Raw genomic sequence first — 56159 nt, 5'->3', positions numbered from 1 at the left:
GAGATGTTCGCCGGAGGCGTTGTTGTCGAATCGCGCTGCCAGAGCCTCCAACTCGATCTCCCGCATGCGTTCAGCCACCCGCGCGATCGCGGCGCCGACGGTTTCTCGGTGATTGCCGAGCGCCATGAACTCGGTCATCAATGCACCGGTGGCCTCCTCACGTCCGAACTCCCAGATGACTCGCAGTACGTCATCGGGGCGAGCGGCGAGTGCGTCCGACAGTCGGCGGATGTTCTCGTCAAAGCGCCGTTCGATCGCGGCGACGAAAATCGTGTCCAGGGTGGGGAAGTAGTACTGCACCAATCCTGGGGTGACCTCTGCACGTTTGGCGACCGCGCGGTAGGTGACGCCGGGGTATCCGTCCTCGAGCATCAACTGCTCCACGCAATCGAGGATCGTCGTGCGTGTGGCAGATGTCTGCGCTCCGACGCGCCGCTGAGTGGGTGCCAAGTCAGACCTCTTTCATCGATTCGCCCCATTGTGACACCGCCGAGATGCTGTACGACTGTATAGTGAGCGACGATGCGGTCACGCGTCGCGAACCAGGGAGGCTGTCGTGGACATGGAAGCGACCGTGCACCAGCTCGTGGATGACGTGCGTTACCTTCTGGACCGGACCGAGATCCTGGATTGCATTGCGCGCCATGCGCGCGGATGCGATCGACACGACGTCGACCTGATCTCGGCCGCGTATCACGACGACGGCATCGACGAGCACGGTGTCGTGATCAATACCGGTGAGGGATATGGGCGCTGGGCGAACGCCACGCACGCGGCGACATCGACTGTGCACACCCACAACGTCACGACGCACTCCTGTGAGATCGATGGTGACACCGCGCATGCCGACAGCTACGTCATCGTCGTCCTGATCGGTACCGACGGCACCGCAGCGCAGGTCATCAGCGGACGGTATATCGATCGCCTGGAACGACGAGACGGAGTGTGGCGCATATCGGTCCGCCGGGCGACGGTCGAGGCGATGTTTCTCGCCGACGCCCGGTCGCTGACCTCGCCCATGTTCACCGATCAGGGGTACCAGGTGGGCACGCGCGATAGGACAGACCTCTCCTATCAGCGGCCACTGACCGCCGACTCGCCGGCGCCAGCGCGCTGGTGACCATCGACATCACGAGAGTGTAGGCATGCGAATAGGTTTGACGGGCGGCGCATCATCGACCGACAAGATCGTGGACCAGGCGAAACGTGCAGAGGACGAGGGCTTCTCGGCATTGTGGTACGCGAGTACCGTTGCAGGGGATCCGCTCGCGGCACTCGCGGTGGCGGGACGGGCGACCTCGACGATCGAGCTCGGAACCGCTGTACTGCAGACCTATCCGTGCCATCCGCTGTTGCAGGCGAACCGGGCGGCAGCAGTCGCCGAGGCGATGGGGCGTCCCGGCTTCACGCTCGGTCTCGGCCCGTCGCACGGACCGCTGATCGAGGAGGTTTACGGCCTCTCGTATGCGCGGCCCGGTCGTAACACCGAGGAGTATCTCCAGATCGTCACGGCGTTGCTGCGCGGCGAGGACGTCAGTGTGCGAGGTGACGAATGGTCCACGGAGAGCGTCGGGCGTATGACACGCATTGCTCACCCGGTACCCGTCCTGCTGTCGGCGATGTCGCCTCGCCTGCTGCGGATCGCCGGTCAGTTCGCCGACGGCACGGTGTTGTGGATGGCGTCGGCCAGGGTGATCGAGTCGCGGATCGCGCCTGCGATCACCGCGGCGGCCGCCGCAGGCGGGCGGGATGCGCCGAGGATCGTTGCAGGTTTGCCGGTGGCCGTGCACGACGATGTGGACGAGGCGCGTAGCGCGGTGGCCGCCACGTCGAGTGCTTACGCCGGGATGCCCAATTATCAGCGGATCATCAGTGCCGGCGGCAACGACGACGCGGCCGGTGTCGCGATCGTCGGTGACGAGGAATCGGTCCGCGGGCAGTTGCAATCGCTGGTGGCCGCCGGTGCCACGGAGATCTGGGCGGCGGTCGTGCCGGTCGGTGTCGACAAACGTGCATCGCTGAGACGCAGCAGGGATCTCCTGCGGCATCTCGCGACATCTCCCTGACCGGCGATCACGCGGGCGCGCCACCCGGACGCCAGGTCGTGTGGCTGCGCGGCGTGTGGCGCTCGCTCGGTCAGGCGTCGTAGTCGACCACGGTGACCTCGGTGTCCGGAACGCCTTGGCACGTCAGGACGTAACCGTCGGCGATCTCGTCGTCTTCCAGCGCATCGTTGACACGCATGGTGGCGGAGCCCTCGTCGAGGTGGGCGATGCACGTGGCGCAGTTGCCGGCCTCGCACGAGAACGGGGGCGTCAGACCCGCTCTGCGGCCCGCCTCGAGGAGGGTCTCCCCGGGCTGGCGATCGACGGTGACTTTCTGGCGTCGGAGCTTGATCGTGATCGTTCCGGAGACGGTCTGCGGGTCAGGGGTTGCGGACTGCTCCGTGGCGTCGTCGGCCTCGTCCTCGTCGGTGGGAATGGTCGGCACGGCCCCGAACCGCTCGATGTGGATCGATCCGGTTGCCGGCAGGACCTTTTCGACCAGATCCATGAACGGTTCCGGGCCACAGACGTAGAAGTCGGCCTCGACATCGTCGCCGATGAAATCGCGGACCGCTGCTTCGGTGAGGAAACCGTTGTGCTCATCGAGGCTGCGTACCACCGACACGCGCCCGGGGTAGCGGCTCTCGAGCTCGGCGATCCCGGCATCGAAGATGACCGATTCCTGGTCCCGGTCGGCGCAGAGCAGGCGGACACTGCGGTTCGTGGTGGCGAGCGCGGTCTTGGCGATCGAGTAGATCGGGGTGATCCCGCTGCCGCCGCTGAAACCGAGGATCGGGGACGTGTCATCGGTCAGGCAGAACAGGCCTGCCGGACGTGACATGTCGACGACGTCACCCTCGCCGAGGTTGTCGAGCAGCCAATTCGACACACGGCCACGCGGCACTCGCTTGACCGTGGTCGCCAGCTCGGTGTCGGTCTCGGGTGAGCTGGACATGGAGTACGAGCGGTAGAGCTCCTCGCCGTCGACCGTGACCCGGAACGTGCAGAACTGGCCCGCACGGTAGGTCACCGGCCCGGTCTCCGGGGCGAGCACGAAGGTGTGGGCATCGTCGGTCTCCTTGACCACCCGGGTCACCGTCGCCCGCTGGAACAGTGGAGGTCTCGCCACGGTCGATCCTCTCGGTATTGTGATTCTGTCTACGTGAGAACTATATTCTCTCATCGAGGTACGATCTTCTCAAGATGATCGGTCGAAGAGATTCGTCGAGGCGCCCAGACGGCGTGCGCCGACCGAGCCGATAGGGGTGACCACGTGGCCGAACCGGTGGTGTTGACCTTCGGCGACGAGTCGTATTCAGTCATCGATCTCGAGCGTAAGGCCGATGGGCTCGCGCAGGAACTCAGTTCCCGAGGAGTGGTTCGCCGAACCCGGGTCGCTCTCATGTCGTCCAATCGGCCCGAGTTCGTCGTCGCGGTCTTGGCACTCTGGCGACTCGGCGCGGCGGTGGTGCTGATCAGTCCTGCGTGGAAGCGCGTCGAGGTGCAGCACGCGATCGAGGTGTCCGCGGCCACGCATGCGGTCGGCGACAGTCCGGTGCTTGCCGATCTGATGTCGATGCGCGATCTCGACGATCCGATCCCTGCTGCTGCGGGTTCGTTCCCGGGGCCGTGGCCCGAGGACGATGCGGTCCTCGTGTTCAGTTCGGGCACAACCGGTATGCCCAAGGCGGTGCGGCACACCCACGCGTCGTTCACGGCTGCGGTCCGCCACTGGCGGGATGCGCTGGGTCTGACCGTCGACGACCGGATTCAGGTGCTGACGCCGCCGTCGCACATCCTCGGACTGCTCAACATCGTCACCGCCCTCGAAGCGGGCGCCTGGATGCGTCTGCACCGCCGTTTCGATCTCGACGTCATGCTCCGGACCATCGAATCCGACCGCATCACCGTGGAGATGGCCGTGGCCCCCATCGCTCTGGCCATCGCCGCGCACCCGACGTTGGAGCATTACGACCTCTCGTCGCTGCGCTACATCATGTGGGGGGCCACGCCCGTCACGGTCGGGGTGGCGGCCGAGGTGACCCGGCGTACCGGCGTCACCTGGCTCCCGGCCTACGGTGCCAGCGAGGTACCGGTGATCGCGTGTAATCCCCTCGACGATCCCCGCCTCGACACCGTTGGACGCGCGGTCGGCGACGTGGAGGTGCGGGTCACGTCCCTGGATTCGGGGGTGGTGGTGGGGAGCGGTGAGACCGGCGAGATCCAGGTTCGATCACCGTCGTTGATGGCGGGTTACCTGCCCGACAACGAGAATGCCGGTGCCTTCGTCGACGGGTGGTACCGCACCGGAGACGTGGGTGTGGTGGACGCCGACGGATGGATCCGTCTGGTCGATCGCTCCAAGGAGATGATCAAGGTCCGCGGTTTCCAGGTGGCCCCCGCCGAGATCGAGGCGGTGCTACACGGTCATCCGGCTGTCGCCGATTGCGCGGTGTTCGGCGTCGACGACGGGTTCGGGGGCGAACGGATCGTGGCTGCGGTCCACGCAGTACGGCCGGTTGCCGACGGCGAACTGATCGACCTCGTGGGCGACACGCTCGCCGGTTACAAGCGACCGAGCGCGATCACGTTCGTCGATGACATCCCCCGGCTTCCGTCGGGGAAGGTCCTGCGAAGAGTGTTGAAGGAGAGCTATGGATGTACGGCTGACAAGTGAGCAGGCGCAGTTACGTGATGCCGCGGCCAAACTCGCAGACGATCTCGGCCCGGGATCGGTTGCCGACCTCGATGATGGCGGCAGGCGGGAGCGCCTGAACGCGGCCATCGACCGGACCGGCTGGCGTAGCCTTCGTTCCGACGGTGCGTCGGGCGTGGAGGTGGCGATCGTCGCCGAGGAGTTCGGCAGGGGATTGGTCGACGCGGCCTTCCTGGGGCCGGTGCTCGCCGACGACCTGTTGCGGCACAACGGTTCCGAGGAGCAGGCGGCGACGATTGCCATCGACGGACTGGTCCCCGACGCCGGCGACCTCGACCGTGTGGTCGCGCTCGACGGGGTGACCGTGCGATGCGGCCATGCCGGATCGAGAGTGCCGTCGGAAGACCTCACCAGGGTCGCGAAGGGCGTCGCAGCGATGGAGGACGCACCACTCGCGACGGTGTCCGAGGACGATGCTCGACGCTGGCGTGCTCTGGCCCTGGTCGCGACCGCGGCCGACATCCTCGGTGCCGCCCGCGGTGCGCACGTGTTGGCGTGTGACTACGCCAAGATTCGCGAACAGTACGGCAAGACGATCGGTTCCTACCAGGCGGTCGGGCACCTGCTCGCGGAAAGCCTTGCGCTGCTGGAGGGGTCGACGAGCATCCTGCGGCACGCCGCATGGGCCGTCGACGAGCTGAGCCCTGAGGAGGCGGTGGGGGCGGCGCAGATGGCCAAGCTCTACTGTGCACGCTCGGCCCGCACGGTGTGCGAGAACGCGATCCAGGTGCACGGCGGCATCGGCAACACCTGGGAATGTCTCGCACACGTCCACCTGCGGCGAGTTCTGTTGTCGACAGAGAACTTTCCGGTGAGCCTGAAGGAGATCGACCTTGGACTATCGTGATTCCGCCGACGAGGCCGCATTCCGGGAACGGTTGCGGGAGTGGCTCGACGAGCACGCCGCAGACTTCCCGACCTCGGGCGACGAATACTGGGCTCGTCAGGGCGAGTGGCACCAAGCGCTGTACCAGGCAGGATTCTTCGGCCTGTCGTGGCCGCGGCGATTCGGAGGGCAGGACCTGCCGCCCGTCTACGACGTCATCCTCGACGAGGAGCTGGCGCGCGCTGCCGCACCCCCGCGGCCGAGCCTGGGATACCTGCTGCACGGGCTCGGCCGACACGCGAGTCCCGAACTGCAGGAACGCTTTCTACCGGGAATGATCAACGGAACCGAACGATGGTGTCAGGGCTTCTCGGAGCCTGGCGCGGGCTCGGATCTCGCGTCGTTGCGGACCACGGCAACCCGCGAGGGCGACGAGTACGTGATCAATGGCCACAAGGTCTGGACGAGTTACTCCGACGTCGCCGACTGGTGCCTGCTGCTCGCGCGCACCGATCCCGACGCGCCCCGGCATCGGGGAATCTCCGCGTTCATCATCTCGATGCACCAGGACGGAATCGAGCAGCGACCGCTGAAAATGATGAGCGGGGTCACCACCGAGTTCGGGCAGGTGCTCTTCGACGGAGCACGGGTGCCCGCGGATCAGATGATCGGTGCGCCCGGCGAAGGCTGGGGTCTGGCGATGACCGTGGTCGGCCACGAGCGAGAGCCGTCCACGCTGGGATATGTTGCGCGATACGGGAAACTCGTCCGCCAGCTCGCTGCGCGCGAGGACGGTTACTCCGAGGACATCGCCTGGGCCGCGGTGCAGACCGAGATGCTGCGACTCCATGTCCGGCGTCGTCTGTCCGAACAGCTCGACGGGGTGTCGCACACCTCGGAAGGGTCTCTCGACAAGCTGCTGATGACCTGGGTCGATCAATCCGTCGGACACGCCGCGCTGTCGGTCGGCGGAACCCGGGACCCGGAATTGCTCGGCGCATACCTGTACAGCAGGGCACAGAGCGTCATGGGCGGGACCTCACAGATCCAGAAGAACATCATCGCATCGAGACTGCTCGGATTGGGAGTGTGACATGTACGGGATGCCAGACGAGATCGACGTCACCGCCGAAGGCGCGCTGCGGATCATCACGCTGAATCGGCCGGACGCGCTCAACGCGGTCAACGACGACCTGCATGCGGGTTTGGCCACGCTGTGGACGCGGCTGAGCGAGGACCCGGACGTCCGTGGAGCGGTCATCACCGGACGCGGCAGGGCATTCTCCGCCGGGGGCGATTTCGCCTACCTCAAGGAGCTCAGTGAAGATGCGCCGCTGCGTGCCAAGACGATTCGACACGGTCGCGAGATCGTGTTGGGGATGGCGCGATGCCGGGTTCCGGTGATCGCCGCCGTCAACGGACCGGCTGTCGGTCTGGGCTGCAGCCTCGTCGCGCTCAGCGACGTGGTCTACATGGCTCCCGAGGCCTACCTCGCCGATCCGCATGTGCAGGTCGGCCTGGTCGCGGCCGACGGGGGTCCGTTGACGTGGCCCCTGCAGATAAGTCTGTTGCAGGCCAAGGAGTTCGCGTTGACCGGCACCAGGATCACCGCCGAGCGGGCGGTCGCGCTCGGGTTGGCCAACCACATCGCCGACGACCCCGTCTCGGAAGCGATTGCGTGCGTGAAGAAGATCATGGAACTCCCGCAGCAGGCCGTCGAGTCGACCAAGCGGATGTTGAACATCCACCTGGAACGTTCGGTGCTCGCGAGCCTCGACTACGCGAATGCGGCCGAAGATCTGTCGTTCCAGACCGATGACTTCCGGGCCACAGTCACGCGGGCCACCGCGGCGAAGAGCTGACTCGGCTTGGCCCGGTCAGGGCGTGTCGTCTGGCCGCACCCTCTCACGGCCGGACGACACTCCTGGGCGTCAAGGGTGCTGTGCGAGCAGCTGTTCGGATCGCTGTACGGTACCGCTGATCCCGTCGGCGCGTTGCGTGGCGAGTTGTACGGCGGCCAAACCCATGGTTCCCGGCGGCTCGACCATCTCCGGCGGGATCTGCGTGCCGCCACCTGCGGCCTGCCATCCCTCGGTGAGTACCACGCGTGACGGACTCAGGCAGTTCACGGCGATGTTGTCGTCCGAGAGGTCCTGTGCCAGGCCGAGATACAGACGTTCGACCGCTGCCTTGGAGACCCAGTAGGCGTTCGAGCCGCGATCGATCATCCCGACCCCGCTGGTGGTCACGGCCACCAATGATCCGCCGCCGCGCGCACGCAGGTGCGGAATGGCCGCCCGCGTGACCAGGAAGGTGCCCGTCAGGTTGACGTCGAGGCACAGCTGCCACCGTTTCGTCGGCGTCGTCTCCACCGGCCCCAGCCACAGGACCCCGGCGTTGCACACCACGATGTCGACGCCACCCATCTCGCCGACGACGGTGTCCATCGCCGCGGCGACCGAATCCTCGTCGGTGATGTCGCAGACCACCGGGAGGGCAGTTCCGCCGGTTGCGTTGATCTGTTCGGCGACATCGTGAATCGTGCCCGGCACGCGTCCGGGTGTCTCGGTGCGTGCCGCCACGGCCACCGCGGCACCGGCTTCTGCCAGTGCCGCGGCGATGGCCGCCCCGATGCCGCGGCTCGCGCCGGCCACCAGTGCGACCTGTCCGTCGAGTGTGGTCACTTCGGTGGGAAGCGCAGTGCGCCGTCGAGGCGGATGATCTCGCCGTTGAGGTAGTCGTTCTCGCAGATGTGCTGCACCAGCGCGGCGTACTCGGGAGACTGACCCATCCGACGCGGCCACGGCACCTGCTTACCCCAGTACTCCTCCAACTGATCAGCGTGCTTGCCGTAGGCGGGGGTGTTGAAGGTGCCCGGCGCGATCGTCACGACCCGGATGCCCAAGGGCGAGAGATCACGGGCCGCGACGAGCGTCATCCCGACCACGCCGCCCTTGGCGGCCGAGTAGGGGAGCTGGCCGATCTGTCCCTCGTACGCGGCGATCGACGCCGTGTTGACGATGACGCCACGTCCCGAGTCGGTGGCCTCCTGACGTGCGATGGCGGCCGCCGACAGACGCATCACGTTGAAGACGCCGGTGAGATAGACGTCGATGGTGGTCCGGAAACCTTCCAGATCCAGCGGGCTCCCGTCCTTCCCGACCAGGCGGCCGCCGGAGGCAGGCCCGCCGTGGGTGTCGACGGAGATCCGCAGGGGTGCGGTCGACTCGGCTTCTGCGATCGCGGCGTTGACATCGTCGGTCGACGTCGCGTCGGTACGGACGTAGCGCACCCCGGTGAGCTCGGCCTCGAGTTCCTTGCCCTTCTCGTCGGCAAGATCTGCCACCACCACGGTGGCGCCCGCCGCGTGTAGTCGGCGCACCGTCGCCTCTCCGAGGCCTCCGGCGCCGCCGACGACCAGTGCTGAACTCCCGGTGATATCCATTCGCGTTCCCCTTCTTGCGACTAAGACTCTCTCTCTGAGAGAATAATGTTCTCATGAACATCACCATGATCCTCGAAATGACGTCAGAAGTCGATGACAGATTGGTCATCACTTCGGCCGGGCGCTCTGTGACCGCCGTGGAACTGTCGGTGTTGGCCCGTCGTGCCGCCCGCCGCTTCGACGGGTGTTCGGCGGTGCTCTACGAAGGTGTCAACCACCTCGCCTATCCGGTGGCGCTCTTCGGGGCCGCATATGCCGGGATCCCGTTCGTGCCGCTCAACTATCGGCTCAGCGATACAGCGTTGTCGGCGCTGGAGGACAAGCATCCCGGGGCGGCTATCCTGCGCTCCGATGACCTCGACAGCTGGATCGCGGAGCTCGACGACCTGCCCGATCCGGCACCCGGCGACCTGACCGCCGATCTCACCGACCCGGACGCGGTCGCGGTCGTGATCTATACCAGCGGGACGACATCGGAACCGAAGGCCGCGGTGCTCCGGCAACGTCACCTGCTGGCCTATGTGTTCAACACACTCGAGTTCAATTCGGCGCCTGTGCATCACGCCGCCCTCGTCGCGGTACCGCCGTACCACATCGCCGGACTCACCAACCTGATGTCGAATCTCTACACGGGACGTCGAATCGTCTACGCCACAGGGTTCGATGCTGCTCGTTGGATCCGAACGGTCCGCGCGGAGTCGGTCACCCACGCCATGCTGGTGCCGACCATGCTCGCCAGGGTCGTCGACGCATTGTCCACGGACGGAGGCGGACTGCCGTCTCTGACGAATCTCGCGTACGGCGGCGCACGTACCCCGCGCGCAGTGATCGAGTCGGCGCTCGAGGTGCTGCCGGACACCGACTTCGTCAACGCCTACGGACTCACCGAGACCGCATCCTCGATCGCGGTCCTCGGGCCCGAGGACCACCGGGTGGCGATCGGCTCCGACGAACCGGCGGTGAGGGGCCGCCTGGGTTCGGTGGGTCGGCCGCTGCCCGGTATCGAGGTGGCCATCCGTGACGAGCACGGAGGGTCGGTGCCCACGGGAGTCGAGGGGTTGGTGTTCGTTCGCGGCGACCAGATCTCCGGCGAGTACGGGTCTCGCAGCGTGCTCGACGACGAGGGATGGTTCCCGACACGCGACCTCGGACGGTTGGATGCCGACGGCTACCTCTACATCGAAGGCCGCGCCGACGACACCATCATCCGGGGTGGCGAGAACATCGCCCCCGCCGAGGTGGAGGACGTGCTCCTCGAGTATCCCGGTGTGACCGAGGCAGCCGTGGTCGGCGTACCCGATCCCGAATGGGGCCAACGCTTGGTCGCCGTCGTGGTCGGCGCGGGTGATGCCGAGGAGATCAGGGCGTGGGTGCGCAGCAGGTTGCGGTCGGCGAAGACCCCCGACTCGATCGTCTTCACGCCCGAACTGCCGCGGACGGAAACCGGGAAACTGCTGCGCCGCAACCTGATCAGTGACATCACCGAGTCCGAGACGAATCCCGAACTGGAGAAGAACAATGCCTGAAGCCGTCATCGTATCCGCACGCCGTACACCGATCGGCACCGCATTCAAGGGCACGCTGCGCGACACCGACGCCTTCGATCTCGCCGAACATGCGGTGGGGGCCGTCGTCGAAGACCTCGGATCGGCTCCGATCGACGACGTGATCCTCGGTGAGGGTCTGTACGGCGGCGGTGTGATCGCCCGCCACGCTGCGATCACGGCCGGACTGGTGGACGTTCCGGGTCTCGCGGTCAATCGCCATTGCGCGGCCGGGTTGTCGGCGGTCCAGACCGCCGCGGGCAGCATCCGGGCAGGCATGGACACGCTGGTGCTCGCCGGGGGCGTCAACTCGGCGTCGACCTCCCCGAAGTCCAAGTTCCGCGTAGGCGAGGAGTGGATCGAACCCTGGATGTCACCGACCCACCCCAACCAGCCCGACGCACCCAACAAGGACATGTCGATCACGGTCGGATGGAATTCCGCTGTGGCGGCGGGGGTGTCACGCACCGAGATGGACGAGTGGGCGCTGCGGTCGCATCGTAATGCCATCGCCGCGATCGACGCGGGCCGCTTCGATGACGAGATCGTGCCGATCAAGACCGTGCACGGGCTCTTCTCCGTCGACGAACATCCGCGGCGGGAGACCAGTATGGAGAAACTGGCCTCACTCAAGCCGCTGCATCCGGAGATCGAGGGCTTCTCGATCACCGCCGGAAATGCCAGCGGAGCCAACGACGCTGCCGCGGTGCTCGCGATCGCCAGCGACGAACTCGGACTGCCCGCCCTGGCCACCGTGCGCTCGTGGGCGTCGGTCGGTGTCGAGCCCGCGCAGACCGGGCTGTCGCCGGTCGCGGCCATCCCGAAGGCATTGTCGCGGGCAGGGCTTTCGTTGTCGGATGTGGACCTGTTCGAGATCAACGAAGCCTTCGCGGCCAACTGCGTGGCCTGCGTGAAGCTGCTCGACATCGACCCCGACATCGTGAACGTGAGCGGGAGCGGTTGCTCCCTGGGACATCCCGTCGCGGCCAGCGGCGCGCGCATGCTGACCACACTCGTCTACGAATTGAGAAGGCGTGGAGGGGGAATCGGAGTCGCGTCGATGTGTGCCGGCGGCGGAATCGGATCGGCGACGGTCGTCGAGGTCCATGCCTGAGGACCGTTCCCGACGAGAACGGGTCGACGAGCTCCTCGCGGCGGCACGCGGCGGTTCGGCCCGCGCTGCCGGGAGGCTGCTCACCCAGGTGGAGGGCACCGGCCGTGACCTCGTCCTCGAAGCGATCGGACCGGCGACGGACACCATCGCCGTCGTCGGCGTGACGGGGCCACCAGGGGCTGGGAAGTCGACGACGGTGACAGCGCTGGTCGCCGCATACCGCGGCCTCGGGAAGCGGGTGGCCGTCCTCGCGGTGGACCCGACCTCGCCGTACAGCGGCGGTGCGCTGTTGGGTGACCGGATTCGGATGACACAACACATCGATGATCCCGACGTGCTCATCCGGTCGATGGCAACACGTGGTCATCTCGGCGGTCTGACGTCGGCCGTGCCGGCGGCGATTCGTCTGCTCGAGGCGTTGTCCTACGACATCGTGTTCGTCGAGACCGTCGGGGTAGGGCAGTCGGAGGTCGAGGTGTCCGCGGTCGCCGACCCGACGGTGGTGGTCCTCAATCCCGGTGCCGGGGACGCGGTTCAAGCGGCCAAGGCCGGGCTGCTCGAGGTCGCCGACCTCCTGGTGGTGAACAAGGCGGACCGAGACGGCGCGGCACAGACGGTCCGCGATCTGCGGATGGAATCGTCGGTGCCGGTGCTGACGACGGTGGCAGCCCGCGGCGAGGGCATCGACGAACTCGTGGCAGCGATCGACGGCCACAGCGGTGACGACGACCCGACGCGCCGCGCGGCACGGCTGCGTGGCCAGATCCTGTCGCTGGCAATGACCCGACTGCGGGCGCACCCCGGTCTCAACGGTCTCATCGACGAGGTCGCCGACGGTGGGCTCGACGTCTATACCGCCGCCGACAAGCTCATCGCCCCTTTCTGACCGCCGACAGCAACCACTTTCCCGCCGGCAGCAACCGCTCTTGCGCTGACAGCAACCACTTTCGCGCTGACAGCAACCTCCGTGCCGCCGACAGCAACCACTTTCGCGCTGAGAGCAGCCTCCGTGCCGCCGACAGCAACCTCCGTGCCGCCGACAGCAACCACTTTCGCGCTGAGAGCAGCCTCCGTGCCGCCGACAGCAACCTCCGTCCTGCCGACAGCAACGGCTCTCGCGCTGACGGCAACTTCCGTCGCGGTGTCAGTAGCGTCTCTCGCCCCGGCAATTGCGGCGACAACGGCGACAGGTGTCCTCAGGAATCAACCCGAGGGCAACGCACTCTATTGGCGGATCGACAACTGGCTCGGCTCGCGGAGCCGCGTTGCGCCGGGTCCTTGGGTTGCTGTCGGTGAAAATCCGGTTGCTGTCGCGACATTGCGTCGATGACGCCGAAACAGTGCCGGGAGCAACTGGAATCCCCTTGACATCAACCTGTTTCGGTTGGGGATCGACGCGGATCATCGCGTGAACGACGGAAGCGGGTTAGTGGCAAGCGTGATCACGTCAATCGTGCTCGGTCGTGTCCGCGGTAACCGAGATCGCGACGACGGCAACCCGCCACTGCGGGCGACGACGAGGTGCCGAGTGAGCTGCCCTCGTTTGTGAGGCGCTGAGTTGCTCTCAGCGCGAGGAAGGTTGCTCTCGGCATGAATGCTGTTGCTCTCGGCGCGAGGAAGGTTGCTCTCGGCATGAATGCTGTTGCTGTCGGCGGGATGGGGGTTGCTGTCGGCGAAAATCTGGTTGCTGTCGCGGGAGGTCGGGAGGTCGGGAGGTCGGGAGGTCGGGAGGTTGGGAGCGCGGGAGGTCGGGAGGGCGGGAGGGCAGGGCCCTGTCAGGAGGGCATGCGAACCACGGCTTCCTGGGCGAAAGAGGCGACCAGCGAACCCTTTTCGGTGATGATGTCGCCGCGGCCGAAGCAACGCCCGCCGGCGATGATCGGGCTGTCCTGCCGGATCAGCAGCCAGTCGTCGGTGCGGATCTCCCGATGGAACCAGAGCGTGTGGGATGTGACCGCGGAATGGAATGCGGTGCCGTTGCCGCCCTGGCTGTATCCGTCCAGCGGGCGGAGAGCGGTACCGATCACCGTCAGGTCCGTGGCATAGGCCGCGACGCAAGGGTGAGTACGGGTGTCGTCGGTCGAGGGCGTGCGCATCCACATCTCGTGGTGCGGTGGCGCCGACGACGGGTCGTCGAGATCGTCGAGCGAACGGATCTCCCAGGGCAACAGACCCACGGTGATCTCGCGATCGGCTCCCGGTAACGCCGGAACCGGGTCGATGGTCTGCACGTCGGGCCCCTCGTCGGGTACGTGCATCGCGACCGTGGCCACCCCGATCAGCCGGTCGGTCTGTGTCGCGTTGATCTGCAGGGTGTCGAAGGAACGCCCTCGGTGTCGGTGATCGACCTCGTAGACGACGTCCTCGTCGACGAGACCTTCGCGGAGAAAATTGGCGTGAATCGACCGGATGGTTTTCTCCGGAGAGGCGATCTGCGCGGCGGAGACGAACTGTGCGAGCAACTGACCGCCGAACAGGCGGCGATAGGGCAGCGACAGATTGGCGCCGCGGTAGCGACGTACGTCGGTTGCGGTTGCGACGGCGGTGCCTGCCCGTCCGTCGGACCGATCGCCCACCGCGATCGGTGCGTCATCGCGCAGTTCAAGAACGGAGATCAACTCGTGCCAGTCAGCAGCCATGACGGCAGTGTAATCGCTGATTTCGCAAATGAGAACAACGTTCTCGGTGAGGTGTCAGGTGTGCCTGGCAAATCCCTGTGCGCAGAACTCCCAGACCTCGTCCGCGGTGATCGGATGGTTGTCGGGATCGTCGGTGGCGACGCTCGACTGGGCGATGAACATGACCGTCTGCATGACCATGGCGGCCACTCGGCGAGGGTTGAGTCCCGTGCGGAGTTGATCTGCCTTCGAGGCCTCTTCGAGGAACTCGGCCAACAGCGCGATCAACGGGGCGTGTGCGACTCGAACCTCGGTGGGGTGGGTGATCAGCAACTGTGGTGCGAAGTCACTGAACAACGGCCGCTTGGCATTTGGGTCCGGTCGAGACAGCTCGAACAGCAAGGTGACCGCCACTCGGATGCGTTCGAGGGGGTCGGTCTCCTCGGCTGCGGCGGCGCGGATCTGGTCGGCCGACTTGCTCAGGGCGTCCTCGAAGAGGGCGAGGAGTAGTTCGTGTTTGCCGTCGAACTGGAGATAGAAGCTGCGTAGTGATTGCTTGGACCGCTCCACGACCTCCTGGACGGTGAACTCGGTGGTGCCCTTCTCCGTGATGATCGCCTGGGCGGCATCGAGGAAGCGTTGGACCCGTTGCTCCGCACGCAGTTTCGCGGTCTTGATCGACCGTTCCACTGCGCGTTGCTTCCATGCGGGCTCTTCGTTCGCGCTCGTCATGGCGCCGACTCTCCGCCGAATTGCACATGCATGGGCAGAGTTTAGCTGAGTGAACCGCTGATCGTCGCGAGGGACGTCCCATTGGGTGGAAGTGTTCCATTCTCCTGTGGAGAACGTTATTCTCGTAATGTGTATACGTTAGTCTCGCGACAGCTGTGGGTCGTCGGGAGCGCAGAAATCCGAGAGAGGAGTGCGGTGTGCTCGTAGAGTTCGATTCGGACCAGCGGCTATGGGGAAAGACCGTGCGGGAGCTGTTGGCCAAGGAGTGCTCACCCGCGTGGATTCGGCAGGTAGCCGACACCGGCGTGGATCCGTCGCCGCTCTGGTCGACGTATGTCGAGCAGGGCTTGACCGAACTCGTCGAGCACACCGAGGCGGTGGAACTCGCCATCGCGTTGGAGGCGATGGGTGCGGCCACGGACCCGACCCCGTTCTTGGCGACGGCGACGCAGTTCGCGCCGCTGGCGGGCGGCCTCGGCCGGTCCGGTGTCCCGGGCGCGGCGGTCACGAGCGGGGTCACCTCGAATCTCGACGACGACGGGTGGCTGTTGTCCGGCACCTGCCGGATGGTGCTCGACGGTGACCGCGCCGAGCAGTTCGCGGTGGCCACCGCGGCCGGCGTCTTCGTGGTGCCTGCCGACGACGTCATCACGACCCGGATGCCCGCATTCGATCCGCTGCTGCACGTGGCAGACGTGACGTTTCCCGCGGTGCGTGTTGGCGACTCGTGTCGCAACCCGGCACCGGAGCGCGATCGCGCGCATGCCACGGCGCTCATGGGTATGGCCATCACGATGGTCGGTGCGTGCCAACGGATTCTCGACTTGGCCCTGGAGCATGTGCAGAATCGCCGGCAGTTCGGTGTGGCGATCGGGAGCTTCCAGGCGGTCAAACACAAGGCCGCCGACATGCATGTCGCGATCGAACGTGCGCGCGTGCTCGCCTACTACAGCGCACTCACGATCGCCGACGGCAGTCCCGATATGCGCCTGGCCGCGCTGATGGCCAAGGCCTCCGCCGGCGAGTGTCAATCGCTGGTGTTCCGCAACGGATATCAGCTGTTCGGCGCGATGGGTTACACGTGGGAGAACGATCTGCAGTTCCCGCTCAAGCGCGCCAAGGCAGGAGAACTGATGCTCGGGGGTTCCGACGAACACCGGGCAGCGATCACCGAGGAGTACCGTGCAACTCAACTTTGATGCCGACGTCGAGGAGTTCCGGGCCGAATTCATCGCGTTTCTCGACGAGCACCTGCCGTCGGAGGCAGAGGCGATGGAACGGTCGAAATCCAGTTCGGACATTCCGGGTTGGGCGCGCGAGTGGCAGCGGCTGCAGTTCGACCACGGCTGGTTGCAGCCGGGCAATCCTCCGGAGTTCGGCGGCCGCAACGCGGGCATCCTCCAGCAGTACGTTCATCTCGACGAATTGTCCCGACGTCGGATCTATCACAGCTACAACCCACAGGGGCTCGGGATCATCGCGGCGTCGCTGCTGACCTTCGGAACCCCTGAGCAGAAGCAGAAATGGGCGGTGCGAATCCTGCGAGCGGAGATCACCGCGTCGTTGGGGATGAGCGAACCCGGTGCGGGATCGGACCTGGCGTCGTTGACCACCAAGGCCCGCCTCGAGGGCGACGAGTTCGTGGTCAACGGGCAGAAGGTCTGGACCTCGGGTGCCCATGACGCCGACGTACTGCTCACCTTCGTGCGCACCGATCCTGACGCGCCGAAACACAAGGGCATCAGTGCAATCGTCATCCCCACCGATCTGCCGGGCGTCACGCGCCGACCATTCGGCGCGATCTCGTCTCCGACCGATCTGGACTTCAACGAGGTCTTCTTCGAGGACGTCCGGGTGCCTGCGGAGAACCTGATCGGCGAGCTCAACGGTGGATGGCTGGTCGCCAACGGGTCCTTGGGACACGAGCGAACCCTGTTGTGGCTCAGCTTCGCCGAACGACTCGAGGCACTCATGCGCGACAGCACGCCGGAGACCGTCCTCGACCGCGATCGGTACGCCACGTTGGTGATGGACGCTCACGCGCTGCGTCTGCTCGGTTCACAGGCGCTCGGCCGTGCCGCGCGTGGCGAACAGGATGTCCCGGGGTTGTCGGTGCTCAAACTGATGGGTTCGGAGGCCGTGCAGGTCGCCACCGAGAATGCCTTGGCGGCAGCGGGTCCCGACGGGCTCGTTCATCCAGCTCTGACGAACTCGTACAAGCACACGGATCTCGAGATGTTGTACACGAGTTGGTTCGAACGCTACGCACGTAGCTTCGGGTACACCATCGCCGGAGGTACCTCTGAGATCCAGCGCAATGTGATCGCCGAACGTGTGCTCGGCCTACCCCGGCGCTGAGTGACGACGAAGGACAGCTGATGAACATCGTGTACGACGTGAAGGACAAGATCGCCACGATCACGTTGAATCGTCCGGAGGTGGCGAACGCGCAGAACGCTGCATTACTCGATGAACTCGACGCGGCGTGGACCGCTGCCGCGGACGATCCGGATGTGAGTGTCATTGTCCTGCGCGCGGAGGGAAAGCATTTCTCGGCGGGGCATGACCTCACCGGTGGCGGTCCTCGGCCGGACAAGATCACCCTGGAGATGGTCTATGAGGGGGAGGCCCGTCGCTATCTCGAATACAGTCTGCGGTGGCGCAACATCCCCAAGCCGAGCATCGCCGCGGTGCAGGGCCGCTGTATCGCGGGCGGGTTGCTGCTGTGCTGGCCGTGCGATCTGATCATCGCGTCGCAGGACGCCAAGTTCTCCGACCCGGTCGTCATGATGGGTATCGGCGGCGTCGAGTATCACGGTCACACATGGGAACTCGGTCCGCGTAAGGCCAAGGAGATCCTCTTCACCGGGCGTGCGGTCACCGCTGAGGAGGCTGAACAGACCGGGATGGTGAATCTCGTGGTTCCGCGCGACGAACTCGACGCGCGCACGGCCGAGATGGCAGCCCGGATCGCGACCATGCCACCGTTCGCCCTGCGCCAGGCGAAGCGGGCGGTCAATCAGACCCTCGACGTCCAGGGGTTCTATGCCGCGATCCAGTCGGTGTTCGAGATCCACCAGACGGGCCACGGAAATGCCTTGAGCGTCAGTGGTTTTCCCATCCTCGCTCATCTCGATGAGATGAAGGGCAAGATCGGTGACCGTTAGGGCGCTCCGACGCTCGAGTGGCAACGATCTTGGGCATCGCAAATATCGCGAATCGGCAGGAAATGCCTGGCAGATGTCATATTCTCCGTCGTGAGAATGTAATTACCGCATTCGGCGGGGGTCTCACTGCCCGCGATCCATCAGTGAGTCAACAGGACACCCGTGAGGGCGGGTGTCCACGAGAAAGGACACCACCCATGCGCAGAACATTCACCGCGCGCGCTCTCGGCATCTGCGCCGGGGCGGTCATGATCGTCGGCATCGCGGCGGGCTGTAGCGATGATTCGAGCGATTCCGACTCGGCGGCAACGAGTTCGGCGGCGATGACGAGTGCCACCGCCAGTGCTGAGGCCGCGGCGGCCGACCCGGCGACCACCAAGGAGATCACCGACGCCTACGTCGTCTTCTTCAACGGACAGACGCCGCCGGCCGAGCGTGCCGCGCTGATCGAGAAAGGGCAGGAGTTCACGCCGGTCCTGCAGGGCCTCACCCAGAATCCGCAGTCCATGCAGACCACGGTGGCGGTCAAGAACGTGAAGGTGACCGACCCCGAGCACGCCGACGTCACCTACGACCTGCTGATGAAGGGGAACCCGGTGATGCCCGACCAGACCGGTCAGGCGGTCAAGGTGAACGACACCTGGGTGGTCTCCGCGGACACGTTCTGCGCGTTGATGGCGGTACAGGGCGACGGGGGACAGATCCCCGCCTGCGCCTGATACACAGACCGACGCAACGGTTTCGGGCCGACCTCGATGAGGTCGGCCCGAACTGTTTGAGTCACACGACGTCGGTGTGCGGTGGAGCCGACACAACGAAGGATCAGAGATCGACGAGACGCGGCACGTCGCCGGTGGTGCGCAGACGGCCACCGAGATCGCGGGTGAGTTCTCGACTGGTGCCCGCCATCGAATCGAGCATGATGACGCGGCGGGCATGCCGGTGGAACGAATGCTCCGCGGTGAACCCGATGCCGCCCAGGACCTGCTGGACGTGGCGGGAGGTGATGAGCGCCGCCCGACCCGCTGCCGCTTTGGCGAGTTGCGCGCCGAGGTCCCCGTCGGCGACGGCGAGCGTGGCCTCGGCCCCCTCGATGGCGACCAGGGTCTCGGCAAGTCGATGACGCACGGCCTGGAACGCGGCGATCGGCCGACCGAACTGGGTTCGCTGCAACGCGTGCTCGCAGGCGAGGGTGAGCATGGCCCGGCTGGCACCGATCAGCCACCAGCCGAGGGCGATCCGGGTCTCGGCCAGGGGGATGTCGGCGCCGCCGCGCACCTCGCACAGAGGGAGCTCGGGGTCCAGGGAATCGTGTGGTTCGACATCGTCCCGAGACCATTGCACCCACCGCCCCCCGACGAACGGCAGTGGCACAACGGTTCCCAGATCATCCCCCGACGACGACAGCGCGACGTCGTTGATAACCGAACTGTGCGAACCGGTCTCACCGAGGAGTCGGAACACCAGCGGTATCGCGACGTCGGCGTGGTCGCCGAGCATCTCCGACCAGCCGAGTTCGGCCAATGCCTTGTCCAGCGTCGGTCCCGATTCGGTGGACATCACCTTGCGCAGGGTGTCGGCGAGGAGTTCACGCTCGGTGCTATCCACTGTCTCCCTTTCCCAGATCGAGCAGTCGGCGCGCAATGATGTTGCGCTGGATCTCGGCTGTGCCGCCGTAGATCGTCGCAGCACGCGAATACAGGTACTCCGATCGCAAGACCGGATCGGTCCACTCAATCGCGCCGGGCCGAAGGTCGCGGCAGGTGTCGAACAGTTGCTGCTCCGCGGTCGCCAGCAGGACCTTGTCGACGGAGGTCTCCGGCCCCAGGCGCAGCCCCGAACCGAGTCGCTGTTGAGTGCCGTATGAGCGGCAACGGATCGTGTGCGCCGCCAGATATGCCGCGCCCAGATCGAGGTCGTCGGCCGGATCAGACTGTCGGACAAGTCCGTCCAACACGGAGAACAGGTAGGCGATGCGATGCCAGAAGCAGGTCGAACGCTCGTGGGGGAGGAGGTCCATGGCCAGCTGCCAGCCGTCGCCCGGCCGCCCCAGCATCCGGTCGGCGCCGACGACGACGTCGTCGAACCAGACCTCGGCGAACTCGTCGACACCGTGCATAGTCCGCAGCGGCCGAACCGTGATACCCGGTGTGTCCATGTCGAGGAAGAACGCGGTGATGCCCTCGTGTCCGGGTGCCGTGCGGGTCAACAGTACGCAGCGGTCGGCGAACTGCGCGAGGCTCGTCCACACCTTCTGCCCGTTGATGACCCAGGTGTCGCCGTCGGGTTCGGCCCGCGTGCTCAACGATGCCAGATCGCTGCCGGAGCCGGGTTCGGAGAAACCCTGACACCACTGCTCGTCGCCGTTGAGCATGCGGGGCACCATCTCGGCTGCGAGTTCGGGTGTGGCGTAGGAGATCACGGTTGGGACCAGCACCTCGATCATCGAGTAGATACCGGGTTCGGCGAGGCCTCGGGTGGCGATCTCCTCGCCGAGGACGGCACGGAGTACGGCAGGCCCGCCGAGACCGCCCACTTCGGTTGGCCACCCGTAACGCATCCAACCTGCGTCGTAGAGGGCCCGTCGCACCCGCGACAGCTGGGCCACCTGGACGTCGAAGGAGTGGTCGTCCGGGGGTGTGAGGTCGTTGTCGTCGAGCCACGCCCGCAACGACGTTCGGAATTCGTCGGTGTTCATGTCGTGGTGCCCGCACTCAATCCCGGGCGAGGTCCACCACGTGTGGTCGACCCGAATTGTGCTCGCCGTTGCGTCGGATGAAGGTCATCGCCCGGGTCCGTAGACGCCATCCGTTGTCGGTGCGCAGGTAGGTGTCCTTGTAGTAGCCGATACGGATGTCGGTCTGGGTGTGATCGATGAAGCACAGCGGCTGGGTGCCGGTCCCGGTCCCGTCGTCGGCGAGATCGAGCAGCGGTGTACCGGTCATGAACAGGCCGCTCGGGGCGACCTCGACGAGTCGGGGGAACTGGTCGAGGGTGTAGACGTCACCGAAAGCGCTGTAGGTGCCGTCCGGGGTGAACACCGACACCACGCCGTCGATGTCTCCGGTGGTCATGGTGACGGCGTACTTCGCGAGGAGCTGCTGGACCTCGATGATGTCGTCATTTCTGGACAAAGACCTTGCCACCTTTCATCACGAACCGGACATCCTTGGTGACGGTGATGTCCTGCAACGGGTTTCCGGGTACGGCGATGATGTCGGCGAGCAGTCCCTCGGCGAGTCGTCCCCGGTCGTCGGCGTTGATGAGTTCGGCAGCGGTCACGGTGGCCGCACGCAGCACCGCATCGTTGTCCAGTCCTCGATCGACGAGGGCCACCAGTTCGTCGGCGTTCTTGCCGTGCGGTATCGCCGGGGCATCGGTACCGACCGCGATCTTCACGCCGGCGTCGTAGGCCTTCTTCACCGAGATGCGGGCGCGCGGAAACATCTCGGCGGCCTTCTCCTGGAGTTCCGGCGGGGAATGCGAGACGTCCATCGCGTCGGCCAGGCGGGTCGTCGGGACCAGGAACGTCTCGTTCTTGACCAGCAGGGCGATCGCCTCGTCGTCCATCAGGAAGCCGTGTTCGATGCAGTCGATGCCCGCGGCCACGGCCTGCTTGACCGCTTCCGCGCCATGGGTGTGCGAGGCGACGCGCAGCCCCCGACGGTGCGCCTCGTCGACGATCGCGCACAGCTCGTCGAATGAATAGTGTTGTGCACCAGGAGCACCGGTCATCGACATGACACCACCCGACACGCAGACCTTGATCAGCTCGGCGCCGTGCTTGATCTGGTATCGGACCGCTTTGCGGACCTCGTCGACGCCGTTGGCGATGCCTTCCTCGAGCGTCAGGTCGAGGACGTGTGGGGCGAACGCGGCGAACATGGTGGGGTCGAGGTGTCCGCCGGTCGGGGTGATCGCGTGCCCGGCGGGGACGATCCGAGGTCCGTCGATCCATCCGGCGTCGATGGCCCTGCCGAGGGCGACGTCGAGCAGGTAACCGCCGGTCTTGACGAACAGACCGAGGTTTCGCACCGTGGTGAAACCGGCACGCAGCGTGCGGCGGGCATTGCCCACCGCACGCAACATCCGGGTCGGTGGATCGTCCTGCACCGTCGAGTAGACCGGCCGCTCGCCGCGACCGCCCATCAGCAGGTTGACCTCCATGTCCATCAGGCCGGGCAGCAGGATGTTGTCGCCGAGATCGATGATCTCGCCCTCGGGTTCCCCGCCGATCCCGACGATGCGGTCCCCGTCGACGCGGATGATGCCCGGGGTGACGAGCTCGCCCGCGTCGACGTCGATCAGCCCGGCAGCCTTGAGAGTGACCATCAGACCACGGGTTCGGAGACGAGTTCCGCCCAGGCGGCACCGCTGTCGGGGACACGCGGTTGCTTCCAGACCTCCACGGGGAACGACACCATCACCAGCGACTGCATGAGGTGGACCAGCGAACGTACGTCCTCGGGCAGGTCGTCGAGGGGGAATTTGTCACCGAAGACGCACGCGTCGTCCAGGCGCTTCATCGCCGCGTCGTAGAACTCCTGCATGTCCGCCATGCTCGACTCGAGCCGCTTGGCATAGCGTTGCGCCTCAGTGGGCAGGCACCAGTCCGAGTACTTCTCCAATTCGGCGAATTCAGCTGGCAGCTTTGGCATCTTCGTACTCCTTGACGTGGTCGACAGCCGTTTTGTGGAGGTGACGCAGGAGGATCTCCTGGTCGCACAAGGGGAAATCGGTGACGGTACGGGTCTCGATCATCTTCTGGGTCGCCTCGAGGGTGTTCGCGTCTTGCAACGCGTACTCCTTGAAGGTGACTGCGGCAAGCTCCTGGGCAAGGCGCTCGCGGACTGTCTTCGGCGGCACGAAGTAGAGCTTGGCCTCGAAGATGTGCCGATCGACCGCGGTTGGCCAATAGTGGTACGTCAGATACCAGCCCGGCGCCCAGCACAACAGCGACATGTTCGGGAAGAACTCGAACTCGTCGACGCCCCAGGGGACCGCGCCCGCGGGGTTGATCGCAGGCGGCAACGGATCGAGACCCTCGATGTCGGGTCGGTCCCACGGGCCGAACAGCCCCGATCGCAGGATGCGTTCGATGGGCTTGACCATGTTCAGGTCCTTGGGCGGCGACATACCGCCCCACGACGAGACCATCGAGTGAGGGCCCTGCAAGTCGTAGTGCAGGCCTTCGAAACCGACCTTCATGAGCTTGTCGGCCTCGTCCTTCACCGCCTGCTTCTGATGCAGGACGGGTGCGTGATAGAACTCGGCGAACGCGTCGATGAACAGCTTCCAGTTGGAACCGATCTCGGCGCGGTAGCTGTAGACCTCGGTCATCTCGTGGAACGGATATCCTTGGAGTCCTTTGCCGTAGGTGCCCAGATAGTCGTCGAGCGACTCGGCGTTCGGGTCGAGGTTGATGAAGATGAACCCTTCCCAGATCTCGCACCGGACCGACTTGAGGCCGAACTGTTGCTTGTCGAGGTCGAAGAACTCGCCCTCCTGCTGGACGTAACTCAGATCGCCGGTGAGGTCGTACCGCCAAGCGTGGTATTTGCAGGTGAACTGCCGGCAGGTACCGGAGGTCTCCTCGTTGGGGAAGTCATCCCACACAAGTTTGTTGCCACGATGCCGGCAGACGTTGTGGAAGGCCCGGACGACGTCGTCCTTGCCCTTGACGATGATCAACGATGTGTTCGCCGCCGCCAGTTCGCGCGTGAAGTAGCTGCCCTTCTTCGGGAGCCGCTCGACCCGGCCCACGTTGAGCCAGGTCTTCTTGAAGATCGCCTCACGTTCGCTCTCATAGAACTCGGGAGCGATCGAGTCGGTGTAGTCCACCGGAGCTGTACCGAGCTGGGGGAAGTGCTCGGTCCAACTTCCCTCGTCGGGTTTCTTGAAGTGTGCCAATGGTTTACCTTTCGTACTCAGGCTGGAGTTCGCGATCCGGCTGGATGCCGAACGCGTTGAATGCCATGGCCAGCGTGCGATACGTGCCGACCGTGAAGACCAGATCCATCAGTTGTCGTTCGTCGAGGTGCTCGCCGAGGGCGTGCCAGGTGTCGTCGGTGATCGTGGACCGTCGATGCAATTCGCCCACCGCGTCGAGGACGAGCTGTTCGACCCGATCGCGCGCCACGCCGCTGCGCGCGTCCTCGATCTCCTCGACGGTCATGCCGACCGCCTGGCCCATGCCGGTGTGATGCTCGATCTCGTACGGGCTCTCGCTCAACTCCGACACCCGCAGGATGGCGACCTCGCGCATCCGGTCGGACAGTGTGGAGGCGAACAGCAGGTGCACGTTGAACGGCATGAACGCCCGGGTGAGGTCCGGGTGACGTACGAGCGTCGACAGCGCGTTTCCGGCCCCTTGGGGATTGCGACGCCTCCGGGGCAGCATGCCCGCGAGCGCCTTGTCGACGTCGTCGTCCCACTGGTCGGCCGGTAACGGTGTCAGTCGCATCTCGCCTCCTTCCGAGAATATGATTCTCAAGATCGAATACTAGATTTCCATGACTGGTGCGGAGAGTCAATCGGTTCCGAGAAATCGGGTCTGATCTCCTGAGGCGTCCGATCTCGCCTCGACTCGCCCGTGTGAGGCATTCTCCCAGTTCACTTGGAGAAGATGTGATGTAGATCGCTAGAATCGGTTGATTCTTCTGTTTGGAGAAGTTAGTTTTCTCTCACGAGAGCGACGATGCCCAGGCCGAGCGTGGAGAACGACGCACGGCTGTCGCGAGCCACTCTCGAATCCCCGCGGGGATCTCAGCGGAGGAGATGGCGATGAGGAGACATCAGTGAGAACACACAAGGCACTGGCCACCCTGGTGGTGACCGCGGCGCTGGTGGCCGCATGTGGCGGCCGCGACGGCGGTGGCGGTACGGAAGAAGAAGGCGGCGGCGGGGGCGACACCTCGTCGTCGAGCGTCTCGAGTTCCTTCGGCGACCTCTCGGAGGTGTGCGGCGGAGAGGGCGCGACGGGCGCAAGTGCGCAGGGCGTCACCGACTCCGAGATCAACGTCGGCGTCTTCTCTGACGTCGGGTTCACCAAGAACTCCGAGTTCGGCGATGCAGCAAAGGTTTTCACTTCCTGGTGCAACGACAACGGGGGCATCAACGGTCGGAAGTTGACCGCGACGGTCCGCGACTCCAAGCTGATGGCGGTGCGCCAGCAGATGTCTCAGGCGTGCAAGGAGGATTTCGCGCTCGTCGGCGGAGGTGCCGCTCTCGATGCGCTCGGCGCCAAGGAACGCGTCAACTGCCTGCTGCCGAACTTCCCCGCCCAGGTCGCTCAGGTCGCCGAACTCGGTGCCGACCTGAGCGTGCAGGCTTCACCGTCGCAGACCCTCGGATACCTGCCCTACTACCAGTTCCGCTACTGGGCGCTGCACGACGCATACCCCGACAGTGCCGACAAGCTGGGCATCATCAACGGTGACTCGCCGGTCAGCAAGGTCCTCGGTGACATGCAGCTGGAGTCGACGAAGGCGGCAGGCGGGACGTTCGTCTACAACGACCTCTACCCGGCCGCCGGCGTCTCCGACTGGACTCCGTACGCGCAGGCGATCAAGAACAAGGGCGTCAAGGGGCTCATCTTCTACGGCTCGTTCAACCAGCTCGCCAAGCTGGAGCAGGCGCTGAGTGGGATGGACTACCACCTCGATTGGATCGACCCGAACAACAACGCCTACAACCAGGAGTTCCTCGATCTACTCGGCCCGGCCGCCAAGACCCAGAACAATCTCGTCGACCTCGGCGGCGTACTCCCGCTCGAGAGTGACGAGCCGGCCATGAAGCAGCTGAAGTCGTTGTACGACAAGTACGCCCCGGACGCCATGCTGACATTGCCCGCCGTCCGTGCGTTCTCCGCATGGCTGGTCTTCGCCAAGTCGGCGAAGAGTTGCGGCGCCGATCTGACCCGGGCGTGCGTCTACGACACGGCGACAAAGGAATCCGCGTGGACCGCTGGCGGCCTGCAGGCCGCGCAGAACCTCAAGCCGGGCTCCGCGCCGTCGTCGTGCTTCAACATCGAGAAGGCGACTCCCGACGGCTGGGAGGCTGCCGACTTCTCGCCGGATGAGGGTGCTTACCGCTGCAACATCCCGGCCAAGCGTTCGACCGGCAACTACGGCGTCGGTGTGACCCTGGCCAGCGTCGGCAAGTCCTTGGACGATGTGAAGTAATGGATCAGTTCCTCGCCTTCGGCGTGGTGGGCCTGTCCACTGCCGCTGTCTACGCAGTGATCAGTGGCGGGCTGGTGGTCACCTACACCACCACGGGCGTCTTCAATTTCGCCCATGGCGCGGCAGGCATGATGGCCGCGTTCGTGTACTGGCAGTTCAGCGTCGGCTGGGGGTGGCCGGTGTGGTTGTCGCTGGTCGTGGTCCTCGGTGTGTTGACCCCACTGTTCGGATTACTGGTCGAGATGGCGATGCGGCCCGCCCAGTCGCTCGGTGAAGCAGAGAAACTGGTGATGACCATCGCTCTGCTGAGCGGTCTGATCGCCGTCGCACGGTGGATCTGGGATCCGAACGAGTCGCGCAGCCTGACGACGTTCTTTGCCGACAAGGAACCGTTCCACATCCTCGGCGCGACAGTCACCTGGCATCAGGCGCTCACCATGGTGATCGCGATCCTGGTGGCCATCGGTCTACGGGTATTGCTCTTCGGGACGCGAACCGGAACTGAGATGCGGGCGACCGTCGACGATCGGTCCCTGGTCGGGCTGACCGGGGCGGATCCGGTACGCGCCAACCGGGTCGCCTGGATCCTCGGTATCGAGCTCGCCGCCATCGGCGGTGTGCTGATCGCGCCGACCGTCGCGTTGGATGCCACCTCGCTGTCCCTGGTCATCGTGAGCGCTTATGCCGCAGCCATCTTCGGCCGGTTGAAGAGTCTGCCGCTGACCTTCCTCGGCGCGGTCGTGGTGGGCTGCATGGAGAGCTATCTGACCGGATACCTGCCGCAGAACCAGTTCCTGCCCGGTATTCGTCTTGCAGCGCCCGCGATCCTGTTGTTGCTGGCCCTGCTGCTGTTCCCACACGGACGGTTGAGGGGACGGGATCGGCAACTCAGCCCGGTGCCGCTGCCGTCGTTGCGGGGGACGATTTTCTTCGTCCTGGCGATCGTGTGGGCCGGTGTCATCATCGCGACCGTGCTCAGCGACAGCGACCTGATCACCTACGGACAGATCTTCGCCCTGGGCATCATCGCGATCTCCTACGTCCCGCTGGCGGGATATGCCGGACAGATCTCGTTGTGTCAGATCACACTCGCCGGCATCGGTGCGATCGTGTGCAGTCATCTCGGTGCCGACGGCCAATGGTGGGCCCTGTTGGCTGCCATGGTGGTGTCCGGTGTGGTCGGGGCCGTCATCGCCGTTCCCGCGCTTCGCCTCTCGGGGGTGTATCTGGCGTTGGGTACCGGTGCGATTGCGGTGATCTTCGATCGCTGGATCTTCACCCTGCCGTCGTTCGACCTGTTCGGCGTGCGTATCTCGTTCTTCGAGCAGGGATCGGTCGAGGTCATCGCGCCGTCGCTGTTCGGGTTCTCGTTGAACAACCCGGCCCGGACAACGGTTTTCGCGGCGGTGGTGCTGGCCCTGGTGACGTTGGCGATCGTGCTGCTGCGTCGCGGGAGATACGGCCGCAAGCTCATCGCCTTGCGCGACAGCGAGGCGGCGTACGCGACGCTGGGCGGAAATCTGTTGGCGTGCAAGATCGGTGTGTTCGGTTTGAGTTCGGCGATCGCGGGTCTCGGCGGTGCGCTCTACGGTATGCAGCTGCAGTCGGTGACCGCAGACCAGTTCAACTTCATCACCGGACTGCCGATCTTCCTGGTGGTGGTCCTCGCGGGACTCGGCGCGGTGGGGGCCGGTGTGTTCACCGGCGCCGCGCTGGCCGGGCCACTCAACGCGATCGGCGTGCTGTGGCCGGGCCTCCGGGAGATCTCGCAGGCGATCCCGGCCATCGCGGGTATCGCATTCGGCGCCAAGGCGGTCAAGGAGGGCGGAATCGCAGAACTGCGCAAGCAGTGGAGTGCGGCGTTCGCCGACCCGATCGTGATGGGGCTCTTGGTGGTGTGGACGCTTGTCGCCTGGGTTCTGCGTCTGACGGATCTGATCAACGGCTACGTGTTCTTCGCGGCGATGCTGGTGGCCGCGATCCTCACCCCCTTCGTGGCGGTCTGGCACAACCGTCGGACGCGGCCGGAGGGGGACGACGACGTCGAGATCCCGGTCGAATGGTGGGGCATCTCGCGCCCCTGGCAACCGGAGGACGAGGAGGTGCTCGATCGTGCAGTCGCTGCTCGAAGTTGAGGACGTGTCCGTGGCATTCGGGGCGCACAAGGCCCTCGACGGTGTCCGGATCACCGCCCAGCGCGGTCATATCACCGGGCTGATCGGTCCGAACGGTGCCGGTAAGAGCACCCTGTTCGACGTGATCTGTGGGTTGCGCCGACCCGGCTCCGGATCGGTTCGACTCAACGGGGAGAACATCACCCGGCTCGGTCCGGCGCAACGGGCCCGTCGCGGGATGGCGCGCACATTTCAGGGCCTCGAGCTGTTCGGGAGGCTGAGCGTTCGCGACAACCTGCTCGTCGCGGCGGAGATGGGACGGAATCCGCGGGGAGCGGGCCAACTCGTCGACGGCGTCATCGAACGCGCCCAACTCGGTGCCTACGCCGATCGATTGGCCGATTCGCTGCCGACCGGCGTCGGTCGGCAGGTCGAGGTCGCGCGGGCGCTCACCACCCGTCCGGACCTCATCCTGCTCGACGAGCCTGCCGCCGGGCAGGACCCGGAGGAGACCGAACGGTTCGCCGGCATCCTGCGCAGGGTCGCCGAGGACGATGTCGCAGTGTTGCTCGTCGAGCACGACATGGAGCTGGTGATGAGCGTTTGTGACCAGGTGCATGTGCTCGACCTCGGAGCGATCATCACCTCCGGTCCACCGGACGAGGTACGCAGGCACTCTGCGGTCCTCGACGCGTACCTGGGGGCGTCATGATCCCGCCCTTGCTCGAATTACGCGACATCCGTGCGGGTTACGACGGCATCACAGCGCTGCACGGGGTGAACCTGAGCGTGCACGCGGGACAGGTGGTGGCGTTGCTCGGCCCGAACGGGGCAGGCAAGACCACCACGCAGAAGCTCGCGGCGGGGGTGCACCCGGTGGATTCCGGGCGGCTGCTCTACGGTGGTCGTGACGTCACCGGCATCTCCTCACGGGATGCGGCGCGCTCCGGGATCTGCTTGATCCCGGAGGGGCGCGGGGTGTTCCCGAATCTGACGGTGCGCGAGAACCTCTGGATGATGACCTTCACCGGCCGGAGTCGTGAGGAGATCGAGGAGATCGCGTTCGCGCGTTTCCCGATCCTGGAGAAACGTGCCGGGCAGACCGCCGGGACCATGTCCGGTGGCGAACAACAGATGTTGGCGCTGACCCGAGGTCTCGCCGCGGACCCGGCGGTGTTGTTGCTGGACGAGCTGTCGATGGGGCTGGCCCCACTCATCGTCGAACAGCTCTACGAACAGGTGGCCCAGATCGCCCGTGAGGGTGTTGCGGTACTGGTGGTCGAGCAATTCGCGACCGCCGTCCTCGACATGGCCGATCACGCAGCGGTTCTGGTGCGCGGACGGGTCGAATACGACGGACCGCCCGGCCAAGCGCTGAAAGCCGAACTCGCAAACCTCTATCTAGGGAGTGCCTCATGAACACCGTCACCGCGCAGACACGCGCCGAACGCTTTGCCCGCGACCTCGACGAGATGAAGGTCTCGGACCCCGCGACATCGCGCACCCAACTCTGGATACGATTGGGTATCGCCGCGATGGTCGTCGGGATCGCCCTGCCGGTGATCGCATACTTCATGTCGCACAACACCTCTGACCCATTGGTGCAGAGAGATGCGGTCATCCTCGGATTGATCGGCATCGCGGTGACGATCGCGGGCGCGGTCGTGTTCCTGAGGTACTCGCTGACGAATTTCCTGCGCTTCTGGCTCGCGCGACAGGCATTCGATCTCAGCACCCTCGGTGACCGTCTGGTCGCCGAGGACACCACATCTGCCGCAACGTCGGCAAGTCGAGTCGAAGGGGTGACACGAGATGAGCACACAGACGCCGCAGTTGCGCACGGGTGAGCAACTGGCCAGCACCGGCTGCACCGTCAAGGTCGTCGTGGTCCGGGCGCCGTCGGACGCAACGCCGCAGATCACCTGTGGCGGTGCCCCACTCGGGCCGGTCGCGGAGGTGACGCAACCGCCGGCAGGCGGGGCGGCCCCGCAGACGCAGATCGGCAAGCGATACGTCAACGCCGACGACACCGTCGAATTGTTGTGCACGTCATCGGGTTCGGGTGAGTTGGCCTGCGACGGCACCGCGATGACGCTCAAGGCGGCGAAATCGCTTCCGGCATCCGATTGACCCCGGGGGCCGTCGGCGCCGACCGGTCTCCTGGCGAGATCGGTCGGTGCCGACGTCGTGTCCGCGAAACGCAGCAGGAGGAGACCTCATGTCCGCAGGGATGAGTTTCGAACTGTCCGAGGATCAGGAACTGATCCGCAAATCCGTCGCCGAGTTGGCGGGTCGGTTCGACGACCACTATTGGATGGAAAAGGATCTCGCCCACGAGTTCCCCACGGAGTTCTACCGCGCGATCGCCGACGGCGGTTGGCTCGGTATGACCATTCCCGAGCAGTACGGCGGGCACGGGCTGGGCATCACCGAGGCGACGCTGTTGCTGGAGGAAGTGGCGCGCTCGGGCGGTGGGATGAATGCGGCCACGGCCATCCACCTGTCCATCTTCGGGATGCAACCGGTGGTCGTGCACGGTTCCGAGGAACTCAAGCAGGCCACCCTGCCCAGGATCGTCGACGGCGATCTGCACGTCTGTTTCGGCGTCACCGAACCCGGTGCGGGCCTGGACACCTCGCGCATCCGGACGTTCGCCAAGCGCCGGGGCGACGACTATGTGATCAACGGTCGCAAGGTGTGGATCTCCAAGGCCGTCGAGTCGGAGAAGATCCTGCTGCTGACCCGCACCACGCCGTACGACGAGGTGACGAAGAAGACAGACGGCATGACCCTGTTCCTCACCGACCTCGACCCGGATCATGTGGAGGTCCGTCCCATCAAGAAGATGGGTCGCAACGCGGTGACATCCAACGAGGTGTTCATCGACGATCTCGTCGTGTCGGCGGCCGATCGCGTCGGTGAGGAGGGCAAAGGGTTCCAGTATCTGCTCGACGGGCTCAATCCGGAGCGGATGCTCATCGCCGCCGAGGCGCTGGGGCTGGGGCGGGTGTCGCTGGATCGCGCGGTCACCTACGCCAAGCAGCGGGAGGTCTTCGACCGTCCGATCGGTATGAACCAGGGCATCCAGTTTCCGCTGGCTGATTCACTGGCCCACCTCGATGCCGCGGAGTTGGTGCTACGCAAGGCGACCTGGCTCTACGACAACGGTCGCCCCTGCGGGCGGGAGGCGAACACGGCGAAATACCTCTGTGCCGACGCCGGTTTCACCGCTGCCGACCGAGCCGTCCAGACGCACGGCGGGATGGGGTACTCCGAGGAGTACCACGTCGGTCGTTACTTCCGTGAGGCGCGAGTGATGAGGATCGCGCCGATCAGCCAGGAGATGATCCTCAACTATCTGGGATCACACACATTGGGACTGCCGAGGAGCTATTGATGACCGATCACAGTTTGTTCGACCTCACCGGCCGCGCGGCCGTGGTGACCGGTGCCGCAGGTGGGATCGGGTCGGCTGTGGCCCAAGCGCTGGCACGTGCCGGTGCCGCCGTTCTGGTCACCGACATCGACGGAGATGCGGCGGCGGCCGTCGCCGAACGCATCTCGACCAACGGTGACAAGGCCGACAGCATGGCCCTCGACGTCAGTGACCGGGCCGCCGCCGACGGCGTGATGGGTAGGGCCGCGGCCCTGGGCGACGGCGCGGTGCACATCGTCGTGAACAATGCCGGCGTGACCGCCCCGGCGATGTTCGGCGACACCACCGAGGACTCGATCCGCCGGATGCTCGACATCCACCTGATGGGCGCGTTCAACTGCGCCCAGGCCGCCCTGCCGTACCTCGCCACCGACGGAACCGGACGGATCATCAACGTCACCTCGTCGGCGGGGATCACCGGAACACTGGGGCAGGTGAACTACTCGGCGGCCAAGGCTGGCATCATCGGGCTCACCAAGTCCCTGGCGCGTGAGTTGGCGCGTAAGCAGATCCTCGTCAACGCGCTGGCGCCGCTCGCGGCGACCCCGATGACCGAGACGATCCGGACCGACGAGCGTTTCGCGCCAACGATGCTGAACCGGATTCCGTTGCGACGCTGGGCAGAACCGTCGGAGGTGGCAGGCGCCTTCGTCTTCCTCGCATCGGATGCGGCGTCGTTCGTCACCGGGCAGGTTCTGCCCGTCGACGGCGGCATGGTGATGTGATGTCGCTGCCCGTCGACCATGCGGTGACGCCGGCTCCCTCGGATGGGCCGCTGTCGGGGCTGACCGTGGTGGCGCTCGAGCAGGCGGTGTCCGCGCCCATGTGCACTCGTACGCTCGCCGATCTCGGTGCCCGGGTGATCAAGGTCGAGAACCCGAAGGGCGGCGACTTCGCGCGTCACTACGACGACGTGGTCAACGGCATGGCAGCGCATTTCGTGTGGGTCAACCGCGGCAAGGAATCGGTCACGATCGATCTGAAATCGGCCCGCGGACTCGAGGTCCTGCACCGATTGCTCGCCACCGCGGACGTGCTGGTGTCCAATCTCGCGCCGGGTTCCACAGCAAAGATGGGCATCGCGCCGGCGGACCTCACCGAGAGGTACCCGGAGCTGATCGTCGTCGAGATCGACGGCTACGGTCCAGGCGGTCCGCTGTCCCACAAACGTGCCTATGATCTTCTCGCCCAGGCGGAATCGGGGGCGTGCGCGATCACCGGCCAACCCGGTGCGCCGGCAAAACCAGGCCCGCCGATGGCCGACGTCTGCTCGGGCCTCTACTCGGCGATCTCGATCCTGTCGCTGCTCGTGGGGCGCGGCAACGATCGGTGGCACGGTGGGGGTACCGTCGCGGTGAGTCTGTTCGACACGATGGCCGAACTGATGGGTTATGCGCTCAACTACACGCGCCACACCGGCATCGATCAGCAGCCACGCGGTATGGGGTCGCCTGCGGTGGCGCCGTACGGGGCCTACCCGACCGCCGACGGGGCGACGGTGGTGCTCGGCACCACCAATGATCGGGAATGGCAGCGTCTGGCAAGGGATATCTTGCACCGGGCCGATCTGGCGGACGACGCGCGGCTGACCACCAACGCGGGGCGGGTCGAGCATCGGGAACTGCTCGACGCCGCGATCGAGGAGTGGTGTGCCCGGCACGATCTGCTCGAGATCCAGAAGTCGGCGGACGCCGCGGGTATCGGCAATGCCAAGTTCAACCTCCCGAGCGACGTGATCGCACATCCGCACCTGGCCGAGCGTGATCGGTGGCGGGAGGTCGACACACCCAACGGGCCCATCACCGCGGTACTGCCACCGCCGGTGATAGCCGGATACGAAGCCGTGATGGGTGCGATTCCGGGCTTGGGCGAGCACACCGACCGTGTGTTGGGTGAGGCAGGCTTCGCCGACGGCGAGATCGCCGAACTGCGTGAGCTCGGCGCGCTCGGGCCGGTACCGCAACGGTGAGCGTCGGATCAGGGGAGCGGGGACTGCTGGTCTCCGACGACGACGGTGTGCGGACGGTGACATTGAACCGGCCCGAGCGCAAGAACGCACTCGACTGGCCTGCGTGGTGCGCCCTGCGTGAGATCCTCGAGGACACGACCCGGTCAGGAGGTCCGCGAGCGTTGGTTCTCACCGGCGCAGGAGGTGCGTTCTGTGCGGGGGCCGACATCTCGAAACCGGACCCGCGCCATCCCGCCGACAAGATGCGCATCCTGTCCGATGTGGCGATCGCGTTGCACGAGTTGCCGATCCCGACGATGGCCAAGGTGACCGGTGTCGCGGTCGGGGCCGGATGGAACCTGGCCCTCGGCTGCGATCTGGTGGCGGCCACACCCGAGGCCCGGTTCTCGCAGATCTTTGCGCGCCGAGGCTTGTCGATGGACCTCGGTGGTTCCTGGCTGTTGCCCAAGCTGGTCGGGCTGCAACAAGCGAAACGCCTTGCGCTGCTGGCAGAGATGATCGACGCGACCCAGGCGTGCGACCTGGGGCTGGTGACATGGGTCGTCGACGCCACCGAGATCGACGCCTTTGTCGACGAGCACGCACGTCGTCTGGCCGACGGACCTCCGGTCGCGCTGGCGCAGATCAAGTCGTTGCTCAACGAGGGCGCAGACCGGTCACTACGGGAGGCGTTGGCGGGGGAATCGCGTGCACAGGTGATCAATTTCGGCACCGCGGATGTGGGCAACGCCTACGCGGCGTTCGCTGCCAAGACCGACCCGGTCTTCACCGGGCGATGGGCGGTGGCGCCTCCGGGCAGCCCCACCGACGGGGATGGACACACTCGGATGGGAGAGCGAGATGCGTGAGGTCGTCATCGCAGAAGCCGTGCGGACGGCGGTAGGGAAACGCAACGGCGGATTGTCGCAGATGCATGCCGCGGATCTCTCCGCGCTCGTCCTGCGCGAGCTGGCACGTCGAACCGGAATCGATCCCATGGTGGTAGACGACGTCATCTGGGGGTGTGTGTCGCAGGTCGGCGACCAGTCCAGCAACATCGGACGCTATGCAGTACTCGCGGCCGGGTGGCCCGAGTCCATACCCGGGACGACCGTCAATCGTGCCTGCGGTTCCAGCCAGCAGGCCGTGGACTTCGCCGTCCAGGCGGTGATGTCGGGACAGCAGGACGTCGTCGTCGCGGGTGGTGTCGAGGTGATGAGTCGCGTCCCGCTGGGTTCGGCTCGCGCCACCGGGACCCCGTACGGGCCGAAGGTCTTTGCCCGATATGACGACTTCTCGTTCAATCAAGGTCTCTCGGCCGAGCTCATCGCGGACAAGTGGGGTCTGTCGCGCACGATGCTGGACGAATACGCGACCCGGTCACACGAGTTGGCGGCCGCCGCCATCGACCGCGGTGCGTTCGCCGACCAGATCGTGCCGGTGGAGACCGACGACGGTGCCACGATCTCGGTGGACGAGGGGGTGCGCCGAGGAACCACCGTCGAGAAGTTGGCCGGTCTGCGTCCGGCCTTCCGCGACGACGGGGTGATCCATGCGGGTAACTCATCGCAGATCTCCGATGGTGCAGGCGCGGTCCTGGTGACCACGTCCGCGCGAGCCGCCGAACTGGGATTGCGGCCGCTCGTCCGGTATCGCGCCGGGGCCGTGATCGGTGCGGACCCGGTGCTGATGCTCACCGGACCCATCCCCGCGACGGCCAAGGTTCTGGCCAAGGCCGGGGTGTCGCTCGATGATGTCGGGGTCTTCGAGGTCAACGAGGCCTTCGCGTCGGTGCCGTTGGCGTGGCAGGCGGAGACGGGGGCATCGGTTGATCGACTCAATCCGCTGGGCGGGGCGATCGCGCTCGGCCACCCTCTCGGCGGGTCGGGCGCGATACTGCTGACCAGGCTCATCCATCACATGCGCGACAACGACATCCAGTACGGGCTGCAGACGATGTGTGAGGGCGGCGGGACGGCGAACGCGACTCTCGTCGAGCTCATCTCGTGATCGGGCGACCGGGTCGGCGACGGTCATGAGTGGGTACGTCCGCCCTTGACGGAGAATGTAATTCTCATATGATGTGAAGGTCAGTCCGGGTGATTGGCGCGGTGTGACCGTGACAGCAATCGATGTCGAATGAGACCCTTGTCACAGCCGACGAACCTACCTACTATGTGTTCACTAGGTTGGTTTCGGGCAGCCCCCCGGAACACGGTTTACTGATTCGGTCAGGAACTACATTGTGAGTCAGGCGTCTGGTACACGTCCGTATGATGCACTCCTCGCCAAGGGTGAAGAGCGCAAACGGCGCATCCTGGAGGTGGCGCAGCGATTGCTGGCCCGGAACGGATGGCGCAATACGACGCTGGCCCAGATTGCGGCGGAGGCGGGCGTGACGCCTGCAGGTCTCCTCCATCATTTCGAGTCGAAGGCAGTGCTGCTCCACGCGGTGTTGGAGCTCCGAGATGCCGACGACGAAGCGCACGCGGATCGTTCGGGCGACATTCTCGAGCAACTCGAGAACGTCGCGCAGCGGTTCGAGAGGTCACCGGAGCGGGTTCGGATGTTCACCGTGTTGCAGGCGGAGAACCTGGAGCCGGATGCGCCTCTGCACGACCGATTGCTGTTCCGCTATCACGCGGCGGTGGAGACCGTGGCCGAAGGCATTCGGCGCGGTCAGCGCGGGGGGCGCTTTCGTACCGACCTGGACGCGGCCGAGAAGGCCGTGGAAGTCATCGCCTTTATCAATGGAATGGAAACCTCATGGCTGCTCGATCCATCAATTCCACTGGTGCAAGTGTTTCGGGAGTACGCGAGATCGCTCGAGCGCGAACTGTCGCCCGGCGCCGTCCGCTCCGCTATCGGCTCGCAGTGATCGCAACCGACCCGCTGGAGGCCATCGAATACGCCGGTGGCTGGCTGTTCGACCAGTCGATGGCGGGTTGGGATGTGTCGGTTCACGTCACCGAAGGTGGAGATCTGCGCCCACTGGCCATTCTCGGCGCGAGTATGTTCGAACTGCGCGAATCACTCGCTCGGCGAACCGCATTCGACCAGCCGGGTTTCGGACCGTGGCCGCAGGCGGTTGCCGTGTCGGCCAAGGTCATCGCCGACGACGAGCGGATTCTGTCCGGCGCCACGGCATCGATAGACAAGGGGCTCACCGATATTCGGCTATGGGGAGATGGACTGCCGACCGGTCTCGACGATCGTTGCCGTCCGGTCTCGCATCGGCTCAGCGTCGCCGCCCAGGCGTTCAAACGCCGCGCCCTCTGCGCAGCGCATGTCGATCCGGACTCGTTGACCTCGGTCGAGCTGTTCCGGGAGGCGGCCGAGCACGCGGGCACTCCGCGGCGATCCGGGTTGGTGCCGGCCAGCTGAATCTCGGCGATGAAACACGCTGGGCGCCTGGCGATACCGCACAAACGTCAGAAGTGGAGTCGGCGTCGGGCACCCACTTCCGGCGCTGTTCGGATATGCTGTTCTTATACGAATGTATAGCACCAGTCGAGGAGCGCTGATGGCACCGACATCTCGAACGATCACCGAAACCGTGGGTTTGGAGATATCCGGACTCTCGTCGGCCGAGCTCGTCAGCCCTGCCGGTGCCCGTGCCGCCGAAGCCGCGCTCGCCGACCACGGTGTGGTCGTCTACCGGGAGGTGGGCCTCGATGACGATCAGCTTCTCGAACTCAGCCGGATGCTCGGCACGCTCGTCGTCCAGCCCACGGGCGAGCACATCCATCCCGAGATCCAGACGATCACGATGGACCCCACCAAGACCAGCGCCCTGATGGCGTCGTATCGACACGGGAACTTTCACTGGCACATCGATGGCGCAACCGACGAGGTCCCGCAGAAAGGAACGTTGCTCATCGCGCGGGCCGTCGATCCGGCCGGAGGTGACACGGAGTTCGCGAGTACATACGCGGCCTACGAGGCACTCTCCGAGTCGGAGAAGGGTGCGATCGAGTCGTTGCAGGTGGTCCACACGTTCGCACACGCGCAGTCACTGGCCAATCCGGATCCCACCGATGCCCAGCGCGCGCAGTGGGACCGGGTGCCGTCGCGGGTGCATCCCCTGGTCTGGGTTCACCGGGACGGTCGTCGGTCCCTGCTGCTCGGTTCCACCGCCACCGAGGTCGTGGGGATGTCGCCGGAGAAGGGGCGGGCGCTGCTCGACCACCTCCTCGAATGGTCGACGCAGCCACGGTTCACCGTCCGCCACCGATGGACGGTCGGCGACCTGGTCATCTGGGACAACACCGGAATGCTGCACCGCGCACTGCCGTTCGAGCCGACGTCGGTCCGGCTCATGCATCGCACCACGCTGGTGGGGGAGGAACAACCGTCCGTGGGTGTGCCGGCGTAACGCAATCGGAAACGGAGCGATCAGGACGGTCGGAGCGCGCGCAAGAACAGCGTCACGACGGATTCGATGTGCGCCTGGCGGCCCTGCTCGTCGAGCGGGATTCCGAAGGACGCCAGACGTGCCGGCGTGCCCGAGGCCAGCCCCAGGAAGTCCATGGCGGTCCGATCGGGGTCGTCGACCTCGATGGTGCCTTCGGCGGCATGTCGGCGGAGGAGCTCGACGACGATCGGATGCCGTGGCCAGGTGCCACTGCCGTATGTCCGTCGCGCGATGTCGGGATAGCGGGATGCATGTGCGATGGCGATCTGCTCCAGCCGAACCATCGACGGATCGAGTGCACGGTTGAGCAATGTCTGCGCGATGGTGCGCAGCGCCTGTTCCAGGTCGTCCAGATCGGGCGTCGGCGGCTCGGGAATCGGCCAGTCCTTGCGGGAGACCGCCCAACCGATGACGGTGCGAAAGATCTCGTCCTTGGTCGGGTAGCGCGCATAGAGCGTCGGTTTTGTGGTGTGCGCCGCCGCGGCGATCGCGTTCATCGACGTGTCCTCGTAGCCATCACGAAGGAACAGTTCGAGGGCGGCCTCGCGGATTCGGTTGTCCAGTGCGGCTGCCTGGGCGCGGGTCGGACGGCCGCCGGGATGTGCACCGGCGTGCGTGTCGGATCCTCGAGATCTCGGGGACATGGCGCAATTCTGCCATCCGGCCACAAAACCTTACCCGCTGGTGTAGTTTTCGAGGTGCGGTCACAGAGGTGTCCCGCACCGCGAGTCGGTCCGAGTTCTTCAACCACCATCGAATCCTCCTCGGGAATCTGTTGAGAAGAACTGGCATGTCACCACATTCGCCTGAGTAATCGTGTCGGACAGCCGTGTTCACGGCTGCGACCGTTGCGGCGGTGTCGGTCGGGGGGTGAACGTCGGTGGACGCGACGTCGCGGCGTCGGCGGTCGGGCTGGTCCGCGATCCAGTGATCCAGTGATCCACCCGAGATGAGTGAGGGGCTTCATGCCAAGAAGAACAACTACCGCCGCCGCGGCGATCGGCGTCATGGCGGTGTGCGCGATCGCCGCCACCCCCGACGCGTCGGCGGGACGCCTGGCGAACGGGTACAAGAAGGTCTCCGACGGCGCCATGGTGGTGCAGACGTGGCGCAGCGGTGAGTACGCGGCACCGCAGAACTCCATGGCGGCCAACGGGATCGGCCGATCGGCCATCTTGTCCGGCACGATCGTGGCCAAAGTCAGCAAAGGCGAGGGCAAGCTCCGCGTCGGATACCTGGTCGGTTGCCAGGTGGCTGTCGGCACACTGACCGCCGGAGTATCGGGAACCATTGCCGCCGCACCGTCGCTGTCGGGTAGTCTCTCGTTCCCGCTGGCACCGGGCGAGATCAAAGCGGTGCAGCTCAGCACGCAGAACATCAAGTCCTCTGCTCGATACCAATACTCGGGGCTCGAGGTCGAGGTGCAAGGATGCGGCGGGCACGCGCAGGCGCGTTCATACGCGAAAGTCGAGGCCGTCGAGGGGTATTCGATCGGCACCGCAACCTCCACGAACATCGGCGGATCCGGTGCGTACGTGCAGTCGACCCTGCTCGGACAACCGTTCAGCCTCAACTGATCACTCGACGAAAGAAGCTTCACATATGAACAAGACACTCAGGGCGACCGGTGTGGTGTCGGGCGCCACGGTGACGGCTGTCGGTGCACTTCTGTTGTCCGCCAATGCCGCAGCTGGTCCGCTACCGGGGAACGTGGTGCGGTCCGATCTGGGTGGTGGAACCACGATGACCGCCCGGCTGGTCGACCAGTTCGTCGCCTACCAGCGCGGCAACGTCGCGGGCACTCCGACGAGCCGACAGGTGCTGCTGTCGGGCAAGATCCGCGTGGCCATCACCGGCGCCGCCAAGGGCGGTGTCATCAAGGGTGGCTATGTGGTCGGCTGTCAGATCAATCTGTCCGGGATGAGCAACAGCGGCACCGGCAAGGTCGACCAGCAGGGCACGATGAGTCTGCCGTCGGTGGGGAGCACCCTGAGTCTGGGTGCGGGACAAGCGGCTTACGTCCCCATCATCGACCAGACCAACTCTGCACTCGACACGACCAACGTGCTCTACAAGATCAGCGGCTACCAGTTCTCCGGCAATCGCGGCTCGGTGGCCTACAGTCAAGAACCGTTGCGGGTGAACGGATGTGCGGGGTACGCGCAGGCGCGTGCACGGATGACCATCCAGGTGACGACGTCGAATGCGAAGAGCGAGACCACCCTGTGGGGTAGGCCGTTCTCGCTGGGCTGACTGCACACCCCGGTGTGGCCGGTCGGTACCTCCGGCCCGGTCGGCCACACCGGCGACTGAGAGGCATCGATCATGGAGAATTCCGGAACCGGTGCACGCACCGACGATTTGTTCGACCTGACCGGCAAGACAGCATTGGTGACCGGCGGGAGCCGCGGCCTCGGGCGGGCGATGGTGCTGGCATTCGCTCGCGCCGGGGCCGATGTCGTGATCGCGAGTCGCAAGCTGCCTGCGTGCGAGCAGGTGGCACGTGAGGTCGAGCAGACCGGCGTTCGAGCACTGCCGGTGAGCGCTCACATGGGCCGATGGGACGACATCGATGGACTCGTCGACGCCGCTTATCAGCACTTCGGCAAGGTCGACATCCTCGTCAACAATGCCGGGATGTCGCCGGTCGCGCCGTCGTCAGAGGAGACCGGGGAAGATCTCTTCGACAAGATCGTCGCGGTGAACTTCAAGGGCCCGTTCCGGTTGAGCTCGCTGATCGGACGACGGATGGCCGACGGCGAGGGCGGATCGATCATCAACATCTCGTCGTCGGGTGCGATCTTTCCGGCGCCCTCGTTCGGGCCGTACGCGGGAGCCAAGGCCGGTCTCAATGCGCTCACGGGTGTGTTCGCCCGCGAGTACGGACCCAAGGTCCGCGTGAACACCATCTCTGCCGGGCCGTTCCTGACCGACATCGCCAAGTCGTGGGGTGAGGAGTCCCGTACCGGATTGCGCAGCGCCTCCGGGCGACCCGGAGATCCGGACGAGATCATCACCACCGCACTCTATTTGGCCAGTCCGTCGTCGAGTTACACCACGTCCTCGTTCATCCGGGTCGACGGCGGTCTGTACTGACCGAGCTGCCTCCGCATGTCTGCGGGGCCGCGTGATCGGTGTCTGGGACCGGGGTGAGCGGAAAGTGGCATGCCACGAACCGCCCGGGTCCGTGTTCGCGCATCTGGGGCTCTTCGGCGGCGCACAGTTCGTCGGCCCGCGGGCACCGCGATCGGAAGCGGCAGCCGGTGGGTGGGGACAATGGTGAGGGCACATCACCCTTGAGTGCGGGGCCGGCGAAACCCTTGTCCGGGTCCGTCAGGGGCACCGAATCCAACAGGGCCCGAGTGTAGGGATGTGCCGGATCGGCATACATGTCCACGGAATCGCCGAATTCGCAGGCTTTTCCGAGATACATGACCATGACGTTGTCACTGACAGTACGGACCACGCCCAGATCGTGTGCGATGAATACCACCGTCAGGTCGAACTCGTCCTTGAGTTGCTCGAGCAGGTTGAGGATCTGGGCCTGGACCGACACGTCGAGGGCCGACACGGGTTCGTCGCAGATCAAGAGCCGTGGGCTCAGGGCGAGCGCGCGGGCGATCGCCACCCGCTGGGCCTGGCCCCCGGACAGGGCGCGGGGCAGCAGATCGGCGAATCGGTCCGGGGCGAGTCCCACCGCGTCGAGCAACTCGGTCGATCGGGTGGTGCGCTCGGACTTCGGTGCGCCGGCCACCGTCATGCCCTCGGTGACGATGTCCTTGACGGCACGCCGCGGATTGAGCGAGCCGACTGGATCCTGGAAGATCATCTGCATGTCTCGCCGCAGGTGACGCATGTGTTTGCCGTCCGCCTGCTCGATCCAGTCCTCGCCGAAGCGAATCCGCCCGGAGGTGATGCGGTCGAGTCGGAGGACGGCTCTGCCGGTGGTCGACTTTCCGCAACCGGATTCGCCGACTATGCCGAGCGTCTCGCCCGGTAGGACGTCGAAGCTGAGGTCTGAGACCGCCTGCACCGTACCGGCTTTGGTCGGATACTCGACCACGAGTCCCTGCACGCTGAGCAATGCCTCGTCACCACGCAGATGGGCGGGTGCGCTACTCGTCATGGTCTTCACCTTCCGGAGGTAACTGTTGTCGCGGCCGTCTCCCCGATGGGATGCAGGCATGCGGCGGTGTGCCCGGTCCCCACATCGGCCAGTTCGGGACCGGTGGTTCGACAGTCGTCGTGCGCATGGTCACAACGTGGCGCGAAGCGGCATCCGGTGGGCAATGCGGTGGGATCCGGTAGTGCCCCGGGAATCACACGCAGCGGGGAGTGGCGGGGATGGTCGATCGTCGGTGTCGCTGCCAGCAGAGCCTGCGTGTAGCGATGACGCGGCGCATCGAACACATCGTGGGTGGCACCGACCTCGGCGAGCCGGCCCGCGTACATGACCGATACGCGGTCGGTACGTCCGGCGACCACGGCGAGGTCGTGCGAGATGAGGATCATCGACATGTTCCGTTCCCGCTGCACTCGTCGGAGGAGGTCGAGGATCTGACGTTGGATCGTGACGTCGAGGGCGGTCGTCGGTTCGTCTGCGATCAGCAGTTCGGGTTCGCATGCCAATGCGATGGCGATCATCACCCGTTGGCGCATACCGCCGGACATCTCGTGCGGATAGTTGCGCAGTCGTCGCTCCGGGTCCGGAACGCCGACCTCCTGGAGGAGGGTGAGCGCCCGTGCCCGGGCCTCGGAGCGTCCCAGCCCCAGGTGGCGCCGCATGCCCTCGGTCAGCTGTCGCTCCACCCGGACAACCGGATTCAGTGATCGGCCCGGGTCCTGGAACACCATGGCGATCTGGTTTCCCCAGATCTCGAGTTGGTCTTTCTTGCTCAGCGACAACAGATCTCGACCACGGAATGTCAGTTCACCCGAACGCGCCGAGTTCGGCGGCAGGAGCCCCATGATGGACTTGGCCAGAACGGATTTGCCCGAGCCGGATTCTCCGACGATGCCCGATGCCTCGCCGCCGTCGATGGTCAACGACACGTCGTCGACCGCGTGTACGGTACCGCGTGCGGTGGCTATGTGAGCGGACAGATTCCGCACCTCGAGTACGGGTGCACCGGTCATGGCAACCCCGTCCTTCCTGAAGTGATGGTCAGTTCATCCAGATGTTCTCGGGCAGTGGTGAACCCAGTGTGTAGAGATCCACACCGTGCACGTTGTCGGCGTAGGTCACCGACGGTGTCGCACGGATGTACCAGATGCCCGGGACGGTCGCGACAATGCGCTTCTGCGCGGCCTCATAGGCTGCTTTGCGCTCGGCCGGCGACGTTGCGACGCGGCCTTCGTCGAGGGCCTTGTCGAGTTCGGCGTCGTCGACCCCGAGAATGTTGCCGGGTGAGTTGCTGTGGAAGGCCATCCACAGCGGGAAGTCCGGATCCTGGATGATGGCCGATGAGATGGTCATCTGGAAGTCCCGGCTCGCGACACGCGCGGTCGCGGCGCCCAGATCGAGGACCTCGACCTTCACGTCCACGTTGTCGTAGGCGCTGAGCTGTGATTGGAGTCCCTCGGCGAGCATCCGACTCTCGGACGTGGGATAGGACAGGAAGGTGAACGACACCGGTTTGCCTTCCGCCGCCAGCTCGTCGAACAGCTTCTGCGCCTCGTCGGTGTTGCGCTGCTGCAGAGCGACGTCGGTGAAGAAGGGTGACTTGTCGTCGAACAGGGTCTGCGGCACGATGCCCTGACCGTCGTAGACGATCGTGTTCAGTGCGTCGAGATCGGTGGCCAGCTGCACCGCCTTCCGTGCGCGCGGATCGTTGAAAGGTGCCTTCTTCCAGTTCATTCCCATGTACTGTCCACCGCTGGTCGGCACCAGTTCGGTCTGCAGACCGGCCGCTTTCGCCTTCTCGAGGGCAGCGTTGTTGCTCTCCGACGCCAGATCGGCACCGCCGGTGGTCATGGTGTTGACGCGGGTGTTGCTGTCGGGCACGGTCTGGATCGTCAGCTTGTCGAGATATGGCTTGGGCGCGGCATAGAAGTCCGCGTTCTTCGAGAGCTCGATGGAGGCCTGCCGTGTCCAGTGCGTGAGGGTGAACGGCCCGGCCCCGACGGGAGACTCGTCGAATGCAGCGCGGCCCTTTCGCAGCGCGGTCGGGGACGCGATCCAGTTCAGGGAACTGGCAAGCAATGCCTGCGCGAACTGCGGATTGGGTTCCTTCATGGTGACCTTCAGCGTCGTCGGGTCGACGACTGAGGTATCGGCGATCTGCCCGGCCATCCGGATCGAGTTGGAGCCGAGGGCTGGGTCCCTGAGTCGATCCCAGTTGAACTTCACCGCTTCGGCGTCGAGCGGTGTGTCGTCGGTGAACACGAGACCTGGCCGCAACACCAGATCGAACGTCTTACCGCCGTCGGGCGTCGAGAAGTCGGAGGCCATCGTGTACTCGACGTCGAGGGTCTCCGGGTCGTTGATCATCAGCGTCCCGTACAGGGAGTTGCCCAGGGTCGCATGGTGCGCCCAGGTGTTCGACAACGCCGCGGGATCCAGGGAGCGGGGTTCGCCGAGTTGGATGGCCCGCAGCGTGCCTCCGGGAACCGGTGATCCACCGTCACCGGATGAGTCGCCCGACTCGGCGCCACCACCCCCACAGGCGGCGACGAAGACGGTCGCGGCCACGCCGACGGACGCGAGCAGCCGGGCTCGATGTTTCTTGCGGATCATCGTGGTACCTCTCGACGGGGGACGGGGTGACGGGTGCGGGGAATGCGCGAGTGCGCGACCGGGACTCGATGAGTCCGAGACGTCGCACCGGACGAGCGCGCGCGGGTGGTTTTCCGGTCAGTGCTGCAGGGTGCGGTCGAACGTGATGCGGAGATGATCGCCGAGAACGTTGAGGGCGAAGACGGTGAAGAAGATCGATACGGCGGGGACGAAGACCAGGTGTGGCGACGTGGCGAGCGCGTCTTTGCCCTCGCTGATCATCCCGCCCCAACTCGGCGTGGGTGGTGGGATGCCGAGGCCCAGAAAGCTCAACGAACCCTCGGCGACGATGAGAGCGGCCATCACGATGGGGAGGTAGGCGGCCAGCGGGGCCACCACATTGGGCAGGATCTCCTTGAAGAGAATCCGGGAATGACCGGCTCCCATGTTCTTTGCCGCTCGCACGAACTCACGTGACGACCAGGCCATCGAGTTCGCGCGCGACAACCGGATGAATGCAGGGATCACGACGAGCGTGAGGCCGAGCAGGATGGTGCCGGCACTCGGTTGCAGGATCGATGCGAGTGCGAGCAACAGGATCAGCGGCGGGAACGCGAGCATGGCGTCGGTGAGCAGCGAGACGCCGATGTCGAGCCGGCGCCCGAAATAGCCTGCGACGAGCCCGATCAGTGAGCCGATGACGAATCCGAACAGTCCCGCCATCGTGCCGACGACGAGGGAGACCCGGGCACCGTAGACGAGCCGGGAGAGTTCAGAGCGGCCGAACGTGTCGGTGCCGAGGAGTAGATCCAGAGATCCCCAGGACGGCCCGAGCCGCGGAGGACCTACCGGAGCGTCGTAAGGGGCGATGGGCAGGATGTTCGCGAACACGGCCACGACGATCACCGTGGCGAGCCATGCCACCGACAGCCACACCAGGATCGGTCGTCGCTTGCGGACCTTGGGTACGACAAGTGTCGTTAGCCGTTGTGCTGCAGTGTTGTTCGACTCGGCAGTCGTCTCGACGATGGTGTCGGTCATGCGGCGGCCGCTACCTTTCTGACGCGTGGGTCGATGAGCCCGTAGCTGAGGTCGACAACGGTGTTGATGAGCACGTAGGTGACTGCGATGAACACGACGATGCCCTGAACCATGATCAGATCCCGGTTCGTGATCGACGAGGCGATGAGTTGGCCGAGCCCGGGAAGCCCGAAGAGGGTCTCGACGATCACCGTGCCGCCGATGAGTCGGCCGAGATTCATCCCGGCCAAGGTGATCAGCGAGAAGGAAGAGGGCCGAAATGCGTGGCGGAACAAGACATAACTACTCGACATGCCCTTGGCGCGTGCGGCGGAGATGTAGTCCTCACCCAGGGTGGCGATGAGATCGGTGCGGAGGAGGCGATGAAAGGATGCGATCTCGGTCAACGAGATCGCGATCGCCGGCAGCAGCGCACTGCGAAGATTCTCGCCGAGTCCGTCGCTGATGTCCGACCATCCGAGCACCGGGAAGATCTGCAACTGGATGGCGAAGAAGTAGATGAGGACCGGGCCCGCGACGAATGCGGGGACGGACAGGAACACCGCGGAGAGCGCATTGATCCCGCGGTCGGTCAGGCTCCCCGGGCGAGATGCCGAGAGGACGCCCATCAGGATCGCCACGGCCAATGCGATGACCAATCCGAGCAATGCCAGTTCGAGCGTGACCGGAAGCCGTTCGATGATCGCGTCGGTGACCGACTGATTGGTCAGCGGTGACGAGCCGAGGTCGCCGCGGACCGCGTTCGAGAGCCAATCGACGTATTGGACGGGGACCGGTCGATCGAGACCGAGCTTCTCGTCCATCTCGGCAACTGCTGTGGGAGTGGCGTTTTCGCCGAGGATCACCTCTGATGCCGAGCCGGGGGCAAGGCTGAGCAGAGCCACGACCGCGATGGTCACCAACAGGACCACGACGATGCTGCGGCCGAGTCGCGATGCAACTGTGAGAAGCATGGAGGATCATCTTTCGTCTGCGCGACGGGCCGCTGGGGCGGCCTGGTACATGGGGCGGTCGCGAACTGGGCTGTGTTCGACCGGGGATGAGTCGTGCATCACGTGATGTGTCATGGGCGCCAGCTCATCTGGTGACGGCAGACACATTGTGATGACGGCGTGTGCTCGCTCGAGCGTAGGGAAATCGGACATTCATGGCAAGCATGGGTGGTGATCTCTCGTTTGGTCGGAATTGCTGATGACGGGAAGGAGGCGCGGTTCATCGCCCTCGATGCTTGTCGAGGGTGCGGTGATGGAAGATGTTGTAGGGCATCACAATTCACCAGAGAAGGTCGAATCATGATGCACTCGCGTCGATCTGGTGTCCGGTCGTGGGTGCCGAGCGGGCAGATCGCGGCGGGCGACGGCGAACGGTGCCGCCCGGGGTGAGGCGATGGGATGGCGGATGCGGCGCTGAGCTCCGCCGGGATGAACCTCCTCTGCTGGTGCGACACCGCGAGCGGCTGTCTGCTCCGCAGTGTATAAGAATGGCGTTCTATTTTTAGCGATAATCGGATTCTGATCCGCGCTGCTGCAGAGTGACTAACTTAACCCAAGAGTATGATTATCTCGGTCGGTGAAGTCAACGATGGCGACTCAGTCGTACAGGCTCACGGCAGTCCGGCCGCGACGTACGGCGTCGGCGGAATCCCAGGCCCTACCACGAGTTCGGTGCCCGCAGGTGCATCCCAGAGGGTGCTCTCGATGGCGGCGGCCACAGCGTCGGCACCCAGCATGGGCACTCCGGCGGCGCGGAACCGCTCGCGTGCACCAGCCGTCAGCGGTGTGTCGACGAGGCCCGGGCACACGGCGCTCATGGTGATCCCCTCGCGTGCGAGCGGTCCGGACAGGGCACGCACGAGGCCGATGACGGCATGTTTGGTCATGGTGTAGATCGGGTCCTGCTCGACGCCGTGCAGGGCGGCGAGCGAGGCCGTCACGGTGATGGAACCGCGTCCGTGGCGGCGCATCGTCGGCAGCGCGGCGCGAAGCCCCCACACGACGGCATGTTGATTGACCCCGACGACGGTGTGATAGCGCTCGACATCGAGGGTCGCGGGATCCTTGTCCACCGAGTTCATCCCGGCGTTGAGAACGAGTACGTCGAGGTCCTCGCCTGCCGCGTCCACGGCGCGGACCGAGGTCTCGGGTCGCGTCAGATCGCCGACGACGGCGATGCCTCCGATCTCGTCGGCGACGTCTCGCACGGCCGGATTGCGGTCGACCACGACGCAACGCAGTCCCGACCTCGACAGTCGACGCGCGGTCGCGGCGCCGATTCCGCCTGCCGCGCCGGTGATCACAGCTGTTGCGTCCATGCGCCACCGGTCCGTCACGGGTGGTCTCCGACACGGATCAGGATTTTGCCGATCGCCTGTCCGTCGGCAACGATCCGTAGCGCGGTGGATGTCTGCTCGAGGGGGTACTCGCCGCCCACGTGTGGTTCGACCGTGCCTGCCCGGAGGAGTTCGGCGAGTTCGTCCTCGTTGCGGGAGAACTCATCCGGTGCGATGTCGGTGAACTGGAAGCCCGCGACCGTCACGCCCTTGACGAGAACCAGATTCAGCGGGATGCGGGGGATGTCTCCGGATGCGAAGCCGATGGTGACGAAGCGCCCGCCGCGTCGCAGCGAGCGTAGCGCCGGTTCGGACAACGAGCCGCCCACCGGGTCGATGACGGCGTCGGCCCCGTCGCCGACCACGGCGCGTAGCGCCTCTCGCAGGTCGGTCCCACGGTGGTCGACGAGGTGGCGCGCACCGTGCCGCTGCGCGGCATCGAGTTTGTCCCGGGTGGAGGCCACGGCGACGACCTCGGCGCCCAGCGAGGTGGCCAGGGCAACTGCTGCCAGCCCCACACCACCGCCGGCACCGAGAACCACCACGGTGTCGCCCTTTCGGATCCCGGCGACCGATCGCAGCGAGTGGTAGGCCGTCCGGTACGCGACGCCGGCTGCGGCGGCCTGCCGGGTGGTGAGGTGCTCGGGAATCGGGGTGAGTCGGGCGGCGTCGACGACGACCTCCTGTGCAAAGGCGCCGAACAGGCCGGTACCGGTCACCCGATCGCCTGCCGACACGCCTTCGGTCCCGTCGCCGACCTCGGTGATCACACCAGCGAACTCGCTGCCCGGGATGAACGGCGTGGGGACGCTCACCTGATAGCGATCGGCGATCACCAGGACATCGGGATAGTTCACCGCCGCGATCTCCACCGCGACCCGGGCGGCCCCGGGAGTCAGTGCGGTGCCGGGAAGGTCGTGGATCTCCACCGACTCCGGCTCGCCGTATCGTGTGCACACCGCGGCCCGGAAGCCCATGTCAGCGGCCAGTCCACTTCGGCACGCGCTTCTCGATGAAGGCGGTCGCGCCTTCGCGCGCATCGTCGCTCGAGAACACCACCGACTGCCAATGCGGTAGTCGCTCGGCGACTTTCTCGGGGGATGCCACGGCCAGTCGGACCAGCTCTTTGCAGGCCGCCAGCCCCAGCGGGGCATTCGCGGCGATCCGCTCGGCGTGTCGGTGGGCGGCATCCATCAGTTGATCCGCGCCGACCACCTCGTTCACCAGTCCGAGCTCGTAGCCGCGTCGTGCCGTGATGAGCTCGCCGGTCAAGGTCATCTCGAGTGCGGCGCTCAGGGGGATGCGTGTGCCGATGTCGGTGCCGCCACCACCCGGGAACAATCCTCGTTTGCTCTCTGGCAGGCCGAATCTCGCATCGTCGGCGGCGACGATGAGGTCGCATCCCAACAGGAGTTCGAGCCCGCCACCGATGGCCGTTCCGTTCACGGCGCCGACGACCGGCACGGTGGTCTCACCGCGCACCAGGCGGTAGTAGGCGAGGGTCTCGGGGTCCTTGCCGCTGCCGATGTCACCGCCTTCGGTGAAGGTGCGCAGATCCATCCCGGCGCAGAAGGCGCGGTCTCCGGCACCGGTGAGGATGATCGTGGTGATGCCGGGGTCGTTCTCGGCGGCGATGAGCGCGGCACCGATACCTCTGATCATGGTGCCGGTCAGGGCATTGCGTGCGTGCGGGCGATTGAGGGTGAGGGTGAGGGTGCCGTCGCCCGCGGTTTGGGCGAGTTCGGTTCCCGGCGCGGTCATGAGCGGTAGTCCGTCGACTCGGCGAGTTCGGCTGCCGATCGCATCAGTTCGGGCACGATCGGTCCGAACGACTGCAGCTTGTGGTCGTCGCCTGCCCGCTGGAACCCCTGTTCCAGGACGATCGCGAGTTTCCATTTGGCCAGGACGAGATAGTAATCCAGGTCGTCGACCTGTCGACCGGACACGGTGGCGTAGTGCTGCACCATCTGATCGCGCGAGGGCATGCCCCGCAGGTCGACATAGCTTGATTCCGAGGCGGATTCGGCTGAGGTGTCCTCGGGCCACCCCTGCACCATCCAGGCCAGGTCGAGCTTGGGATCGCCGACGGTACCCATCTCCCAATCCACGATCGCCGACAGGCGAGCCGGTTCACCGTCCTCGAACATGACATTGGCGAACTGGTAGTCGCCGTGCATGAGGCCGGGGATGTAATCGATCGGACGGTTGTCCTCCAGCCACCTGGTGGCGACGTCCATCCCGTCGAGCTCCCGACCCTTGATCCGTTCGAAGAATCCGGTCCAGCGGCTGACCTGACGTTCGTGGAATCCGTCGGGACGTCCGAGGTCCTCGAGTCCCCGTGCGCGCCAATCCACCTTGGACAGCAGGGCGATGCCCTCGGCCAGTTGGTAACCGAGCTGCGCGCGCAACGACAAGTCCGACGTGAACGGCTCCTTCCAGCGCTTGTGTTCCATCGGCGACCAGCCCTCCACGAATCCCATGAGGTAGAAGGTGCGGCCGAGTACCGAGGGATCCTCGCAGGCCGCGATCGCGGTCGTGTGCGGCACCTCGGTGCCGTCAAGTGCTTCGATGATGCGCCACTCGCGCAGGATGCCCTTGTCGCGATCCGCGGGCGCAGCCGTCGGGGGTATGCGGATGACGCAGCGCTGCTCGCCACGACGGATCGAGTAGATCTCGTTCTGCGTCCCGCCGGAGAGGAACTCGGCGTCGATGGGTTCCCCCTTGCCGGGCAGCCCGGCTTCGTCCATCCAGTTCGCGAGTCGGTCGAGGTCGATCATCGGTTCCCCACTTCGTGTTCGAGGAAGTCTGCGTACTTGGCACGGGCGGCTTCTTCGCGGCGCGGAAGCCATTGGGTCGGCCACACATCGTCGGAGGGGCGGTGGTCGCGGAGCACCTGGCGGGCGACCGTGGTCTTGTGGACCTCGGTCGGGCCGTCGGCGAGCCCCATGACGCCCGCACCGTGGATCATCGTGAAGAAGGGCATCTCGTTGGTGACGCCGAGGGCGCCGTGCACTTGCATGGCGCGCCACGCGATGTCGTGTAAGACGGTCGGCATCACGATCTTCACGGCAGCGATGTCCTTGCGTACCTTTTTGTAATCCTGATATTTGTCGATCTCCCATGCCGTGTTGAGCACGAGCAACCGGAACTGTTTGAGCTGGGCATACGAATCCGCGATGTAGCCCTGCACGAACTGTTTGTCGGACAACGCACTTCCCGCGGTGGTCCGGCTGAGAGCTCGTTCGCACATCATGTCGATGGCCTTCTGGGCGAGTCCGATGGTCCGCATCGCATGGTGGATACGACCCCCTCCCAGCCGGGTCTGCGCGATCGCGAAAGCCTGACCCTCGCCCCCGAGCAACGACTCGGCGGGCACTCGCACGTCGTTGTAGTGGATCAGCGCGTGTGAGCCCCCGTTGACCGGTTCCCCGTAGAGTCCGACGTTGCGCACGATCTCGATTCCCGGTGTGTCGGTCGGAACGACGAACATCGACATGCCCTTGTAGGCACTCACATCCGGGTCGGTGACGACCATGACGATGAGGAACGACGCGGTCGCGGCGTTGGAGGAGAAGTACTTCCAGCCGTTGATGATCCAGTCGTCGCCGTCACGGGTGGCCCGGGTCTCGAATTGGGCCGGGTCGGCGCCGCCCTGCGGCTCGGTCATCGAATACGACGAGAAGATCTCACCGTCGAGCAGCGGACGTAGGTACCGCGCCTTCTGATCGTCGGTACCGAAGTGCGCGATGATCTCGGCGTTACCGGTGTCCGGGGCCTGGCAACCGAACACGACGGGTGCCCACGACGATCTGCCGAGGATCTCGTTGAGCAGTGCCAGTTTGAGCTGGCCGTGTCCCTGCCCGCCGAGTTCGGGCCCCAGATGCGTCGCCCACAGTCCACGCCGACGCACCGCGTCTTTGAGCGGATCGATGGCCTTGCGCCTGGCGCCCTCGAGCGGAACGAATTGTTGGTGTGGCCACACCAGATCGAGTGGCTCGACCTCGTTGCGGACGAAGTCGTCGGCCCACGTCAGGTGCTCCTGATAGTCCGGATCTGTCTCGAAATCCCAAGCCATGTCAGCTCCTCTCCGGATTGAGAATATAGTTCTCATCGTGCAGAATGCAATTCTGGAGTTTCCGTTCCGCGTTGTGGAGGTGGCATGAGGGCCGAGGACTTGTTCCATGTCGGGGTGGTCACGAACGATTCGGAGGCGACGCGACAATCGCTGAGTGCTCTGCTCGGCTACGAGTGGGGGCCCGATGTGGGATCGCAGGTCGAGGTGATGACGCCCGGCGGGCCGATCGCTACGGTCATGTCGTGCTCGTTCTCCGTGCAAACCCCTCGGATCGAGGTCGTCACCGAGGTTCCCGGCACGATGTGGACCGGCGGTGGTGGGGTCCACCACCTCGGCTACTGGTCGGACGACGTCGCCGCCGACCTCGGCGTGTTGGAGGAGAGCGGTTTCGTTCGCGAAGCCGTGCGCACCGGGCCGGACGGGGAACCGTTCTTCGCCTTCTGCCGCAACGATTCCGGCCTTCGCCTCGAATTGGTGACCCGGGCGGCGGAGCCGGGGCTGTCGCAATGCTGGTCGGGGCCGGGTCGATGACCGATCCGATGGTCTCGGACGACGGGTCGTCGGAGGTGGTGCGACGCATAGCCGCCCGCGCGGTCGCGAAGCGAACGGCCGGCTATGCCGACGAGGTGCGACGTCTCCTCGACGCCGGACGGGAGGTGATGGCCGACGCCGGGACCAGCTCACGGCCTCGGGTTGCCGACATCGTTGCCGCGGCGGGCTTGTCGAATGACGCGTTCTATCGGCACTTTCGGTCGAAGGACGACTTGGTCGGCGCCATTCTGCAGGACGGGACCGAACGGCTGCGCGGCTACCTGGCCCATCAGATGGACAAGGAAACGCAGGCTCGCGGTCGGCTGGCACGATGGGTGGCCGGAATCCTCGCGCAGGCCGACGCCGGCTCGGCGCAGACCACGCGCGCGGTGATGTGGAATGTGGGCAACATCAATGCGGAGAGCATGACGACGCCGCCGTCGGTCACCGCACACCTCGCGACGTTGCTGCACGACTCACTACGGGAATTGGGGAGTGCGCAACCGGAATTCGATGCTCGACTGGTGGCGCACGCGACCATCGGGATGCTGTCGGACTGCCTGTGGCAGCAGACGATACCGACGTCGGACGATGTCGACCGGATCGTCGCGGCGTGCCTGGGTTTGGTGGTCCGAGAGTGACCGCCGATACCTCGCGGACCCGTTTCCGTTGCGCGCAACGGGTACCGCACGGATGAGAAGTGATCACACGGTGAATCGACCAATGGAGGTCCTGGAGATGGAGATGACGCCCGGATGGCACGCCGCCCACACGCCGGACAGACCGGCGATCATCATGGGTGGTTCCGGTGAAACAGTGACTTACGCGGATCTCGAAGATCGGTCCGTACGGTTGGCGGCGGTGTTGCGCGCCAGAGGACTTCAGGGTGGCGACGGTATCGCGATCGTCATGGAGAACAACCGCGCATACCTGGAGGTGGCCTGGGCGGCACAGCGGAGCGGCCTGTACTACACGGCCGTCAACCGGCACCTGACGAGCGCCGAGGTCCAATACATCCTCGACGATTGCGGTGCTGTTGCGCTGGTCACCAGCGCTGCGATGGCTGCGGTTCTGGACGGGCTGGACCTTGCCGGGATCGACGTGCGGATCTGTACACACGGCGAGATCGAAGGCTTCGAGTCCTATGACGATGTCCTCGCCGAGGGTGCGGAACTGCCGCGCGCCGACGACGTGGAATGACGCGAGATGCTGTATTCCTCGGGGACTACCGGGCGGCCCAAGGGCGTACGAAAGCCTCTGTCCCGCAGCCCCCTCGGCGATCCATCCGCCGCCCCGGTGCAGATCGCGGCGGGACTTCGGATGACGAGTGAGGTGGCGGGTGCGGTCTATCTGTGTCCGGCGCCGCTCTACCACGGCGCCCCGCTCATCTTCGCCATGTCGTGGCACCGTCTCGGTGCCACCGTCGTCGTCATGGAGCGTTTCGACGCAGCGCAGTGTCTGGACCTGATAGAACGGCACCGGGTGACGACCGGTCAGTTCGTCCCGACGATGTTCACTCGTCTGCTGAGGCTCTCCGATGCGGACCGTGATGGTCGGGACTGCTCGAGTCTGCGCAGCGTGATCCACTCCGCCGCACCATGTCCCGTGGACATCAAACAGCAGATGATCGACTGGTGGGGTCCGATCATCAGCGAGTACTACTCGGGCACCGAGGACATCGGTACCACGTTCATCACATCAGAGGAGTGGCTGGCCCATCGTGGTTCGGTCGGCAGGCCGATGGAGGAATGCCACATCGTCGGCGCCGACGGCGAAGAGGTCCCGACGGGCGAGGTGGGCCGGGTCTTCTTCTCCGGCGGACGTCCGTTCGAATATCACAACGACCCGGCGAAGACGGCTGCGGCGATGAACGACAAGGGGTGGCGAACGCTCGGTGACATCGGGCATCTCGACTCCGACGGATACCTGTATCTGACCGACCGTGAGGCACACATGATCATCTCCGGTGGGGTGAACATCTATCCGCAGGAGACCGAGAACGTTTTGGCAGGCCATCCGGCAGTGGCCGATGTGGCAGTCATCGGGGTACCCGACGCCGAAATGGGGGAATCGGTGATGGCGGTCGTCGAGCCGGTCGACCCGGATGCCGACCCTGGGGAACTGGGTGCGGAACTGATCGCCTTCACCCGACAACATCTCGCCGGGTTCAAGTGTCCGCGCGCGGTCGATCTGGTCGATCGGTTGCCGCGTGATCCGAACGGCAAACTGTACAAGCGCAGGCTGCGGGAGAAGTACTGGGCCGATCACGATTCACTGATCGGGTGATCCGGGTGTGGTTCGGGTGGTCTCGATACGCCGCCTCGGCGGCTACTCGACCGGCGGTGGGGCGGTGGGGTCGGCTACTCGACCGGCGGTGCGACGGTGGGGCCGGCTGTTTGACCGGTGGTGGGGCGACTACTCGACCGGGGGTGGGGGCGGACAGCCCAAACCGATCAGAGGTTCGAGGAGGCCGAGATCGCCGTCGAGTTCCGCGGCGACCCCCCGGACCACCTCGACGTCTTTGCCGACGAACTGCCGTACCGAGCCGATGAACGCATCGACCGAACCCCGGCGCACGACCCCGGCGAGTGCGCGACTGTCTGCACTCGCGTGCGGAAGAGCGGACAGCAGTGCCGCCTCGTCGAGTCCGAGTTGCTCCCCGAGGGTGATCCCGGCGCGGATCAGACCGATCTGGGCAGTGAAGATCGCATTGTTGACCAGCTTCACACGTTGGCCGGACCCGAGCTCGCCGACCGGGACGACAGGATTCGCGTAGGCCGCGAGGGTCGGCACGACCTTCTCGACGGATCGATCGTCACCGCCGATGAATACGGTCAGCCGGCCGGCCGCGATGTCGTGTGGCCCCCCGCTGACCGCCGCGTCCACGACCGAGACACGCTGGGACGACAGCTTTTCGGCGACCAGTGCGGACGTGGTGGGACTGCCGGTGGTGTGGATGACCAGCGTGGTGCCCGCAGACGCGTACGACAGCAGCGGTGTGGACAGACACACCTCGCGCACCTGGTCGTCGGTGAGAACGGTGATCAGCACGACCTCGGTGGATGCGGTGACCACATCGGCGATGTCGGCGACCGGCAGTGCCCCGGCTGCGGCGAGTCGCTCGCGTACATCCCGGCTGCGCCCGAGAGCGCGCACGTGATGGCCG

Annotated in this window: 57 protein-coding genes and 1 pseudogene (2 of these 58 running past the window's edge); 33 read left to right on the top strand and 25 right to left on the bottom strand. The window is 65.5% G+C overall.

Annotated features, from left to right (window positions below; genetic code table 11):
- On the bottom strand, positions 1-450 hold the 5' portion of the coding sequence (locus AAFP35_RS14090; RefSeq protein WP_419222246.1) for a TetR/AcrR family transcriptional regulator. The gene continues 150 nt to the left of window position 1, outside the view; the window shows 450 of its 600 coding nt (coding positions 1-450); it begins with the start codon at positions 448-450; its stop codon lies beyond the left edge, outside the window.
- Positions 451-562: 112 nt separating this feature from the next.
- Between AAFP35_RS14090 and AAFP35_RS14085 the strand changes: the two genes are divergently transcribed.
- Positions 563-1120, top strand: a complete 558-nt coding sequence (locus tag AAFP35_RS14085; protein ID WP_419222261.1) for a nuclear transport factor 2 family protein — start codon at positions 563-565, stop codon at positions 1118-1120.
- Positions 1121-1145: 25 nt separating this feature from the next.
- Complete coding sequence (locus AAFP35_RS14080) at positions 1146-2066, top strand: TIGR03564 family F420-dependent LLM class oxidoreductase (protein WP_419222245.1); 921 nt, start codon at positions 1146-1148, stop codon at positions 2064-2066.
- 70 nt (positions 2067-2136) lie between these two features.
- Here AAFP35_RS14080 and AAFP35_RS14075 read toward each other — a convergent pair whose 3' ends face one another.
- Positions 2137-3174 (bottom strand): 2Fe-2S iron-sulfur cluster-binding protein, encoded by a 1038-nt coding sequence (locus AAFP35_RS14075; RefSeq protein WP_419222244.1) that lies wholly within the window; start codon positions 3172-3174, stop codon positions 2137-2139.
- Between the two features lie 144 nt (positions 3175-3318).
- On the opposite strand from AAFP35_RS14075, the gene AAFP35_RS14070 reads away from it, so the two are divergent.
- Genes AAFP35_RS14070 through AAFP35_RS14055 form a run of 4 tightly spaced genes read left to right on the top strand, consistent with a single transcriptional unit; the run spans position 3319 to position 7449 of the window.
- Positions 3319-4722, top strand: coding sequence for a class I adenylate-forming enzyme family protein (locus AAFP35_RS14070; protein WP_419222243.1), 1404 nt, complete (start codon positions 3319-3321; stop codon positions 4720-4722).
- On the top strand, positions 4700-5608 hold the full coding sequence (locus AAFP35_RS14065; RefSeq protein WP_419222242.1) for an acyl-CoA dehydrogenase family protein: 909 nt from the start codon (positions 4700-4702) through the stop codon (positions 5606-5608). The genes AAFP35_RS14070 and AAFP35_RS14065 overlap by 23 nt, the downstream gene beginning before the upstream one ends.
- Positions 5595-6680: an acyl-CoA dehydrogenase family protein gene (locus AAFP35_RS14060; protein ID WP_419222241.1), complete on the top strand. Its 1086-nt coding sequence runs from the start codon at positions 5595-5597 to the stop codon at positions 6678-6680. The genes AAFP35_RS14065 and AAFP35_RS14060 overlap by 14 nt, the downstream gene beginning before the upstream one ends.
- Position 6681: 1 nt before the next feature.
- On the top strand, positions 6682-7449 hold the full coding sequence (locus tag AAFP35_RS14055; protein WP_419222240.1) for an enoyl-CoA hydratase/isomerase family protein: 768 nt from the start codon (positions 6682-6684) through the stop codon (positions 7447-7449).
- Positions 7450-7518: 69 nt separating this feature from the next.
- Here AAFP35_RS14055 and AAFP35_RS14050 read toward each other — a convergent pair whose 3' ends face one another.
- Together AAFP35_RS14050 and AAFP35_RS14045 are read right to left on the bottom strand one after the other, a co-directional pair.
- Positions 7519-8271, bottom strand: a complete 753-nt coding sequence (locus tag AAFP35_RS14050; RefSeq protein WP_419222239.1) for an SDR family NAD(P)-dependent oxidoreductase — start codon at positions 8269-8271, stop codon at positions 7519-7521.
- Entirely contained in the window at positions 8268-9032 is a 765-nt protein-coding gene (locus AAFP35_RS14045; protein ID WP_419222238.1) for an SDR family NAD(P)-dependent oxidoreductase, read from the bottom strand. Before AAFP35_RS14045 ends, AAFP35_RS14050 begins: the two co-directional genes overlap by 4 nt.
- Before the next feature lie 53 nt (positions 9033-9085).
- On the opposite strand from AAFP35_RS14045, the gene AAFP35_RS14040 reads away from it, so the two are divergent.
- Genes AAFP35_RS14040 through meaB form a run of 3 tightly spaced genes read left to right on the top strand, consistent with a single transcriptional unit; the run spans position 9086 to position 12576 of the window.
- On the top strand, positions 9086-10558 hold the full coding sequence (locus AAFP35_RS14040) for a class I adenylate-forming enzyme family protein (RefSeq protein ID WP_419222237.1): 1473 nt from the start codon (positions 9086-9088) through the stop codon (positions 10556-10558).
- Positions 10551-11690: a thiolase family protein gene (locus tag AAFP35_RS14035; RefSeq protein ID WP_419222236.1), complete on the top strand. Its 1140-nt coding sequence runs from the start codon at positions 10551-10553 to the stop codon at positions 11688-11690. Before AAFP35_RS14040 ends, AAFP35_RS14035 begins: the two co-directional genes overlap by 8 nt.
- Positions 11683-12576, top strand: a complete 894-nt coding sequence (meaB, locus tag AAFP35_RS14030; RefSeq protein WP_419222235.1) for a methylmalonyl Co-A mutase-associated GTPase MeaB — start codon at positions 11683-11685, stop codon at positions 12574-12576. Before AAFP35_RS14035 ends, meaB begins: the two co-directional genes overlap by 8 nt.
- An 889-nt stretch (positions 12577-13465) precedes the next feature.
- Here meaB and AAFP35_RS14025 read toward each other — a convergent pair.
- Both AAFP35_RS14025 and AAFP35_RS14020 read right to left on the bottom strand, forming a co-directional pair.
- Positions 13466-14329 carry an acyl-CoA thioesterase gene (locus tag AAFP35_RS14025; protein WP_419222234.1) on the bottom strand — a complete coding sequence of 288 codons (864 nt, stop codon included), beginning with the start codon at positions 14327-14329 and terminating at the stop codon, positions 13466-13468.
- A gap of 54 nt (positions 14330-14383) precedes the next feature.
- Positions 14384-15040, bottom strand: a complete 657-nt coding sequence (locus AAFP35_RS14020; protein WP_419222233.1) for a TetR/AcrR family transcriptional regulator — start codon at positions 15038-15040, stop codon at positions 14384-14386.
- A 197-nt stretch (positions 15041-15237) separates the two neighbouring features.
- Between AAFP35_RS14020 and AAFP35_RS14015 the strand changes: the two genes are divergently transcribed.
- The 4 genes from AAFP35_RS14015 (at position 15238) to AAFP35_RS14000 (ending at position 18926) form a co-directional block, all read left to right on the top strand.
- The gene (locus tag AAFP35_RS14015) at positions 15238-16239 is read left to right on the top strand and encodes an acyl-CoA dehydrogenase family protein (protein WP_419222232.1); all 1002 of its coding nucleotides are present in this window, start codon (positions 15238-15240) and stop codon (positions 16237-16239) included.
- On the top strand, positions 16223-17398 hold the full coding sequence (locus tag AAFP35_RS14010; protein WP_419222231.1) for an acyl-CoA dehydrogenase family protein: 1176 nt from the start codon (positions 16223-16225) through the stop codon (positions 17396-17398). The genes AAFP35_RS14015 and AAFP35_RS14010 overlap by 17 nt, the downstream gene beginning before the upstream one ends.
- Positions 17399-17418: 20 nt before the next feature.
- Positions 17419-18207: an enoyl-CoA hydratase gene (locus AAFP35_RS14005; protein ID WP_419222230.1), complete on the top strand. Its 789-nt coding sequence runs from the start codon at positions 17419-17421 to the stop codon at positions 18205-18207.
- A gap of 197 nt (positions 18208-18404) precedes the next feature.
- Positions 18405-18926 (top strand): hypothetical protein, encoded by a 522-nt coding sequence (locus AAFP35_RS14000; protein ID WP_419222229.1) that lies wholly within the window; start codon positions 18405-18407, stop codon positions 18924-18926.
- Between the two features lie 103 nt (positions 18927-19029).
- Here AAFP35_RS14000 and AAFP35_RS13995 read toward each other — a convergent pair whose 3' ends face one another.
- Genes AAFP35_RS13995 through AAFP35_RS13965 form a run of 7 tightly spaced genes read right to left on the bottom strand, consistent with a single transcriptional unit; the run spans position 19030 to position 24670 of the window.
- Positions 19030-19815 carry an acyl-CoA dehydrogenase family protein gene (locus AAFP35_RS13995; RefSeq protein ID WP_419222228.1) on the bottom strand — a complete coding sequence of 262 codons (786 nt, stop codon included), beginning with the start codon at positions 19813-19815 and terminating at the stop codon, positions 19030-19032.
- Entirely contained in the window at positions 19808-20905 is a 1098-nt protein-coding gene (locus AAFP35_RS13990) for an acyl-CoA dehydrogenase family protein (RefSeq protein WP_419222227.1), read from the bottom strand. Before AAFP35_RS13990 ends, AAFP35_RS13995 begins: the two co-directional genes overlap by 8 nt.
- 16 nt (positions 20906-20921) lie before the next feature.
- Positions 20922-21341 carry a nuclear transport factor 2 family protein gene (locus AAFP35_RS13985; protein ID WP_419222226.1) on the bottom strand — a complete coding sequence of 140 codons (420 nt, stop codon included), beginning with the start codon at positions 21339-21341 and terminating at the stop codon, positions 20922-20924.
- Complete coding sequence (locus AAFP35_RS13980) at positions 21328-22539, bottom strand: amidohydrolase family protein (RefSeq protein ID WP_419222225.1); 1212 nt, start codon at positions 22537-22539, stop codon at positions 21328-21330. Before AAFP35_RS13980 ends, AAFP35_RS13985 begins: the two co-directional genes overlap by 14 nt.
- Complete coding sequence (locus AAFP35_RS13975) at positions 22539-22865, bottom strand: hypothetical protein (protein WP_190266407.1); 327 nt, start codon at positions 22863-22865, stop codon at positions 22539-22541. Before AAFP35_RS13975 ends, AAFP35_RS13980 begins: the two co-directional genes overlap by 1 nt.
- Positions 22846-24117 (bottom strand): aromatic ring-hydroxylating oxygenase subunit alpha, encoded by a 1272-nt coding sequence (locus tag AAFP35_RS13970; protein WP_419222224.1) that lies wholly within the window; start codon positions 24115-24117, stop codon positions 22846-22848. The genes AAFP35_RS13975 and AAFP35_RS13970 overlap by 20 nt, the downstream gene beginning before the upstream one ends.
- 4 nt (positions 24118-24121) lie before the next feature.
- Complete coding sequence (locus AAFP35_RS13965; protein ID WP_419222223.1) at positions 24122-24670, bottom strand: carboxymuconolactone decarboxylase family protein; 549 nt, start codon at positions 24668-24670, stop codon at positions 24122-24124.
- Positions 24671-25004: 334 nt separating this feature from the next.
- Between AAFP35_RS13965 and AAFP35_RS13960 the strand changes: the two genes are divergently transcribed.
- From AAFP35_RS13960 to AAFP35_RS13895, 14 genes are all read left to right on the top strand, one after another.
- On the top strand, positions 25005-26390 hold the full coding sequence (locus AAFP35_RS13960) for an ABC transporter substrate-binding protein (RefSeq protein WP_419222222.1): 1386 nt from the start codon (positions 25005-25007) through the stop codon (positions 26388-26390).
- Complete coding sequence (locus AAFP35_RS13955) at positions 26390-28525, top strand: ABC transporter permease subunit (protein WP_419222221.1); 2136 nt, start codon at positions 26390-26392, stop codon at positions 28523-28525. The genes AAFP35_RS13960 and AAFP35_RS13955 overlap by 1 nt, the downstream gene beginning before the upstream one ends.
- The gene (locus tag AAFP35_RS13950; protein ID WP_419222220.1) at positions 28503-29216 is read left to right on the top strand and encodes an ABC transporter ATP-binding protein; all 714 of its coding nucleotides are present in this window, start codon (positions 28503-28505) and stop codon (positions 29214-29216) included. The genes AAFP35_RS13955 and AAFP35_RS13950 overlap by 23 nt, the downstream gene beginning before the upstream one ends.
- On the top strand, positions 29213-29923 hold the full coding sequence (locus AAFP35_RS13945) for an ABC transporter ATP-binding protein (protein ID WP_419222219.1): 711 nt from the start codon (positions 29213-29215) through the stop codon (positions 29921-29923). Before AAFP35_RS13950 ends, AAFP35_RS13945 begins: the two co-directional genes overlap by 4 nt.
- On the top strand, positions 29920-30351 hold the full coding sequence (locus AAFP35_RS13940; RefSeq protein WP_419222218.1) for a hypothetical protein: 432 nt from the start codon (positions 29920-29922) through the stop codon (positions 30349-30351). Before AAFP35_RS13945 ends, AAFP35_RS13940 begins: the two co-directional genes overlap by 4 nt.
- A complete protein-coding gene (locus AAFP35_RS13935; protein WP_419222217.1) occupies positions 30317-30634 on the top strand; it encodes a hypothetical protein in 318 nt (105 codons plus the stop codon). Before AAFP35_RS13940 ends, AAFP35_RS13935 begins: the two co-directional genes overlap by 35 nt.
- 88 nt (positions 30635-30722) lie before the next feature.
- A complete protein-coding gene (locus tag AAFP35_RS13930) occupies positions 30723-31901 on the top strand; it encodes an acyl-CoA dehydrogenase family protein (RefSeq protein WP_419222216.1) in 1179 nt (392 codons plus the stop codon).
- Positions 31901-32665 carry an SDR family NAD(P)-dependent oxidoreductase gene (locus AAFP35_RS13925; RefSeq protein ID WP_419222215.1) on the top strand — a complete coding sequence of 255 codons (765 nt, stop codon included), beginning with the start codon at positions 31901-31903 and terminating at the stop codon, positions 32663-32665. Before AAFP35_RS13930 ends, AAFP35_RS13925 begins: the two co-directional genes overlap by 1 nt.
- Entirely contained in the window at positions 32665-33909 is a 1245-nt protein-coding gene (locus AAFP35_RS13920; RefSeq protein WP_419222214.1) for a CaiB/BaiF CoA transferase family protein, read from the top strand. The genes AAFP35_RS13925 and AAFP35_RS13920 overlap by 1 nt, the downstream gene beginning before the upstream one ends.
- Complete coding sequence (locus AAFP35_RS13915) at positions 33906-34757, top strand: enoyl-CoA hydratase/isomerase family protein (RefSeq protein ID WP_419222213.1); 852 nt, start codon at positions 33906-33908, stop codon at positions 34755-34757. Before AAFP35_RS13920 ends, AAFP35_RS13915 begins: the two co-directional genes overlap by 4 nt.
- Positions 34750-35898, top strand: coding sequence for a thiolase family protein (locus AAFP35_RS13910; protein ID WP_419222260.1), 1149 nt, complete (start codon positions 34750-34752; stop codon positions 35896-35898). The genes AAFP35_RS13915 and AAFP35_RS13910 overlap by 8 nt, the downstream gene beginning before the upstream one ends.
- Positions 35899-36133: 235 nt before the next feature.
- Positions 36134-36766 (top strand): TetR/AcrR family transcriptional regulator, encoded by a 633-nt coding sequence (locus tag AAFP35_RS13905; RefSeq protein WP_419222212.1) that lies wholly within the window; start codon positions 36134-36136, stop codon positions 36764-36766.
- Positions 36763-37272, top strand: coding sequence for a hypothetical protein (locus tag AAFP35_RS13900; RefSeq protein WP_419222211.1), 510 nt, complete (start codon positions 36763-36765; stop codon positions 37270-37272). The genes AAFP35_RS13905 and AAFP35_RS13900 overlap by 4 nt, the downstream gene beginning before the upstream one ends.
- Before the next feature lie 139 nt (positions 37273-37411).
- Complete coding sequence (locus AAFP35_RS13895; RefSeq protein ID WP_419222210.1) at positions 37412-38263, top strand: TauD/TfdA dioxygenase family protein; 852 nt, start codon at positions 37412-37414, stop codon at positions 38261-38263.
- 20 nt (positions 38264-38283) lie between these two features.
- On the opposite strand, the gene AAFP35_RS13890 is transcribed toward AAFP35_RS13895, so the two are convergent.
- The gene (locus AAFP35_RS13890) at positions 38284-38946 is read right to left on the bottom strand and encodes a TetR/AcrR family transcriptional regulator (RefSeq protein ID WP_419222209.1); all 663 of its coding nucleotides are present in this window, start codon (positions 38944-38946) and stop codon (positions 38284-38286) included.
- 321 nt (positions 38947-39267) lie between these two features.
- Here AAFP35_RS13890 and AAFP35_RS13885 point away from each other — a divergent pair, with 321 nt between their 5' ends.
- From AAFP35_RS13885 to AAFP35_RS13875, 3 genes are all read left to right on the top strand, one after another.
- Positions 39268-39879, top strand: coding sequence for an MspA family porin (locus tag AAFP35_RS13885; protein WP_419222208.1), 612 nt, complete (start codon positions 39268-39270; stop codon positions 39877-39879).
- 25 nt (positions 39880-39904) lie between these two features.
- Positions 39905-40555, top strand: coding sequence for an MspA family porin (locus AAFP35_RS13880; protein ID WP_419222207.1), 651 nt, complete (start codon positions 39905-39907; stop codon positions 40553-40555).
- A gap of 72 nt (positions 40556-40627) precedes the next feature.
- Positions 40628-41398 carry an SDR family NAD(P)-dependent oxidoreductase gene (locus AAFP35_RS13875; RefSeq protein ID WP_419222206.1) on the top strand — a complete coding sequence of 257 codons (771 nt, stop codon included), beginning with the start codon at positions 40628-40630 and terminating at the stop codon, positions 41396-41398.
- On the opposite strand, the gene AAFP35_RS13870 is transcribed toward AAFP35_RS13875, so the two are convergent.
- The 10 genes from AAFP35_RS13870 to AAFP35_RS13825 all read right to left on the bottom strand — a co-directional run bounded on the left by AAFP35_RS13870 (position 41370) and on the right by AAFP35_RS13825 (position 52462).
- Positions 41370-42428, bottom strand: coding sequence for an ABC transporter ATP-binding protein (locus AAFP35_RS13870; RefSeq protein WP_419222205.1), 1059 nt, complete (start codon positions 42426-42428; stop codon positions 41370-41372). The genes AAFP35_RS13875 and AAFP35_RS13870 overlap by 29 nt on opposite strands.
- Positions 42429-42433: 5 nt before the next feature.
- A complete protein-coding gene (locus AAFP35_RS13865; RefSeq protein WP_419222204.1) occupies positions 42434-43438 on the bottom strand; it encodes an ABC transporter ATP-binding protein in 1005 nt (334 codons plus the stop codon).
- A gap of 28 nt (positions 43439-43466) precedes the next feature.
- The gene (locus tag AAFP35_RS13860; protein ID WP_419222203.1) at positions 43467-45038 is read right to left on the bottom strand and encodes an ABC transporter substrate-binding protein; all 1572 of its coding nucleotides are present in this window, start codon (positions 45036-45038) and stop codon (positions 43467-43469) included.
- Positions 45039-45155: 117 nt separating this feature from the next.
- Entirely contained in the window at positions 45156-46058 is a 903-nt protein-coding gene (locus AAFP35_RS13855; RefSeq protein ID WP_419222202.1) for an ABC transporter permease, read from the bottom strand.
- A complete protein-coding gene (locus AAFP35_RS13850) occupies positions 46055-47011 on the bottom strand; it encodes an ABC transporter permease (RefSeq protein ID WP_419222201.1) in 957 nt (318 codons plus the stop codon). Before AAFP35_RS13850 ends, AAFP35_RS13855 begins: the two co-directional genes overlap by 4 nt.
- Positions 47012-47661: 650 nt before the next feature.
- The gene (locus AAFP35_RS13845) at positions 47662-48369 is read right to left on the bottom strand and encodes an SDR family oxidoreductase (protein ID WP_419222200.1); all 708 of its coding nucleotides are present in this window, start codon (positions 48367-48369) and stop codon (positions 47662-47664) included.
- Positions 48370-48383: 14 nt separating this feature from the next.
- On the bottom strand, positions 48384-49364 hold the full coding sequence (locus AAFP35_RS13840; protein ID WP_419222199.1) for an NADPH:quinone oxidoreductase family protein: 981 nt from the start codon (positions 49362-49364) through the stop codon (positions 48384-48386).
- 1 nt (position 49365) lies between these two features.
- Positions 49366-50148 (bottom strand): enoyl-CoA hydratase/isomerase family protein, encoded by a 783-nt coding sequence (locus AAFP35_RS13835; protein WP_419222198.1) that lies wholly within the window; start codon positions 50146-50148, stop codon positions 49366-49368.
- Positions 50145-51164, bottom strand: coding sequence for a phosphotransferase family protein (locus AAFP35_RS13830; protein ID WP_419222197.1), 1020 nt, complete (start codon positions 51162-51164; stop codon positions 50145-50147). The genes AAFP35_RS13835 and AAFP35_RS13830 overlap by 4 nt, the downstream gene beginning before the upstream one ends.
- Positions 51161-52462 (bottom strand): acyl-CoA dehydrogenase family protein, encoded by a 1302-nt coding sequence (locus AAFP35_RS13825; RefSeq protein ID WP_419222196.1) that lies wholly within the window; start codon positions 52460-52462, stop codon positions 51161-51163. Before AAFP35_RS13825 ends, AAFP35_RS13830 begins: the two co-directional genes overlap by 4 nt.
- Before the next feature lie 84 nt (positions 52463-52546).
- Here AAFP35_RS13825 and AAFP35_RS13820 point away from each other — a divergent pair, with 84 nt between their 5' ends.
- From AAFP35_RS13820 to AAFP35_RS13810, 3 genes and pseudogenes are all read left to right on the top strand, one after another.
- Entirely contained in the window at positions 52547-52993 is a 447-nt protein-coding gene (locus AAFP35_RS13820) for a VOC family protein (protein ID WP_419222195.1), read from the top strand.
- Positions 52990-53634 (top strand): TetR/AcrR family transcriptional regulator, encoded by a 645-nt coding sequence (locus AAFP35_RS13815; RefSeq protein ID WP_419222194.1) that lies wholly within the window; start codon positions 52990-52992, stop codon positions 53632-53634. Before AAFP35_RS13820 ends, AAFP35_RS13815 begins: the two co-directional genes overlap by 4 nt.
- Positions 53635-53737: 103 nt before the next feature.
- Positions 53738-55279: pseudogene (locus AAFP35_RS13810) on the top strand (acyl-CoA synthetase).
- A 129-nt stretch (positions 55280-55408) separates the two neighbouring features.
- Here the strand turns inward: AAFP35_RS13810 and AAFP35_RS13805 are convergent.
- A protein-coding gene (locus AAFP35_RS13805) for an NAD(P)-dependent oxidoreductase (RefSeq protein WP_419222193.1) crosses the window boundary here: on the bottom strand, positions 55409-56159 show its 3' portion. Its footprint extends 68 nt past the window's final position; the window shows 751 of its 819 coding nt (coding positions 69-819); its start codon lies beyond the right edge, outside the window; its stop codon occupies positions 55409-55411.

Source organism: Gordonia sp. CPCC 206044, assembly GCF_048537895.1.
Taxonomy (GTDB): domain Bacteria; phylum Actinomycetota; class Actinomycetes; order Mycobacteriales; family Mycobacteriaceae; genus Gordonia.
The sequence above is the reverse complement of the archived record's forward strand: the minus strand, read 5'-3'. Positions and strand labels throughout refer to the sequence as shown.

What these genes read in the sequence shown, in the direction of transcription:
- AAFP35_RS14035 (WP_419222236.1), top strand. Translation starts at nt 10,551, where the DNA reads ATGCCTGAAGCCGTCATCGTATCCGCACGCCGTACACCGATCGGCACC.
- AAFP35_RS14020 (WP_419222233.1), bottom strand. Translation starts at nt 15,040, where the DNA reads ATGACGAGCGCGAACGAAGAGCCCGCATGGAAGCAACGCGCAGTGGAA.
- AAFP35_RS14000 (WP_419222229.1), top strand. Translation starts at nt 18,405, where the DNA reads ATGCGCAGAACATTCACCGCGCGCGCTCTCGGCATCTGCGCCGGGGCG.
- AAFP35_RS13870 (WP_419222205.1), bottom strand. Translation starts at nt 42,428, where the DNA reads ATGACGAGTAGCGCACCCGCCCATCTGCGTGGTGACGAGGCATTGCTC.
- AAFP35_RS13910 (WP_419222260.1), top strand. Translation starts at nt 34,750, where the DNA reads ATGCGTGAGGTCGTCATCGCAGAAGCCGTGCGGACGGCGGTAGGGAAA.
- AAFP35_RS13820 (WP_419222195.1), top strand. Translation starts at nt 52,547, where the DNA reads ATGAGGGCCGAGGACTTGTTCCATGTCGGGGTGGTCACGAACGATTCG.
- AAFP35_RS14040 (WP_419222237.1), top strand. Translation starts at nt 9,086, where the DNA reads ATGAACATCACCATGATCCTCGAAATGACGTCAGAAGTCGATGACAGA.
- AAFP35_RS13945 (WP_419222219.1), top strand. Translation starts at nt 29,213, where the DNA reads ATGATCCCGCCCTTGCTCGAATTACGCGACATCCGTGCGGGTTACGAC.
- AAFP35_RS13930 (WP_419222216.1), top strand. Translation starts at nt 30,723, where the DNA reads ATGTCCGCAGGGATGAGTTTCGAACTGTCCGAGGATCAGGAACTGATC.
- meaB (WP_419222235.1), top strand. Translation starts at nt 11,683, where the DNA reads ATGCCTGAGGACCGTTCCCGACGAGAACGGGTCGACGAGCTCCTCGCG.
- AAFP35_RS13865 (WP_419222204.1), bottom strand. Translation starts at nt 43,438, where the DNA reads ATGACCGGTGCACCCGTACTCGAGGTGCGGAATCTGTCCGCTCACATA.
- AAFP35_RS14065 (WP_419222242.1), top strand. Translation starts at nt 4,700, where the DNA reads ATGGATGTACGGCTGACAAGTGAGCAGGCGCAGTTACGTGATGCCGCG.
- AAFP35_RS14055 (WP_419222240.1), top strand. Translation starts at nt 6,682, where the DNA reads ATGTACGGGATGCCAGACGAGATCGACGTCACCGCCGAAGGCGCGCTG.
- AAFP35_RS13920 (WP_419222214.1), top strand. Translation starts at nt 32,665, where the DNA reads ATGTCGCTGCCCGTCGACCATGCGGTGACGCCGGCTCCCTCGGATGGG.
- AAFP35_RS13990 (WP_419222227.1), bottom strand. Translation starts at nt 20,905, where the DNA reads ATGAACACCGACGAATTCCGAACGTCGTTGCGGGCGTGGCTCGACGAC.
- AAFP35_RS13830 (WP_419222197.1), bottom strand. Translation starts at nt 51,164, where the DNA reads ATGATCGACCTCGACCGACTCGCGAACTGGATGGACGAAGCCGGGCTG.
- AAFP35_RS13980 (WP_419222225.1), bottom strand. Translation starts at nt 22,539, where the DNA reads ATGGTCACTCTCAAGGCTGCCGGGCTGATCGACGTCGACGCGGGCGAG.
- AAFP35_RS13825 (WP_419222196.1), bottom strand. Translation starts at nt 52,462, where the DNA reads ATGGCTTGGGATTTCGAGACAGATCCGGACTATCAGGAGCACCTGACG.
- AAFP35_RS13840 (WP_419222199.1), bottom strand. Translation starts at nt 49,364, where the DNA reads ATGGGCTTCCGGGCCGCGGTGTGCACACGATACGGCGAGCCGGAGTCG.
- AAFP35_RS13890 (WP_419222209.1), bottom strand. Translation starts at nt 38,946, where the DNA reads ATGTCCCCGAGATCTCGAGGATCCGACACGCACGCCGGTGCACATCCC.
- AAFP35_RS13965 (WP_419222223.1), bottom strand. Translation starts at nt 24,670, where the DNA reads ATGCGACTGACACCGTTACCGGCCGACCAGTGGGACGACGACGTCGAC.
- AAFP35_RS13955 (WP_419222221.1), top strand. Translation starts at nt 26,390, where the DNA reads ATGGATCAGTTCCTCGCCTTCGGCGTGGTGGGCCTGTCCACTGCCGCT.
- AAFP35_RS13940 (WP_419222218.1), top strand. Translation starts at nt 29,920, where the DNA reads ATGAACACCGTCACCGCGCAGACACGCGCCGAACGCTTTGCCCGCGAC.
- AAFP35_RS13880 (WP_419222207.1), top strand. Translation starts at nt 39,905, where the DNA reads ATGAACAAGACACTCAGGGCGACCGGTGTGGTGTCGGGCGCCACGGTG.
- AAFP35_RS14025 (WP_419222234.1), bottom strand. Translation starts at nt 14,329, where the DNA reads ATGGCTGCTGACTGGCACGAGTTGATCTCCGTTCTTGAACTGCGCGAT.
- AAFP35_RS13895 (WP_419222210.1), top strand. Translation starts at nt 37,412, where the DNA reads ATGGCACCGACATCTCGAACGATCACCGAAACCGTGGGTTTGGAGATA.
- AAFP35_RS13860 (WP_419222203.1), bottom strand. Translation starts at nt 45,038, where the DNA reads ATGATCCGCAAGAAACATCGAGCCCGGCTGCTCGCGTCCGTCGGCGTG.
- AAFP35_RS13975 (WP_190266407.1), bottom strand. Translation starts at nt 22,865, where the DNA reads ATGCCAAAGCTGCCAGCTGAATTCGCCGAATTGGAGAAGTACTCGGAC.
- AAFP35_RS13815 (WP_419222194.1), top strand. Translation starts at nt 52,990, where the DNA reads ATGACCGATCCGATGGTCTCGGACGACGGGTCGTCGGAGGTGGTGCGA.
- AAFP35_RS14045 (WP_419222238.1), bottom strand. Translation starts at nt 9,032, where the DNA reads ATGGATATCACCGGGAGTTCAGCACTGGTCGTCGGCGGCGCCGGAGGC.
- AAFP35_RS13845 (WP_419222200.1), bottom strand. Translation starts at nt 48,369, where the DNA reads ATGGACGCAACAGCTGTGATCACCGGCGCGGCAGGCGGAATCGGCGCC.
- AAFP35_RS13935 (WP_419222217.1), top strand. Translation starts at nt 30,317, where the DNA reads ATGAGCACACAGACGCCGCAGTTGCGCACGGGTGAGCAACTGGCCAGC.
- AAFP35_RS14080 (WP_419222245.1), top strand. Translation starts at nt 1,146, where the DNA reads ATGCGAATAGGTTTGACGGGCGGCGCATCATCGACCGACAAGATCGTG.
- AAFP35_RS13850 (WP_419222201.1), bottom strand. Translation starts at nt 47,011, where the DNA reads ATGCTTCTCACAGTTGCATCGCGACTCGGCCGCAGCATCGTCGTGGTC.
- AAFP35_RS13855 (WP_419222202.1), bottom strand. Translation starts at nt 46,058, where the DNA reads ATGACCGACACCATCGTCGAGACGACTGCCGAGTCGAACAACACTGCA.
- AAFP35_RS13875 (WP_419222206.1), top strand. Translation starts at nt 40,628, where the DNA reads ATGGAGAATTCCGGAACCGGTGCACGCACCGACGATTTGTTCGACCTG.
- AAFP35_RS13835 (WP_419222198.1), bottom strand. Translation starts at nt 50,148, where the DNA reads ATGACCGCGCCGGGAACCGAACTCGCCCAAACCGCGGGCGACGGCACC.
- AAFP35_RS14085 (WP_419222261.1), top strand. Translation starts at nt 563, where the DNA reads ATGGAAGCGACCGTGCACCAGCTCGTGGATGACGTGCGTTACCTTCTG.
- AAFP35_RS14005 (WP_419222230.1), top strand. Translation starts at nt 17,419, where the DNA reads ATGAACATCGTGTACGACGTGAAGGACAAGATCGCCACGATCACGTTG.
- AAFP35_RS13925 (WP_419222215.1), top strand. Translation starts at nt 31,901, where the DNA reads ATGACCGATCACAGTTTGTTCGACCTCACCGGCCGCGCGGCCGTGGTG.
- AAFP35_RS13885 (WP_419222208.1), top strand. Translation starts at nt 39,268, where the DNA reads ATGCCAAGAAGAACAACTACCGCCGCCGCGGCGATCGGCGTCATGGCG.